Origin of the sequence: Myxococcus sp. RHSTA-1-4, assembly GCF_020037125.1 — a bacterium.
In the GTDB taxonomy this organism is placed as follows: Bacteria; Myxococcota; Myxococcia; order Myxococcales; family Myxococcaceae; genus Myxococcus.
This window is the reverse complement of sequence record NZ_JAIQDG010000004.1, coordinates 342,459-391,044: the sequence shown is the minus strand read 5'-3', so window position 1 is coordinate 391,044 and position 48,586 is coordinate 342,459. Positions and strand designations below refer to the sequence as shown.

Below are 48,586 nucleotides of genomic sequence, written 5' to 3'. Positions count from 1 at the left end.
GAGAAGGAGCTGCGCTTCGCCGTTCGCGAGGGCGGCCGCACGGTGGGCGCCGGCGTCGTGGCGGAGATCATCGAGTAACATGCCTGGGCGGCCCCAGGGCCGCCTGGCACCACATGCCGGACTCCGAGGGGAGGGCGCCTTCGTGGTAGCCTTCCCCTTCCGTGTCTGATGAGGTAAGTCATGCCGAAGGGCAATCGTTCCATCATTTCGCTCGAGTGCACTGTGTGCAAGGAGCGGAACTACACGACCACGAAGAACAAGCGGAAGAGCCAGGACAAGCTCGAGCTGAGCAAGTTCTGCCCTCGTTGCCGCAAGCATCAGGACCACAAGGAAGGTAAGGTCTAGGTCGGTAGTTCCAGGGAAGGTTCTAGGCCAGTAGCTCCAACGGTAGAGCAGCGGTCTCCAAATCCGCGTGTTGGGGGTTCGAATCCCTCCTGGCCTGCCAACTCTCAGTGGGAGCGGGAGCCCCCGGTACCTGGAGGTACCGGGGGTTCCTGTGTTTTCGCAGTCCCACATTTACCGCATCCGTAGTACCCCGTGAGGCACCATGGCGACGGCATCAGAAGCCAGCCAGCAGGCTAACCGCTCGGCAATGGACCCGAAGCGGCTCGTGGTCATCTTCTATCTCCTCGCCGGCATCATCCTGGCCCTCTTCCTGGAGCGCGTCTTCGGGTTGCTGTGGGCGCGGTTCGGCTGGGGCGACCCCATCCTCATCGAGGGCCTGGACTGGAAGGTGTCCACGCTGGTCGGCTACCTGCTCGCCGTGGGGCTGACGCTCGGTGCGTACTTCCATCCGCGCACCCACGCGCTCTCGCTGGACGTGGCCTCGGAGCTGATGAAGGTCACCTGGCCCACCTGGTCGGAGACCCGGGCATCGACCATGGCCGTGGTCGTCGCCTCGCTCGTCGCCGCGGTGGTCCTCTTCTTCATCGACACCATCGCCTACAGCTTGATGGTGGATTGGCTACCCGCCGTGTGGGGGAAGCTGTAATGGCGATGAAATGGTACGTGGTCCACACCTACTCGAACTTCGAGAACCAGGCGAAGAAGAGCCTGGAGGAGAAGATCCGTCTCGAGGGTCTCCAGGACCAGTTCGGCGAAATCCTGATTCCGATGGAGCAGGTCGTCGAGATGGTGAAGGGCGAGAAGAAGACGTCTCGCCGCAAGTTCTTCCCCGGCTACATCTTCGTGCAGATGGAGCTGAATGACCGGACGCTCCACCTGGTGAAGAACACGCCCAAGATCACCGGCTTCCCCGGCACGGGGCAGAACCAGAATCCGCTGCCCATCTCCGACCAGGAGGTGGCCCGGCTCACGTCGCAGATCTCCGAGGGCACGCTCAAGCCGAAGCCCAAGGTGCAGTTCGACGAGGGCGACACGGTGCGCGTCATCGACGGCCCGTTCGCCAACTTCAACGGCACCGTCGAGGAGGTCAACGCGGAGAAGGGCCGCGTGAAGGTGCTGGTGAGCATCTTCGGCCGCGCCACCCCCGTGGAGCTGGACTTCATGCAGGTGGAGAAGACCACCGGCTGAATCAGGTGTTGTTCGCGGCGTGTCCTCCAGGTAGGACACGCCGCGCTCGTTTTCCGTGCCCGTGAAGGGCGCGGAACCATGGGTGGGAGGGCCTCCCCGTCTGGCGGCCCGCCCGTACCACCCCCTCGAAAGGCAGTCGTCAGCCGATGAAGAAGGTCACAGGACAGGTCAAGCTGCAGATTCCCGCCGGCAAGGCGAACCCCGCTCCGCCGATCGGCCCCGCGCTCGGTCAGCAGGGCGTGAACATCATGGAGTTCTGCAAGCAGTTCAACGCCAAGACGCAGGCCGAGGCCAAGGAGGGACTGATCATCCCGGTGATCATCACCGTGTATCAGGACCGCTCCTTCACCTTCATCCTGAAGACGCCGCCGGCGGCCATCCTCATCAAGAAGGCCGCGGGTCTGCACACCGAGAAGAAGAAGGGTTCGGGCGCGAAGAAGCCGGGCAAGGAGAAGGTCGGGCAGATCACCCGCGCCCAGCTCGAGGACATCGCGAAGAAGAAGATCCAGGACACCACCGCCGCGTCGCTCGAGGCCTGCATGAACACCATTGCCGGCACCGCGCGCTCCATGGGCATCGACGTCGTCGGCTAGGCCGCCGCCCACCCACTCACGACAAGGATTTCTGTCATGGCTCAGAATGGGAAGAAGTTCCGTGCGGCCACCGCGCTGGTGGACCGCGAGAAGCGCTACCCCGTCTCCGAGGGCTTCGCGCTCCTGAAGAAGACCGTGGAGGCCCGCGGCACCAAGTACGACCAGACGGTGGACGTGGCCATCAACCTGGGCGTGGACCCGAAGCACGCGGACCAGATGGTCCGTGGCGCCGTGGTGCTCCCGCACGGCACCGGCGCCACCGTGCGCGTGGCCGTGTTCGCCAAGGGTGAGCGCGCCACCGAGGCCGGCAACGCCGGCGCGGACATCGTGGGCGCCGAGGACCTCCAGAAGCGCATCGAGGAGGGCTTCCTCGACTTCGACACCGTCATCGCCACCCCGGACATGATGGGTGTCGTCGGTCGCCTCGGTAAGGTGCTCGGCCCCCGCGGCCTCATGCCGAACCCGAAGGTCGGCACCGTCACCATGGACGTCGCCAAGGCCGTTCGCGACGCCAAGGGCGGTAAGGTCGACTTCCGCGCGGAGAAGGCCGGCATCGTCCACGCGAAGATGGGCAAGGCCTCCTTCGACCAGGACAAGCTCGAGGCCAACTTCAACGCGCTGGTGGACCTGGTGATGAAGCTCAAGCCGGCCACCGCCAAGGGCGTCTACCTGCAGGGCATCGCCATCTCCACGACGATGGGGCCGGGCATCAAGCTCGACACCACGGAAATCCTGGCGCGCCACCGCTAGGCGCCCTGGAGGGCAGGCGGCCGTGACACCCCCGACGGGGTTGTCAGACGTGCCGCCTGTCTGACGTCACAGGTTCGAAAGTTCTGGATCTTTGCTGAAGCCGGGGGTATAGGCCCCCGGCTTTGCAATTGGAGCGCCACGTCGCGAGACGGGGCGTTCCGACCTGGTTCATGACAGCAGGGACCAGGGGCGGTGGAGCGTCTCCCGTTGGGAACCGGGCAACCGGTCGGGGCCGTTCTTTCCACCCCGGGTTCAAACGACCGTAAGGTCAGCCCTGCCGAGACTGAGGGTGCGGTGTGGTGCCTCTCGGAGGCTCCTCTCGCTCTGCCACTTTGGCCCAGGCATCACGCCCGTCCGGATGGACGGGCCAGTAAGGAGGTGAGTCAAAGTGCTGAAGAGCGAGAAGGAAGAGATGATCAAGGAGCTCCACGAGAAGTTCTCGCGGACCAAGACGGCCATCGTCGCCGAGTTCTCCAAGGTCGATGTGGAGACGGTGACGAAGCTGCGCAAGAAGTTCCGTGAGGGCGGCGTCGAGTACAAGGTCATCAAGAACACGCTGGCGCGCCGTGCGGCGCAGGGCACGTCCGTGTCGGTCATCGCCGATGACTTCACGGGCCCCGTGGCCCTGTGCATCAGCTACGGCGATGTGGTGGCCCCGGCGAAGATCCTGACCGAGTTCGCGAAGGACCTCGAGGACAAGATCAAGATCCGCACCGCCGTTGTCGACGGGAAGAAGGTCGACGTCAACGGCGTGAAGGCCCTGGCGAAGATGCCGGGTCTGCCGGAGCTGCGCGCCCAGCTGCTGGGCATGCTGAACCAGCCGGCAGGCAAGCTGGTCCGGACCATCGCGGCCCCCGGGTCGCAGCTCGCGCGGGTGCTGCAGGCCCACGTGGACAAGCCGCAGGGGTAGTTTCCCTGATTCATCCGAGAAGTATTGCTACCAACACCTCTTCGGCCGTACCTCTCCCGTGGGCGGGGTGGCCGTTAGTCGAAACCAGAAGGACACAGTTCAATGGCTGACCTGAATGCGATCGTTGACCAGCTCTCCGCGCTGACCGTCATGGAGGCGGCGGAGCTGGTGAAGCAGCTCGAGAACAAGTGGGGCGTCTCCGCCGCCGCCGTCGCCGTGGCCGCCGGCCCGGCCGCCGCGGCCGCCGCCGCTCCTGTCGAGGAGAAGACGGAGTTCACGGTGGTGCTGTCCAACGCCGGCGCCAACAAGATCAACGTCATCAAGGAGATCCGCGCCATCACCGGCCTGGGCCTGAAGGAGGCCAAGGACCTGGTCGAGGGCGCGCCCAAGACGGTCAAGGAGGGCGTCAACAAGGACGACGCCAAGAAGATCAAGGACCAGCTCGTCGCGGCTGGCGCCACCGTCGACATCAAGTAGTTCAGACAGGGGCTGCCAGGTATTCCGGGAATTTCCAGGCAGCTTCCTGACCGGATGAGCAGGCCGGCGCTCCCAGCAAGGGGGACGCCGGCTTTGCCCATTTGACAGTTACAAATTTCCCGGCGCCGCCGCGCGTTACTGATGTTTGCCCGCCCGAGCAGTCGTCCCCGGAGCCAGAATGCCGACGCAGATCCAGAACAATTTCCGCGTGCGGAAGACCTTCGCGAAGATCGCGAAGATCATCGACATTCCCAATCTTATCAACATCCAGAAGCAGTCCTACGAGAAGTTCCTCCAGGCGGACATCGCGCCGGAGAAGCGTGAGGACATCGGTCTTCAGGGTGTTTTCAAGTCCGTCTTCCCGATTCGCGACTTCAACGAGACCTCCTCGCTGGAGTTCGTCAGCTACCACCTGGAGAAGCCGAAGTACGACGTCGACGAGTGCCACCAGCGTGGCATGACCTACTCGGCGCCCATCAAGGTCGTCGTGCGCCTGGTCGTCTGGGACAAGGACGAGGAGACGGGCGCGCAGTCCATCCGCGACGTGAAGGAGCAGGAGGTCTACTTCGGGGAAATCCCGCTGATGACCCAGAACGGTACCTTCATCATCAACGGTACCGAGCGCGTGGTGGTGAGCCAGTTGCACCGCAGCCCGGGTGCCTTCTTCGACCACGACAAGGGCAAGAGCCACTCGTCCGGCAAGCTGCTCTACAACGCCCGCATCATTCCCTACCGCGGCTCGTGGATCGACTTCGAGTTCGACCACAAGGACCTGCTGTACGTGCGCATCGACCGGCGCCGCAAGCTGCCGGCCACCGTGCTCATCCGCGCGCTGGGCGCCGTGGGTGACACCGCGAAGAAGAACCCGCTGGAGTTCAAGGGCTCCACCGAGGAGATCCTCAACTACTACTACGCCACGGAGACCATCTACCTCCAGAGTGGCACCGACTTCGAGAAGAGCGTCGAGCTGGAGCTGCTCCCCGGGCAGCGCGCCACGCGCGACATCAAGACGAAGACGGGCGAGCTCATCGTCAAGAAGAACCGCAAGTTCACCCGCGCCGCCATCAAGAAGCTGGAAGCGGCGAAGATGAAGACGCTCCCCATCGACGCGGACGAGCTCTTCACCAAGGTGTCCGCCTACGACGTGGTGGACGAGAACACCGGCGAGGTCATCCTCGAGTGCAACGAGGAGGTCTCCCAGGACAAGGTCGACGAGCTCCTCAAGCGCAACATCAAGGAGTTCAAGGTCCTCTTCATCGACAACCTCAACGTGGGTCCGTACCTGCGTGAGACGTTGATGCTGGACAAGATCGAGACGCCCGAGCAGGCCATCATGGAGATCTACCGGCGCCTGCGCCCGGGCGATCCCCCGACGCCCGAGACGGCGATCAACCTCTTCACCAACCTGTTCTTCAACCCCGAGCGCTACGACCTGTCCAAGGTCGGCCGCCTCAAGCTGAACTTCAAGTTCGGCCTCGAGGAGCCGCTCGACGGGCAGATCCTCACCAAGCGGGACATCCTCGAGGTGATCCGCTACCTGATCGACCTGAAGAACGGCAAGGGGACCATCGACGACATCGACCACCTGGGCAACCGCCGCGTCCGCGCGGTGGGCGAGCTGCTGGAGAACCAGTACCGCATCGGCCTGGTGCGCATGGAGCGGGCGATCAAGGAGCGCATGAGCCTCCAGGAGATCGAGACGCTCATGCCGCACGACCTCATCAACGCCAAGCCCGTCACGGCGGTCATCAAGGAGTTCTTCGGGTCCAGCCAGCTGTCGCAGTTCATGGACCAGACGAACCCCCTGTCCGAGGTGACGCACAAGCGGCGCCTGTCCGCCCTCGGGCCCGGCGGCCTCACCCGCGAGCGCGCGGGCTTCGAGGTGCGCGACGTGCACCCGACGCACTACGGCCGCATCTGCCCCATCGAGACGCCGGAAGGTCCGAACATCGGCCTCATCGCGTCGCTGTCCACGTACGCCCGCGTCAACGAGTTCGGCTTCGTGGAGACGCCGTACCGCAAGGTGGAAGCGGGCGTGGTGACGACGGATGTGGCCTTCTACTCGGCGCTCGAGGAGGAGAAGCACACCATCGCCCAGGCGAACGCGGAGACGGACAAGAAGGGCAAGTTCCTCAACGCGCTGGTATCCAGCCGCCGCGGCGGTGAGTTCGTCCAGGCTCGCGCCGAGGACGTGGACCTGATGGACGTGTCCCCGAACCAGCTGGTGTCGGTGGCCGCGTCGCTCATCCCCTTCCTGGAGAACGACGACGCGAACCGCGCGCTCATGGGCTCCAACATGCAGCGCCAGGCGGTGCCCTTGCTGCGCACGGCGGCCCCGCTGGTGGGCACGGGCATCGAGGCCATCGTCGCGCGCGACTCGGGCGTGACGTGCGTGGCCCGCCGCGACGGCGTGGTGGAGAGCGTGGACGCCGGCCGCATCGTGGTGAAGGCGGACGTGCCGGCCAACCTGAGCGACGTCACGAGCGAGGTCGACATCTACAACCTCCTCAAGTACCAGCGCTCCAACCAGAACACCTGCCTCAACCAGAAGCCCATCGTCAGCAAGGGCGACAAGGTGAAGAAGGGTGACGTCATCGCCGACGGCCCGGCCACCGAGACGGGTGAGCTGGCGCTGGGGCAGAACGTCGTCGTGGCGTTCATGCCGTGGCAGGGCTACAACTTCGAGGACTCCATCCTCATCAGCGAGCGCATCCTCAAGGACGACGTCTTCACGTCGATCCACATCGAGGAGTTCGAGTGCATCGCGCGCGACACCAAGCTGGGCAAGGAGGAGATCACCCGCGACATCCCGAACGTGGGTGAGGAGGCCCTCAAGGACCTGGACGAGAGCGGCATCATCCGCATCGGCGCCGAGGTGAAGCCCGGCGACGTGCTGGTGGGCAAGATCACCCCGAAGGGCGAGACGCAGCTGTCTCCGGAAGAGAAGCTGCTGCGCGCCATCTTCGGCGAGAAGGCCGGCGACGTGCGTGACAGCTCCCTGCGCGTGCCGCCGGGCGTGGTGGGCACCGTCATCAACGCCAAGGTGTTCAGCCGCAAGGGCGTGGAGAAGGACGAGCGCGCCAAGCAGATCGAGTCCATGGAGGAGGCGAAGCTCCTCAAGGACCAGAACGACGAGATCAAGGTCCTCCAGGACAGCGCCTTCGGCCGCATCCGCGCGCTGGTGCGCGGCAAGGAGGTCCAGGGCAAGCTCGTGGACGACAAGGGGAAGATCCTCCTGAAGAAGGGGGACATCCTCAACGACGAGCTGCTCTCCACGGTGCCCTTCAAGTACTGGGGTGAGATCTCCGTCGGCGACCCGCTCGACTCCCGCATGCGCGACATCCTCCGCAACCTGGAGGAGACGAAGGAGGCCGTGAAGCTGGCCTTCGGCGAGAAGATCGCCCGCATCAAGAAGGGCGACGAGCTGCCGCCGGGCGTCATCAAGATGGTGAAGGTGTACGTCGCCATCAAGCGCAAGCTGGCCGTGGGCGACAAGATGGCCGGCCGCCATGGAAACAAGGGCGTCGTGTCCCGCATCCTCCCCGAGGAGGACATGCCGTACCTGGAGGACGGGCGTCCGGTGGACATCGTCCTCAACCCGCTCGGCGTGCCCAGCCGCATGAACATCGGGCAGATCCTCGAGACGCACCTGGGCTGGGCGGCCAAGGGCACCGGCGAGGCGCTCCAGCAGTACGTGGAGGCCAACTGGAGCTCCGCGGCCATCAAGGAGCGGCTCAAGGTCATCTACGACGACCCGAAGTTCGGCGAGTTCCTCGACAGCCTCAGCGACGAGGAAGTGGTGCAGCTCTGCCGCCGCTCCAAGCGCGGCATCCACGTGGCGACGCCGGTGTTCGACGGCGCGCAGGAGACGGAGATCCACAAGCTGCTCGACGAGGGCCACCTGCCCCGCACGGGCCAGATGGTGCTCTTCGACGGGCGCACTGGTGAGCCGTTCGACCAGAACGTCACCGTGGGTGTCATGTACATGCTGAAGCTGCACCACCTGGTGGACGAGAAGATCCACGCCCGCTCCATCGGGCCCTACTCGCTCGTCACGCAGCAGCCCCTGGGCGGCAAGGCCCAGTTCGGCGGCCAGCGTCTGGGAGAGATGGAAGTGTGGGCGATGGAGGCCTACGGCGCGGCGTACACGCTGCAGGAGTTCCTCACCGTCAAGTCGGACGACGTGGTGGGCCGCACGCGCATGTACGAGGCCATCGTCAAGGGCGACAACGTCCTCGAGAGCGGCCTGCCCGAGTCGTTCAACGTGCTCCTCAAGGAGCTCCAGTCCCTGGCGCTCGACGTGGAGCTGCTGGAGAGCGCTCCGCCGGAGCGGCAGCGCAGCTTCGGAGGCGACTTCCTCGGCGGTGGTGACGGCGAGGAGCGCAAGACGGGGACCGAGGCCTGATTCTAGCCGGTGCGCCCGCCTGACCGGCCGCCCGCCTCCCCGGCAAGAGGGGAGGGCGCGGCCGGGTCCGGGGCGGGGGCCCGAATCAGCTGGCGACCCTGTGAGGGGGTCGCCTCACGAGATTTCGGAGGCAACGTGAAGGACATTTTCAACTTCTTCGAGAAGCCGAAGGACCCGCTGTCGTTCAACGCCATCCGCATCGCGCTGGCGTCGCCCGACAAGATCCGCCAGTGGTCTCACGGCGAGGTGAAGAAGCCGGAGACCATCAACTACCGCACCTTCAAGCCCGAGCGGGACGGCCTCTTCTGCGCCCGCATCTTCGGGCCGGTGAAGGACTACGAGTGCAACTGCGGCAAGTACAAGCGCATGAAGCACCGTGGCGTGGTGTGCGAGAAGTGCGGCGTGGAGGTCATCCAGTCCAAGGTGCGCCGTGAGCGCCTGGGCCACATCACCCTGGCCACGCCCGTGGCCCACATCTGGTTCCTCAAGTCGCTGCCGAGCCGCATCGGCAACCTGCTCGACATCACCCTGAAGGAGCTGGAGAAGGTCCTCTACTGCGAGAGCTACATCGTCCTCGACCCGAAGGCGACGCCCCTGCAGAAGGGCGAGCTCATCAGCGAGGAGAAGATGCACCGGCTCTTCCAGGAGCACGGTGAGGACTCCTTCACCGCGGGCATGGGCGGCGAGGCCGTCCGCGAGATGCTCAAGGCGCTGGACGTGGAGAAGCTGGCCGAGGAGCTCCGCAAGGACATGCGTGAGACGTCCAGCGAGGCCAAGCGGAAGAAGTACGCCAAGCGCCTGAAGGTGGCCGAGGCGTTCCGCTCGTCCGGCAACAAGCCGGAGTGGATGATGCTGGACGTGATTCCGGTGATTCCGCCGGACCTGCGTCCCCTGGTCCCCCTGGACGGCGGCCGCTTCGCGACCTCCGACCTGAACGACCTGTACCGCCGCGTCATCAACCGCAACAACCGCCTCAAGCGGCTCCAGGAGCTCAACGCCCCGGACATCATCATCCGCAACGAGAAGCGGATGCTGCAGGAGGCCGTGGACGCGCTGTTCGACAACGGCCGCCGCGGGAAGACGATTACGGGCCCCAACAAGCGGCCGCTGAAGTCGCTCTCCGACATGCTCAAGGGCAAGCAGGGCCGGTTCCGTCAGAACCTGCTCGGCAAGCGCGTGGACTACTCGGGCCGCTCCGTCATCGTGGTGGGCCCCGAGCTGCGCCTGCACCAGTGCGGCCTGCCGAAGATCATGGCGCTCGAGCTGTTCAAGCCGTTCATCTACAACAAGCTCGAGGAGAAGGGGTACGTCACCACCATCAAGTCCGCGAAGAAGATGGTGGAGAAGGAGCGTCCCGAGGTCTGGGACATCCTCGAGGACGTCATCCGCGAGCACCCGGTGCTCCTCAACCGCGCGCCCACGCTGCACCGTCTGGGCATGCAGGCCTTCGAGCCCGTGCTGATTGAGGGCAAGGCCATCCAGCTCCACCCGCTGGTGTGCGCCGCCTTCAACGCGGACTTCGACGGCGACCAGATGGCCGTGCACGTGCCGCTCTCCATCGAGGCTCAGATGGAGGCCCGCGTGCTGATGATGTCCACCAACAACATCCTCAGCCCCGCGAACGGCAAGCCCATCATCGTCCCGACGCAGGACATGGTGCTCGGCATCTACTACATGACCCGCGCCCGCGAGTTCGCCAACGGCGAGGGCCGCGTCTTCTCCTCCCCGGACGAGGTGCGTGCCGCGTACGACCACGGCGAGGTGCACCTGCAGGCGAAGATCGTCTGCCGCATCGACGGCAAGCGGAAGGAGACCACCGTCGGCCGCGTCCTGCTCTGGGAGGTGGTGCCGCGCCGCGTGGGCTTCGACGCCATCAACAAGGTGCTCGACAAGAAGTCGCTCGGCGGCCTCATCGACCTCTGCTACCGCCTCACCGGCGAGAAGGAGACGGTGCTGCTGGCCGACCGCGTCCGCAGCCTCGGCTACTACAACGCCACCCGCGCCGGTATCTCCATCGCGCTCAAGGACATGATCATCCCTGCGAAGAAGCAGGAGTTCCTGGACTACGCGCGCAAGGAAGTGTCGGAGATCGAGAACCAGTACCTCGAGGGCCTCATCACCGACGGTGAGCGCTACAACAAGGTCATCGATATCTGGGCCGAGGTGACGGAGAAGGTCGCCCAGGAGATGATGCAGCAGATCTCCGGCGAGGAGACGACGGGCGAGAAGGACGGCAAGCGCGAGACGCGCAAGCAGCCGTCGTTCAACCCCATCTACATCATGGCCGACTCGGGCGCGCGTGGTAGCGCCCAGCAGATCCGCCAGCTGGCGGGTATGCGCGGCCTGATGGCGAAGCCCTCCGGCGAAATCATCGAGACGCCCATCACGGCCAACTTCCGTGAAGGCCTCTCCGTGCTGCAGTACTTCATCTCCACGCACGGCGCCCGCAAGGGCCTCGCGGACACGGCGCTCAAGACGGCCAACTCCGGTTACCTCACCCGCCGTCTCGTCGACGTGGCGCAGGACGCCATCATCAACGAGTACGACTGCGGCACCATGGACGGCCTGTTCATCGGCGCCCTGGTGGAGGGCGGCGAAATCATCGAGCCGCTCGGTGAGCGCATCCTGGGCCGCGTGGCCCTGGACGACATCCTCGACCCCGTCACGGGCGAGGTGCTGGTGCGCGCCAACGAGGAGATCGACGAGGACCGCGTCCGCCGCATCGAGAACAGCGGCCTGGACAAGGTGAAGATCCGCTCGGTGCTCACGTGCCAGGCCAAGCGCGGCATCTGCGTGGAGTGCTACGGCCGTGACCTGGCCCGCGGCCGCAAGGTGTCCGTGGGTGAGGCGGTCGGCGTCATCGCGGCGCAGTCCATCGGCGAGCCGGGTACCCAGCTCACGATGCGCACCTTCCACATCGGTGGTGCGGCGACGCGGCGCGCGGAGCAGTCCAGCCTGGAGAACCGCTACGCCGGCTCGGTGAAGTTCGCGGGCCTCATCACCGTGCAGAAGACGGACGGCACGCTGGTGGCCATGAACCGCAACGGCGAGCTCGTCGTGGTGGACGACTCGGGCCGCGAGCGCGAGCGCTACCAGGTCATCTACGGCGCCCGCATCCTCGTGAAGGAGGGGCAGCGGATTGAACCGGGCACGCTCGTGGCCGAGTGGGATCCGTTCGCCATTCCGCTGCTCACCGAGGTCGGTGGTGTCGTCCGGTACGAGGACATCATCGAAGGCGTGACGATGTCCGAGACGCTGGACGAGGTCACGGGCCTCTCCCGCAAGACGGTCATCGAGTCCAAGGACCCGGAGGCGCGCCCGCGCGTCACCATCCGCGACGCCCAGGGCAACGTGAAGGACCTGCCCAGCTCCCGCAACCCGGCGAGCTACTTCCTGCCGCAGGGCTCCATCATCACCGTCAACGACGGCGATGAGATCCACCCGGGCGAAGTGATTGCCAAGGTGCCGCGCGAGACGACGAAGACCAAGGACATCACGGGCGGTCTGCCCCGCGTGGCCGAGCTCTTCGAGGCGCGCAAGCCGAAGGACGCGGCGGCGATTGCCGAGATCGACGGCGTGGTGTCGTTCGGCAAGGACACCAAGGGCAAGCGCAAGCTCATCATCACCCCCGAGGTGAACGGCGAGCAGCGCACCGACCTGGCCAAGGAGTACCTGATCTCCAAGGGCAAGAACATCAGCGTCCACTCCGGCGACCGCGTGAAGGCCGGCGAGGCGATGATGGACGGCGCGGCCAACCCGCACGACATCCTCAAGGTGCTGGGCGAGAAGGAGCTGGCCCGCTACCTGGTGGACGAGGTGCAGGAGGTCTACCGACTGCAGGGCGTGAAGATCAACGACAAGCACATCGAGACCATCGTCCGGCAGATGCTGCGCCGGGTGCGCGTCACCGATGTGGGCGACACCAACTTCCTCGTCGACGAGCAGGTGGAGAAGTGGGTGTTCGAGGAGGAGAACGAGAAGGTCATGTCCGAGGGCAAGCGTCCCGCCGTGGGCGAGCCGCTGCTGCTCGGCATCACCAAGGCCTCGCTCTCCACCGAGTCGTTCATCTCGGCGTCCTCCTTCCAGGAGACCACCAAGGTGCTCACCGAGGCCGCCATCAACGGCAAGGTGGACTACCTGCGCGGCCTCAAGGAGAACGTCATCATGGGCCGGCTCATCCCCGCCGGCACGGGCCTGCCGAACTACAAGCACCTCGACATCGAGGTGGAGAGCCCCGCCGACGAAGTCACGGAGATGGAGGCCGCCCTGGCCGCCACTCACGGCGACGGCCCGCTGACGCCGCCTCCCGCCCGCCCCGAGGGAACCCAGACGACCGGCGCGGCCTAGGCCTCGCGTCCGGCCGCCCCTGAATGGGCGCTCCGCTGAAGACTGCCGCCGCCTCGGGACTCCTCCGGGGCGGCGGTTTTCTTTTTTTAACTCTTCTCCAGGTATTCGCGTTTTTCGAGCCGGGTTGGCTTGACCTCCATGGCGCGGTGCGTTAATTACTGAACGCGAAGTTGACGCACCTGGTTACCGCCTGGCGCGAGCCGGGATAGGGGAGGACGGTAATGACGACGAAGAACGAGACGACCGAGGCGAAGCACGCTGAGACTCCCGCCGCGGAGCCCGCGAAGGTGGCGGCGCTGGCGCAGAACGTGGAGAACTTTCTGAAGGCTCAGCTCGCGGTGGCGCAAAAGCGCATCGAGGAGCTGGAAGGCGAGGCCCAGAAGGTCGTGAAGACGCTGGAGAGCCGCGGCCAGGAGGCGGCGAAGGAGGCCCAGGCGCTGTGGGGCAAGCTGCAGGCCGGTGAGCTGCTGGCGGACCCGCGCGTGAAGGAGCTGGGCAAGAAGGTGGACGCCGCCAGCACCGAGCTGCGCAAGCGGCTGGACGGCCTCCAGACGAAGGTCGTGGAGGCGGTGGGCGTCGCCAGCCAGGCGCAGCTCAAGGACCTCAACAAGGAGCTGGCCAAGCTGTCGCGCAAGGTGGACGCGCTGCTGAAGCCCGTGCGCCGCGGCACGAACGGCGCCGCCAGGCCGGCCAGCAGCCCCTCGTCCTCCCCGCGCGCCTGAGCCCGGCGCACGGTGTGTGACGGAGAGTGATACCTCTCCTTTCCATGAGTGGACTGCGGAAAGGGGAGGAGCTCGCCGTCGTTCCCTTCACGTCGGGGGTGTGATTACTTGGACCACCCCCGACTTTTCCGGGCCAGCTGGCCCGGCGGACCCTCCCGGAGAGACCCCATGGACAACAAGCCCGAGGCCCCCCGAGAGAAGAACCCTGTCGCGGAGACCTTCGAGCGGCTCTGGAGCCAGGCCCTGCTGGCGGTGAACACGGCGGAGGAGGAAGCCTCCCGGGCCGTGCAGCGCGTGGCCCAGGTGGCCGGCTGGAGCCAGGAGGAAGTGAAGCGCCAGGCTCGCGAATTCACGGAGCGGCTCGCCGGACACCGGAGAGACCTGGAGCACAACGTCGAGGAGCGTGTGCGCCTGGCGCTCACCCGCCTGAAGCTGCCCCGCCGTGAGGAGCTGGCGTCGTTCGGCGCGCGGTTGGACCGGCTCGCCGAGCGCATCCAGGAACTGGAGCAGCAGAAGTGACGGCTCCCGCCCAGACGGGCGGGAGGTCTTTCGGCAGGCGTCTCTTCGAACATCTCCACGCCCTGAGCTCCGGCTGTTCCCGGCTCCCGCTGCTGGCGGGAGTGGCGCTCGTCGTGTCCGCGCGGCTGGTGCCGCTGCTGGACCAGCGCCCCGTGCAGCCGGTGGTGCCGGAGGCGGTGGCGGCGGAGAGCACCTCGCCCGAGGCGGCCCTCATCGACGCGGTGCTGGCGCGGCGGGCCCCGGACCTGGGCCTCACCCTGCGCCGGCAGCTCGGGCAGGCCATCGCCGAGGAGGCCGCGCTCACGGGGTATGACCCGCTGCTGATCCTGGCCCTCATCGACGTGGAGTCCGACTTCGAGGAGGAGGCCATCTCCGAAAAGGGGGCTCGCGGGCTGATGCAGATCAAGCCCAGCACGCTGCACTTCCTGGCGGAGAAGGAGGGCCTGAGGCTGTCCCGCGAGGAGGTGACGGCGGACCCCGCACTCTGCGTGCGGCTGGGCATCCGCTACCTGCGCTCGCTGCAGAAGAGCTTTGGCGGGGACCTGGACCTGGCGCTGATGGCGTACAACGCCGGCCCCACCCGCATCCGCACCGCCATCAAGCAGGGGGAGCTGGAGCGCTTCAAGCGCTACCCCCGGGCCGTGCGGCGGGACTTCCGGCGCTTCCGCGAGGGCCATGGCCTGGGCGGCGACTGGGCCCTGGCGCAGCGCGAGGTGCCTCCGGAGCCCGTCCAGCCGGCAGCCCCCTGATGGGGGAGCGAGCGGGCGGCGGATGAATCTCCGGGCGGCACGGCCGCTCCAACCGGGGACACGCGCGCCTTGTCCCGTCCCCCGGGGTGCGCTAAGCGTTGCAAGTACCCGGGACTGTTGGAGATTCCCAGGAGTGACCCGCATGAACCGCCTGCTCAGGAGCACCGCTCTCGCCGCCGCGCTGGCCCTGGCCCCCATGGGGGCTCTCGCCGGCTCCGTGTACCTCAATGGCGTCAAGATTGACGGCGTCACCAACCAGAAGTTCGAGAAGGCCACCGTCCGCATCGACGAGGCCGGCAATGTCCACATCGACGCGCCCGGCTATGCCGCCCGCGTGACGGCGGTGACTCCGGCCGCGCCCGCGGCTCCAGTCACGGCGTCGGCGGCGGCCTCGGCTCCGGTGACGGGCGCTCCGGCCCCGGTGGCTCCCGCGGCGGGCACCCCGGCTCCCACGAGCGCGACGGTGCCGGCGGTGGCCACGGCCCCGGCCGCGCCCGCGCGCATCACCCAGCGCTACTGGCTGGTGACGGAGCAGACGGTGCCGGGCATGACGGAGTACGACATCGACGTGTTCATCAACTCCAAGTGGCTGCGGAAGCTGCGCGGCAACGAGGACCAGGTGGTGCTCGACATCACCCGCCACCTCCTGCCCGGGGCGAACAACGTCACGCTGATTGCCCGGAAGAACGCGGGGACGCGGCGCGGCAACTCGCCGGACCACGTGTTCCGGGTCATCATTGGCGAGGGGAACGAGGGCGGCGGGAACGTGATGATCGACAATCCCCTCATCCGCTTCCAGAAGACGGCGGCGGACACGCAGGACGCCACTCAGGAGTACACCCTCACCACGCGCTGACGGGTGGGGGATGCAGGTCAACGGAGACCACCGTGTTCAACCTCGATGAGCGCTACCGCGGTCTGCCCGCCACACGGGAGCAGATCCTCGCGCTGCACACCTCGCTCAACACGCCGCACGTGGCCATTCCCGGCAAGCAGGCCGGGCCGGCGCAGGCCTTCGTCGTGGGCATCCGCGGAGGGCAGGGCGCGGCCGTCTTCGTGTACCTCTACCTGGCGGAGGCCGCGGACTGCGCGGTGTACCTGTCCGGCCGGCGCAACATGACGGCGGACGAGTACCGCGAGGACGAGGGTGATGCGCTCGCCTTCGTGGAGTCGCTCGGGTTCATGATGGACGACGCCAACTGGCGCGCCGTGCCCCCGGCCCAGCAGGACGAGTGGCTGAAGACGCTGCCGGTGTTCTTCAAGGACCCGAAGCTCGTGCCCGCCGTGGTGGCGCGCGCCGAGGAGAAGAAGAACGTCACCACCACCCTGGGCCGCTTCCTGGCCGCCTTCTGAGTCCCCGCCTCACCCTCCCTCTCGCGGAGAATCCACCGCCCCATGTCCCGCCTCGCCCTCGCGTCCTGCTCGCTCGCGCTGCTGCTGGTGTCCGCCGGTTGTGCCCACACTCCCTCCGAGAAGGAGCGCCGGAGCGCGGAGATCCACTACGACCTGGCCCTCCAGGCGCAGCAGCAGGGCAACATGCAGGAGGCGCTGCGTGAGCTGAACGTCTCGCTGGAGAACGACCCGGACTACCCGGAGGCCCACAACGCCCTGGGCATCCTGCTGCACCTGTCGTTCCGCCGTCCGGACGAGGCCATTGCCCACTACGAGCGCGCGCTGAAGGTGCGCCCCAGCTTCTCCGAGGCGCGCACCAACCTGGCCAACGTGCACCTGGACCAGGGCCGCTACGACGAGGCCATCAAGCTGTACGAGCAGGTCCTCAACGACATGCTCTACCCCACGCCGTACATCGCCCAGGGCAACATGGGCTGGGCCTACTACAAGAAGGGCGACACGGAGCGCGCGCTGGAGAGCATCAAGGCCGCCGTGACGACCAACCCCTCCTTCTGCCTCGGCTACAAGAACCTGGGAATCATCTACGACGGGGCGGGGCGCACGGATGACGCGTGCCGCCAGTACACGCGCTACCGGGAGGCCTGCCCGGACGTGGGCGACGCGTACCTGCGCGAGGGCGTGTGCCAGGCGAAGCGGGGACAGGTGGACGCGGCGAAGGCGGCCTTCAGCCAGTGTGAGGCCAAAGCGAAGGCCGCTGAACACGAGTTGAGGGACGATTGCAGGAGGTTGCTGGAAAAGCTCTAGCCGGTTGGCTATCTGGACGCCCGTGGACCACGTCGAATTCGGCAAGTACCTCAGCCAGCAGCGGGAGCTCCGCGGGCTCTCACGCGAGGACGTCGCGCGGGAGACGAAGATTCCCCCCACGCTCATCGCGGCGCTGGAGGCGGGGCAGGTGGAGCGGCTCCCCTCGCGCATCTTCGTGGTGAACTACATCAAGGCGTACGCGCACGTCATTGGTATGTCCCCCGAGGAGGCGGTGCTCCGCTACGAGGAGGTGGACAAGGCGGTGCCCGCGCCCGCGCCGGCGCAGCTCGAGCGGGAGCGGCGCAAGCGGGCATACGTGGGCCTGACGGTGCTGCTGGTGGCCCTGGCCCTGGGCGTGTACCTGTTCCTCGTGCTGAGCGGGAAGCTTCCCTCTCCGCTCGTGCGTTGAATCATCCTCATGGAGCGTTTCGACGATGACGCGCTCGTGCTGTCCACCATGGACTATGGGGAGACGGACCGTCTCGTCACCCTGCTGACGCGTGAGCACGGAAAGCTGACGGCCTTCGCCGCCGGAGCCCGCAAGAGCAAGCGGCGCTTCGCGGGCGCGCTGGAGCCGTTCATGCGGCTGCGCGTCCACATCGTGGAGACGCGCGGCAGCACGGTGCGCCTGGACTCGGCGGACATCGTCGCGGGCTACTACTCGGCGCGCGAGGACCTGTCCCTCATCGCCCGGGCGCTGTACGCGGTGGAGCTGTGCCGCGAGCTGACGAGGGACCACGAGCCGCACCCGGAGCTGTTCGCCCTGCTGGAGGAGTACCTCGCCCGGCTGGACGCGAAGGAGGCGGGCCCCACGTCGCTCCTGGCCTTCGAGCTGTCCGCGCTGGCGCATGCGGGGCTGATGCCGCGCTTCGACGCGTGCACGCTGTGCGGCGGCGAGCCGGGGGAGCGGCCCCGCTTCGACCAGGCCCACGGCGGCGCGGTGTGCGAGGCCTGTGGCGGCCGCGCGCGCGAGGCGGTGGCGGTGCCGGTGGCGCTGCTGTCGGGCCTGCGCGCGATTCAGGAGGGCCAGCGCATGCCGTTGCCCGCGGACCTGCGGGCGAGGGCCCGGGGCCTGCTCAACGTCTTCATCGCGCACCACCTGGGCCGGCGTCTCAAGAGCGTGGACTTCATGGCCCAGGTGGGCCTGGACTGACCGGCGCGCCCGGGCGTGGAGGAGCGATGAGCGAGGGGACGCAGCCGCCGCTGGACGTGGTGTGCTTCGGCGAGACGCTGGTGGACTTCCTCCCGTCGGCGCCGGGGCAGCGCGTGCGGGACGTGCCGGAGTGGCGCCCGTGCACGGGTGGCTCTCCGGCCAATGTCGCGGTGGGACTGGCCCGGCTGGGGCTGCGCCCGGCCATGCTGGGCGTGGTGGGCTCGGACGAGTTCGGCCACTTCCTGCGCGAGCGCCTGGCCTCGGAGGGCGTGGACGTGAGCCGCCTGCGGCAGACGGCGGAGGCCCGCACCGGGCTGGTGTTCATCTCGCTGGATGCGCGCGGGGAGCGCAGCTTCACGTACTTCCGGACGCGCTCGGCGGAGTTCCTGCTGGGCGGGGAGGACGTGGACGCGGGCTTCCTGCTGCGGGCGAAGGCGGTGCACTGCGGCTCCAACTCGCTGCACCGGCAGGAGGCGCGCGAGGCCACGGTGCGGATGCTGGAGGTGGCGCGCGGCGCGGACCGCATCGTGAGCTGCGACCCCAACCTGCGCCTGCACGCGTGGGAGGACCCGAGCGAGCTGAAGGGGCTCCTGGCGCGCATGTTGCCGTTGTGCACCGTGGTGAAGCTCTCCGAGGAGGAGATTGGCTTCGCCACGGGGACGGACGTGCCGGACGAGGCGCTGGCGCGGCTCGCGGCCCTGGGCGTCGCGCTGCCGGTGGTGACGCTGGGCGAGCGGGGCGCGGTGCTGCTGTGGAAGGGCGAGCGCGTCCACGTGCCGGCGCCGCGCGCGCGGGTGCTGGACACCACGGGCGCCGGGGATGGCTTCGTGGCGGCGCTGCTGCACGGGCTGGTGCGGTGGTACGGCGGCGCGCGGGCGCTGTCGGAGGCCACGTGCGCGGAGCTGGCGGCGCTGGCCACGTTCGCGTGCGAGGTGGGCTCGCGGGTGGTGGAGCGGTTCGGCGCGGTGGACGGGCTGCCTCGCGCGGAAGAGGTGGCGGCGGTGATGCCCTCGCGCCCGCCCGCCTCCGGGTGAGGGAGGCGGGGGCTTCGGGTCCCGGCGTTACTCGGGAGTGACGCGCGCGACGACGATGTCGCTGTTGGACGTGCCCAGGATGGCGGTGTGCCCGTCGTTCTCGCGCGGGGCCCTCAATCCGCCAGCGGCTTGAAGAGGTCGTAGTCGAAGCGCTCGTACGGGGGCGTCACCTTCTGGCGGCGCTGGTCGTACCGCTCGAAGCCGTGGGCCTGGGCATGCGTGCGCCGGCCCTGCTCCTCCAGCCAGCGCGCCAGGCCGATGTACGTCGCGTCGATGGCCTCGGCCGTCCCCTGCACCCGCGCCGTGGCGTACGTCCTCGCGGGGAGCACCAGGGTGTGCAGGCCCTCCGGCGTGGGACCGAAGCCGCTCACCTCGGTGCAGACCTGGTAGGTGTGGACGCCGTCGGCGCTCGCTCGCAGGTGTTCGCTCTCCGGGAAGCATCCGTAGAACACGTCGGGCTCCACCCGGTGGGGAATGGAGTCCAGGCGCTTGACGAGTTCCGTCCACGCGAAGGGCACGCGGTGACTCAGCTCGCTGCGCCGGCCCACGACCTTGATGCCGACCAGCTTGATTTCGCCTCGGGACACGATGGAAACGTTCATGGGCCTCACACCCTGCACCTTGAACCAGGTTGAAGCTCAAGGATAAAGCAGCCGCATGCTGACGATTTCCCAGTTCGCGGACCGCAGCGGCCTCTCACCCAGCGCGCTGCGCTTCTACGAGCGCAAGGGGCTGCTGGTGCCCGCCACCCGGCGTGGGAACGGCTACCGCGCCTACGCTCCGGGGCAGGTCGGCGAGGCCCGCTTCATCAGCAGCCTGCGAGCCGCGGGCATTCCCATCTCGGCCATCCGCGAGTTCCTCCGGCGGGACGGCCGCTCACGGGAGGCGATGCTCGCCACGTGGCGGCAGGACATGTCCGCGCGCCTGCTCTCGCTCCAGATCGCGGACCAGTACCTGCGGGGATTGAAGGCGTCCCAGCCTCGGGTCCACCTGGAGCACTGGGCGGAGCCGTCCGTGCTCGTGTGGTTCCCTGTCTCCGCGCCGGAGGGCCCGTTGCCCTTTCGCCCCTGCGTGCCCGCGCGCAAGAAGGAACTGGAGCGCCGGGGCCTGACGGTGCTGACCAGCGGCTATGTCCGCACACTGGACCTGGTGGACGGGCAGCTCACGGGTGAGGTCGGGTTCCGGCTCAAGCCCGGGCGGCGGGTCCCCCAGGGCGCGCGGCGCCAGGACGTGTCGCCCACGCTCTTCGCCACCCTGGAGTGCACCCTTCGCGATGACCTGGCCGCGCACCGCGTGTTCCGCTTCCTGGACGAGCTCGGCTTCCGGCCCGACGGCCTCCACCTGGAGCGCTACCTGCCGGGCGCGTCGGACCGGTACCTGCTCATGATTGCCGTCCAGCGCCTGTAGCTCATGTGTACATGCTGGCGAGCTCCATCTTCCGCGCACAGCTTCTCGATTTCCTCCGGGCCGACTCCAGGGGACCGGGCAGGCGAGGGGGGCTCGTGCCAGGGCGCGTGGAGTGGAAGGATGTGGGGGCTCATGGCCGCCCAGTCCGCCCATCGCCCCTCGCCCGAGGAGGAGGCCCCGACGTCCGCCTCCCTGTCGCTGCTGAGCATCCCCGGCGACACCCCCGAGGACGCGGACACCTTCTGGCTGCGCGAGGTGTACCAGGGAGACCGGCTCCCCCAGCTCACCCTGCGCGCCGTGCTGCTGGGCGGCGGCATCGGCGCCATCACCTGTGCCACCAACCTCTATTCGGGGCTGAAGCTGGCCGTGGTCTTCCCCATCGCCATCACCGCCGCGCTGCTCGCGCACACGGCGCACGGGGCCCTGCGCCGCCTCGCGCCGGGTGTCTCGGGCGCGCCGCTGTCTCCGCTGGAGACGTGCTGCGCGCAGGCGGTGGCATCCTCCGCCGGCTACGCCACCGGTGGCGCGCTGGTGTCCGTGCAGGGCGCGTGGCTGTTGACCACCGGCCGCCATCCGCCGGGCTGGGCGTTGCTCGCGTGGACCCTGCTCCTGTCCGCGCTCGGTGTCTTCTTCGCCGTGCCCCTCAAGCGCCGGCTCATCGACCACGAGCAGCTTCCCTTCGCGACCGGCACCGCCGCCGCCGCCACCATCCGCGCCCTGCACACCCCCGGCACCGGGCTCCGCTCGGGCTCGCGCATGCTCGGCCTCGGTGGGCTGGTGGCGGGGCTCGTCACTCTTGCCCGCGAAGGGCTCGGGCGCATTCCGTATCTCTTCCCCTTTCCCGGCTCTCTCGGAGGTCTCCCCCTGGAGCGCCTGGGCTTCGGGCTGGAGACGAGCCTCCTGCCGGTGGGCGGGGGCGCGCTGCTCGGCTTGCGCCTCACCACCTCGTGGATGCTGGGCGCGTTGCTCATCCACGGCCTCGTCGCCCCGCGCGTGTTCGCCGCGGGCCTCGTTCCAGCTGACGGAGACTTCCTCGCGTGGAGCCTCTGGCCCGGTGCCGCGGCGCTGACCACCGCGTCACTGCTGCACTTCGCCCTGGAGGGCCATGTGCTGGGCCGTGCGCTTCGCGGGCTCCGCTCTGGCGGTGCCAGGGCACCTCACGCCGTGGACGCGCTGCAGGTGCCGGGGCGTTGGGTGCTGGCGGGTGTGGCCGTGCTGACGCCCGCGATTCTCGCCGTGGCGCATGCCGGCTTCGGCGTGCCCGTGCCTCACGCGGCGCTCGCGGTGGCACTGTCCTTCGTGCTGTGTCTCATCGCCTGCCGTGTCACCGGCGAGACGGATGCAACCCCCGTGGGGCCCCTCCAGCAGGTGACGCAGCTCACCTTCGGCGCGCTGCTGCCGCGCAACGTCGAGGCCAACCTGGCGACGGCCGGCATCACCGTCAACTCGGCCTCCGCGGCCGCGGACCTGCTCAGCGACCTCAAGACGGGCCACCTGCTGGGGGCCCACCCTCGACGGCTGTTCCTCGCGCAGTTGCTCGGCTGCGTGGTCGGGGCCGCCGCCGTCGTCCCGCTGTTTTTCCTGCTCGTGCCGGACCGCACGGCGCTGGGAGGGGAGCGCTTCCCCGCGCCCGCCGCCGCCATGACCGCGGGCATGGCCCAGGTGCTGTCCACCGGCCTCGGGAGCCTGGAGCCCTCCCACCGCGCCGCGCTGCTGTGGGCGGCGCTGCTCGCCGGTGTCCTCACCCTGGCCGAGCGCCTGCTTCCGGAGCGCGCCCGGCGGTGGGTGCCGTCACCCCTGGGCATGGGCCTGGCCTGCCTGGTGCCGGCCTCCACCGCGCTGGGCTTCTTCCTGGGCGCGCTGGCCGCGGCAGTGGCCCGCCGTGCGCGCCCCTCCGCGGAGGGTGGGGTGGTGACGCTGGCCGCCGGCCTCATCGCTGGAGAGGGACTCGTGGGTGTCGCCATCGTCCTGTCGCAGGCGCTCTGGTAACGTCCACCTCCTCCCATGCGCTGTCCGGTCTGCCACCGCCGCCTCGCCACCGGCGCGGCGTGTCCCGTGCATGGCCAGCGGCCCTCGCCTGGCCTCTCCGTCGAGCCGCTGCCGCTCCCGGATGTCCCAGGGTTGAGCGGCGCGGCCCTGCTGGGCACGGGTGGCTTTTCCCATGTCTTCACCGCGTACCGCGAGGAGGACGGGCGCGAGGTGGCCCTCAAGGTGGGCCTCGGTCCCCACCATGAGCGCTTCGCCCGCGAGGCCGCCGCGCTGCGCCGCGTCGGTCCTCCCACCGCGCCCGAGCTGCTCCGGCACGGCACCGCCCGGGGCCGTCCCTTCCTGGTGCTGGAGAGCCTGCATGGCCAGACGCTCGCCGCGTGGATGGCGGCGCTGCCCGGCACGGGGGCCGCCTCCGTGCCTCGCGTGCGTGAGCTGCTCAGCGGCCTTTGCGCGGCCCTGGAGCGCGTCCACTCCGCCGGGCTGGCCCACCGCGACCTCAAGCCGGAGAACGTCTTCCTGCGCGAGGGTGGCGCGCTCAGCCTCCTCGACTTCGGACTCGCGCGCTTCCTCGACGAGCCCGGAGACGAAGCGGTGACGGATGAAGAGGCTCCAGGCTTCACCCCGGTGGGCCAGCGGCTGGGCACGACGCTCTACATGGCGCCCGAGCAGTGCCTCGATGCCCGCGAGGCCGGCACTGCCGCGGACGTGTATGCGCTCGGCGTCCTCCTCTTCGAGTTGCTCACGGGCGCGCCCCCCTTCACCGGGGGCGCGGAGGAGATCCGCCACGGCCACGTGAGCCTCCGCCCACCGCGTGTCTCGGAGCGCGCCGCCGTGCCCTCCGCGCTCGACGAGGTGCTGCGCCGGTGTCTGGCCAAGTCGCCCACGGAGCGCTTCGCGCGGGCCGCGGACGTGCTCTCCGCCTTCGATGCCGCGTGCCGCGAGGAGGTGTCCGCCGGGGCGCCGGTGCTGACCGTCATCGCTCCGGAGCCCTCGCCCGCGGGCGTGCGGCCCGTGGCGCTGCTCGGCGTCCGCGCCGGGATGGCCGTGGATGCGCTGCTCGCGGCCGTCGAGCCTCACGGAGGAACGCTCGTGCGCGTGAGGGCGGGGGGCTATGTCATCGCCTTCTCCGAGTCGCTCTCCGCCGAGGCGAACCTGCGGGCGGGCGCGCTCGTCGCGCGGAGGTTGCTGGAGGAGGGGAGGGCCTCCACCGTCCTTCACCTCGCCGAGCTGCACGTGTACCCGGGGGCCACCACCACGCGCGTGGCCGGGCTCGCGCTGGAGGCGTCCGGAGACTGGTGGCCCGGCGACCTCGCGGAGGGAGAGGCCCGTGTCACCTCCGCGGCGGCCATGCGGCTGGGCGCGGGAGCAACGGAGTCCGTGGCCGGGGACTCGCGCCTGCGGCTTCATGATGGCGGCGCTTCCTCCTCTTCCTCCGAGGCCCCACCGCTGCTGGGACGCGAGGGCGTGCTGGATGCGCTGGAAGCAGAGGCGGCCCGGTGCCTCGCCGAGGATGTGCCCGGGTTCTGTGTCCTGACGGGCGACGTGGGGCATGGCAAGTCGCGACTGCTGGAGATGCTGGCCACGCGACTGGAGGCGGAGGGGCGGGCCCGCGTGGTTCGGTTGCGCGCCCCTCCTCCGGATTCCGTCATACGGGAGTCGCTGCATGACGCGCTGAGGGGAGCCGCGCCTCCGATTCTTCCTCGGAGACGCCCGGTGCCTGTCGCGGACGTGCGCCATGCCGCCGCGCGCGGCCTCGCCGACTCACTCCACCAGCGTGCCCGGGAGGCCCCCCTGGTGCTGCTGGTGGACGATGGCCACCTCGCGGACCCCACCAGCCTGGACGCGCTGGAGATGGCCACGCTCGCCGGCACGCGGGCGCCGCTCTGGGTCTGCATCGCCGCGCGTCCGGCGCTGCTCGCCCTGCGCCCCCACCTGGGCGAGCGCAGCGCCCGCGTCACGCGCCACGCGCTGCCTCCGCTGCCGCCAGAAGCCAGCCGGGCCCTCCTGCTGCGCCTGCTTCGCCCCGCCGAGCACATCCCCGAGCCGGTGCTCGCGCGGCTGGAGCAGCTTGCCCAGGGAGTGCCCCTGTCGCTGGTGGAACTGGCCGGCGCGCTCCGGGCCGCGGGGGCGCTGCGCGCGTCCCCCGGTGGTGGCTGGTACATCGCCCCGGACGCGCTGCTGGACGTCTCTGTCACCCCCCTCTTCGAGCGCCTCGCCGCGCGCGCCCTCGCCGGACTTCCGGAAGCCCACCGGGAACTGGCGCGGCTGTGCGCGGTGCTCGGCACGGAGGTGGACGTGGTCCGGGTGGACGCGGCGCTGCGGCGCCTCGACTCCCAGTCACCACCGGAGCGCGGTGCCTCGCTGGACGCGGGCGCGGGACTCCATCGGCTCGCCCGCTCGGGGCTGCTGCGCCCGGCGGGGACGGGGCGTTTCGTCTTCCGGCATCCACTGCTGCGTGAGGCGCTCGAGGCCCTGCTGCCCCCGCCGGCGCGCCGGGCCTTGCACGCCGCCGCGCTGCACGCCACGCCCGGCGACGGAGTGGCCGAGCGCCTCCGCCGCGCGCACCACGCCGCCGCCTGTGGCGCCCATGCCGAGGCCTCCGCCACCTTCCTCGCGCTGGCCGAGGAGGCCCGCCGCGCCCACCTCTCCGTGGAGGCGGAGCAGCACTACACGCGCGCGCTCGCGCTGCTGCCGGAGAGTGACGGAGAGCGGAGGTCCCGCGCGCTGGCCGGACGCGGGCGGGTGCGCCACCGCCTCCAGCGTTTCCGCGAGGGACTGGCGGACCTGGCCGCCGCGCGCGCCCTGGCGGAGGCGCGGCGGGACGTGGCGATGCAGGTGGACCTGCTGCTGGAGGAGGCCACCGCGCGCGACTGGATGGAGGACGTGGAGGGCTCCGCCGCGTGCACACGCGAGGCGTTGGAGCGAATCGAGCACCTGGATGACCCGCGCCTGTCCCTGCGCTGTACCCTGGCCCGGGGCCGGCTGCACGTGCGCCAGGGCGAGTGGGGCGCTGCGGCGCGCGTGCTCACCTCGGCGGTGGAGGGCGCGGAGATTGCCCGGGACCACGAGACGCTGGTGGTGTCCGGCGCGCTGCTGGGCTCGGCGCTGATCTTCCTGGACCGGACGGGCGAGGCCGCCTCGCGCTTCGACGAGGCGCTGGTCCGCTGCGAGGAGGCCGGCGATGCGCTGCACCTGTCCGCCACCCTCATCAACCGCGTACTGCTGTGGCTGCGCCTGGGCGACGTGGCGCGGATGGAGGGCGACCTGCGGCGCGCCATGGCCCTGGGCCGCGAGCTGGGCCATGCGCAGGTGGAGCGCTGGTCCACCTTCAACCTCGCCGAGGTGCTCTACATGCAGGGCCGTCTGGAGGAAGCGCTGCCGCTGGCCCGCCGCGTCCATGAGCTGGGCGTCCGCTTCTTCCGCGAGCACCCGGTGCCGGTGGATGCGCTGCTGCTGGCCCGCATCGGCGCGGCGCTGGGCGACCTGGCGGAGGCCGCCCGGCAGCTCCGGTGGATTGAGTCGCATTGCCCCCCGGAGTCCCTGCCGCCCACCGCCGTCATGCGGCGGCTGGTGGAGTTGCAGGTGCGCGAGGCCCAGGAGGGCGGCGCCGCCGCGGACCTCCAGGCCTGGCACGCCCTGGCGGAGGAAGCCGACTCGTGCGCGTCCGCGGACGAGAAGGCGGAGCTCCTCCTCCAGGCCGCCCGGGCGGCGCTCCGGGCGGGACGGGGCCAGGAGGCCCGGGCGTGGCTGGAGCGGGCCGAGCGCGCCGTGGAGGGGGCCCCGCTGTGGCGCCCGCGCCTGGAGTCCCTGAGGGCCTCTCTGTGCGCCGTGTAGCGGAAAACGCCACAACGCCCCGGGGTTGTGACCTTCCGCGCTACACGTCCCCGGGACGAAAGGCCGCGCTTCCCGTGAGCCGGGGTTTTCCAGGGGCTGGCTCGGCATGTGCTTCCCTCGGGGGCATCCCGTCATTTCCGTCCTCGCTGGAGGAAAGCTCCATGGCCATCCGTTCGTGTCGCCCACTGCCGGTCCCGCTGTCCCTGCTGGTACTGGCCCTTTCCGGCTGCGGCAGCGCCATTCACGGAGAGGACGGGCCGGAGCTCACCTCGCGAGAGGCGGAGATTCGCATCGCCAACTCGCTCACCACGCAGGCGCTGGTCCTCAACGCCATCTCCGCCAACCCGGAGTCGAACGAGCTGCTGATGACGACGCCGCTCGCGACGCTCTTCGACCCGGTGACCGGGCATCCCGCGACCCGCCAGCGGCTCCATGACCCGGATGCGCAGAGCTTCATGTACTACCTGGTGGGCTGCGCGCTGCCGGCGGGTGAGAGCCTCAATTGGTACGACCCGCGGCCGCCGACCCCTGGCCCGCGGCAGTGGTTCGGGAAGGCTGGGCTCTGCCCGCAGTGGAAGTACGCGGTGCCCACGGCGGACTGCCTGCAGCGGGTGTCCGCGTGTCTCCTCGCGCGCAACAACGCCCTGGGCCACCGCGTGGAGCTGTCCATGCGCGGGCAGCACCAGTTCACTTCGGGCGGGCCCAACATCTACACGCTGGAGACGAAGACGCGCCCGGCCGACCACGACCCGGTCTCCGCGCTGCCGCTGGCCAGCTTCCAGCCGTGCGGCCTGGGGGAGTCGGGCCCGGAGCGCGACTGCGGCTGGAAGCCGGACGGCATCGGCATCTGCGACGCGAGCGGCACGGCGCTGGTGGGGGCGGGCGCGCCGACCTCCTGCACCGGGGCCGCGCCCACGCTGGGCTCCAGCAGCGGGCAGGTGGTGCTCCGCGTCTGTGACGGCGTCGTCGGCTGCGACCATGTCAGCTCGCGCAACCTGGGCGAGGCGACGGGGAGCTGCTCCGGGGCCTCGCCGGTGCCGGTGGTGTCCTTCACCTGCACGCCGGGGCAATACTTCAGCGTGATGAGCGCGCCGTGGAGCAGCTCGCTCGCCCATCCGTCCGCGACCGTGGAGGTGTCGCCCACCGCCACCGCTCGTTACGCCCTGTCCGAGATGGAGGTGTACGGCGTGCGCGAGGGGGCCTTCTACGGCAACGTATTCGGCCGCAGGCGGAAGGATGGGAGCAACATGGCGCTGGCCGAAGGCGTCAACGTCGACGTGAAGCGGGTGGTGGGGGAGGGACAGGAGACGCTCTACGAGGTGGTGGGGGACGACGTGCACATCACGGGCTCCATCTACACGACGATGTTCTCCTGCTACGACCCGGAGTGGGCGAGCGGGACGGCCTACGCTTCCAGCCGGCTCTGCGCGCTGCCAGACACCGACCCCAGCCTCAGCGCCAACTGCGCCGCGAAGGTGACGGGCCCGTGTTTCGTCTCGCTCGCCCCGCCGTCGCCGGGACAGTGCGGCATCCACGACGGGCCGCTCACGCCGGGGGACGGGGACTACGAGAAGTGCAAGGACCCGTTGGGCAACACCTGGCTGCACCCGGTGACGACCTTCCTCCATTCCGCGTGTGACACGGTGCCAGGGCCGGACGGGAGCGTGCCCCCGTGCCGTCAGAAGTAACCGGGCACGCCGCGAGATTGCATGGCGCCAGGCGGAGAAGAACCTCTCTACGGTGAGGAGCTGGGAGCCGGGGCCCTGGTGGGGCGCTGGGTGGTGGAGCGCGTCCACTACCGAGGACCCGTGTCCACCCTGTACCGCGCGAAGGACCTCCACACCGGCGCGCCCGCGGCGCTGAAGGTGCTGCACCCGCAGCCGGCCACGGCCTCCACCTCGCTGCGCCGCTTCCGCCGCGAGGCGGCCACGCTCCAGCGGCTGAGCCATCCGCACATCGTCGCGGTGCTCGGCCATGGGGAGCTTCCGGACGGCCGGCCCTTCATCTCCATGGAGTGGCTGGAGGGCAGGGACCTGGCGGCGGAGCTGGCCGCGCGGGGGCCCTTCACGGCGGACGAGGCGCTGGAAGTCATCGAGCAGGTGGGCGCCGCGCTCCGGGCCGCGCACGGCGCGGGCGTGGTGCACCGCGACCTGAAGGCGCAGAACGTGGTGCGCCTCTCGAGAGCGGGGGAGTCGCTGCAGGTGAAGCTGGTGGACTTCGGCGTGGCCAAGGGGCTGAAGCCGGACGCGCCGGGGGCCTCCACCCTCACGCACACCGGCATGGCGCTGGGCACGCCGCTGTCCATGGCGCCCGAGCAGATTCGCGGCGAGCCTCCCGATGCGCGCACGGACCTGTACGCGCTGGGCGTGCTCCTGTTCCAACTCGTCACCGGACAGCCGCCCTTCCAGGGCGCCACGCGGCACGAGGTGGAGGAGCAGCACCTGCACGCGCCACCGCCGCGCCCCGGCGAGCGGGCCCCCGTGCCGGCCGCGCTGGACGCGGTGGTGCTCCGTTGTCTGGGCAAGCGGCGTGAGGACCGCTACCCGGATGTGGACGCGCTGCTGGAGGAGCTGCGGGCCGCGGTGCGTGGTGGACGGGCACCGGCCCGGACGGGGCACGCGGTGGCGCTGTACGCGGAGGCCCGGCTCACCGGCGCGCCGGATGCCGCGGCGATGGAACGGCTGGACGCGCTGCTGGAGCGCGCGGGCGAGGTGGCGCGCGAGGCGGGGCTGGAGGTGCGGGTGGAGGGCGGTGGCTGCGTGCTCGCCCTGGCCCCGCTCCCGGAGGACGAGGTCCACGAGCGGGCCGTGCGCGAGCGCGTGCTGTCGGCGGCGCTGGCGTTGGTGGAGGGCGTCTCGGCTCCCACGGAGGCGCCTTCGGTGGCGCTGGCCATCACCGTCCACGTGGACCGCCTTCCCATGGGAGAGGGCGCGGGCGCGGGAGCACTGCTGTGCCTGCCGGACTGGGTGGCCGACTCGCCGGGCTCCGGGCTGGTGGCCACCGAGGCCGCGCTGAAGGAGGTGGAGGCCGTCTTCCTCACGGAGCCGGGAGCGGGGCAGGGCCTCTCGCGCATCACCGGCCGGCGCTGACTTTCGCGCTCACGGCTTGATGCCGTGCCTGCGCAGCAGCCGGTACAGGTGGACGCGGTCCATGCCGGCGGTGACGGCGGCCTGGGCCACCTTGCCCTGGTGCTTCTCCAGCAGCGCGCGCAGGTAGCGGCGCTCGAAGTCGTCCACCACGCGGCGGCGCTGGTCCGCGTAGGGCTGGGACGGGTCCACCTCCGGCGGTCCTCCGGCCAGCACCTCCTCCTCGGAGAGGTCCACGGCCTCTTCGAAAACGAGGCACCGCTCCAGGTAGTTGCGCAGCTCGCGCACGTTGCCCGGCCAGGCCGCGTGCCGCAGCCTCGCGATGAAGTCCGGCGTGCGCAGCGCCCCGGTCCGCTCCCGGTCCGCGCCCAGCGAGTCCAGGATGCCCTCCACCAGCATGGGCAGGTCCTCCGGACGCTGGCGCAGCGGGGGCAGGGGAATGCGCAGCACCGCCAGCCGGAAGAACAGGTCCGAGCGGAACCGGCCCGCATTGACTTCCGCGCGCACGTCGCGATGCGTGGCGGCGATGAGGCGCACGTCCACCGGCTGGTGCGTGTTGCAGCCCACCCGGCGAATCTCCCGGTTCTCCAGCACGCGCAGCAGCTTGGGCTGCAGCTCCGCGGGCAGCTCGCCAATCTCGTCCAGGAAGACGGTGCCGCCCGCCGCCTCCTCGAAGGCGCCCACGCGGCGCTGGAGCGCGCCGGTGAAGGCGCCCTTCTCATGGCCGAACAGCTCGCTCTCCAGCAGGTGGGCGGGAATGGCGCCGCAGTCCACGACGAGGAAGGGTGCGTCGCGCCGGCGGCTGGCCTGGTGGATGGCGAGCGCCGCCTGGCTCTTTCCGGTGCCCGTCTCGCCCTCCAGCAGCACCGTCACGTCGCGCGCCGCGGCGCGCTCCATCATCGCGAAGCACCCGCGCATGGCCACCGAGGCGCCCACCAGCGTGCCGAAGCGCGTGCTCTCCGACAGCGGCAGCCGGTTGCTCTCCGCGCTGAAGTCGAAGCGCAGCACCACGCGCCCCAGCCGCAGCAGGCTGCCGCTGCGCAGCACGCCCTCCACCACCTGCACCCCGTCCACGATGACGCCGTTGAGGCTGTCCAGGTCCTTCACCTGGGGGCCTCGCGGGCCGATGCGCACCTCGCAGTGGAAGCGCGACACCGTGGGGTCCTCGAGCGTGAAGTCGTTGAGCGGATGCGAGCCCACCGAGCACGTGTCCGCGGTGGACTCCCACTGCGCTCCCGCTCCCGGGCCCTCCACCACGGTGAGCCGGAAGCGGCGCACCGTGGACGCGTCATAGGCCCGGCGCCCGTGTTCATACGGCAGCGTCACGTGGAGTGCTTCGTCCCCGCCCTCATCGGAGTCGCTCGTCCAGGGAGCCTCGCCCTTCGCGTCGGGCGAGGTGGGGGGGACCCGGGGCCGATCCAGTGGAGACATGGATTTGAAGGTATCACGGCCCCTGACCCTCCGGACCGTCAGGGCGCGTGCACGACGAGCTCGACTTCGGGATGCTCGGCGGAGGGCCCGTCCAGCAGCGGCGTGGGGCGCGCGCGCAGGTGCTTGTCGAAGAAGGCACGCACGTAGGTATTCACCAGGGTGAACACGCGCGGCCCCTCGATGGTGCCCAGACCGAAGCCCTCGGGGGTGGCCGTTGGCGCGTAGTGCCGGATGAGGGGCATGGCGAGGACCACGTCGCTATAGGAGATGTGCCCCGTCCCGTGGATGCTCGCGTTGTACCCCGTGGCGCGGAGCTGCTGGAAGAAGCGCGCACGGCTGGGGTCCGCCGAGGTTCCGTCGCTGTTCATCAGCAGGAAGGGCGCGTGGACCTCGGCCTCGAGGTTGCCGAAGAACGTCCCATCCATGTTGAGGCCCGCCTTGACGCGCGCATCCGTGCGGCAGGCCTCTCCCGCGGTCGAGCCCCCGAACGAGTGGCCGAACATCCCCACCCGGCTGAGGTCGAGCCTGCCGGTGAAGCGCCCCGCCGGGTCCGCCGCGTCGAGCTTCGCGAGCTGGTCGAGCACGAACCGCGCATCCGCCGTCCAGAGGGCCTGGACGCGCGTGTTCAGGGCCGTGTCGGTGGGGGACAGCTGGATGAGCTCGTCGACCACCCGTCCGTCCGGGAACACCAGAGGCGCGCCGCTCCGGGTGTGGGAGATGGCCGCCACCACGTAGCCGTGGCTGGCCAGCTCCTCCGCGGCTCCGCTGTAGAACGCTGTCGGCATGCCGTAGCCGTGGGAGAAGAGCAGGACCGGGAAGCGCTCATCGCCCTCGGGCAGGGCGGCGTCGCGCACCGAGTGGGTGAACACGAAGCCGAAGAACGCGGGGGGCAGGCCCGAGCTCCCGGCGGCGAGCTCGCCCTCGCGCCAGGTGAGGAAATAGGGGGCGGGCTGGGCCTGGGGCCGGGCCCGCGCGGGGTACCAGAGACGCACCTTCAGCTCGCGCTTGTCCCCAAGCGCCTCGGTGAGTGTCTCCTCGCGCTGCTCATCGGTCCACGCGTCCTCGAACGTGCCCACCGCATGGGAACCCGTGGGAGGCGGGAGGCGCGCCACGGGGTGGGCGGCGTCATGGGCCGCGTCCCGTGCGATGACGTCGGCGCCGCTGCGTGTCCTCGCACGGAAGAGGACCTGGGTGGTCTCCGGCGCCAGGACTCCCGCGTCCTTCAAGGCCGGCACGGAGAATCGCAGGATGGCGTCTACCTCGCCGTCGCCATCCACGTCCCGCGCGGTGCCGGCCTCCAGGGCGCGCACCTCCGCTTTCGCCTCCGGGTCCGACAGCGTCGCGCTTTCGGGGTCGAGGTCGCTGATGTCGAGGGTTCCACCGCCGAGCACCGCGACCTCGATGTGTCCCGTGCCCGAGAGGTCGATGGCGTTGGGGTACACCCCGGGGAGGACATCCAGCGTCGCGTGATGGGCGGTGGGGACGGGAGGCGTCGGCCGCGGGTCTTCATCCTCCCCGTCGCAGCCCGGCCCCACCAGGAGGCTGAAGGAGAGCGCGAGCGCGGCTCCGGCACCTTCCAGCGGACGGCGCCATGAGCGGTGAGGGGAGGAGTCCTGCGAAGGGTGCGGTAAGGGCATGTGCCTTCTTCCTGGCGGCGGGGCCGCCTGGTCCGCCGGAAGGTGGTTGGAGCCGGCGGACGCGGAAGGAACACCGATGCCCTCGGGATGTGTCACCGGCACCAGACCGGGAGTGCGGTGTGACACGGCCGCGGCCCTGGAGCGGGCCGCTCGCGAGGTGTGGGGGGGCTGACCTCAGAGGACGACGAGCAGGCCCAGAGAGGCCGTGGGGTACACGGGCTTCAGGCGCAGGTCTCCGGCCTGGACCTCCAGGTTGCGCACGTCCGTGAAGGTGAAGCCCGGGCCGACGCGCGCGGACAGGCCCACGCGCCCGGCGCCCGGCCGCCACATGAGGCCCGCGGCGGGCTCCAGGAAGGCCGCCGTCGTGGCCGCCTCGGAGGGGCCCTTGCCGGAGCGCGTGACGAACTCCTCGAAGCCCGCCGTCAGCCCCACGAAGGGACGCAGCGTCCCGTTGGCGAAGGAGCCCAGCGTGTAGCGGGCGTCCGCGCCCACCGCGTAGTTCAGCTTGATTTCGCTGCCGCCCACGCCCTCGAAGCGCGTCTTCGCGCCAAGGGAGTTGCCCCACTGGCCGGCGCGCCCCATCAGGCCGAAGGAGAACGGCCCCTCCATCGACGGGGCGATGTCCAGACGGACGCCGTACATGGACGCGTCCAGGGCGGGCGGCGACACCTCCAGGAGGACCGCGCCCCTCCGCTCCCTCTCCTGCGGGGGGACCGGGCCCGCGGCCTCGTCGGCCAGGGCGGGGGACGCCATCAGGGGAACCGCCAGAAGGACCGCCTTCGACACACTCACGGCATTCAGGGACGGGACGCGCATCGCTTGTCTCCAGGTTTTAGTCGTTCGACTAAATTAGCTACACGACTAACTAAGACTGATGACGCGTGCTGTCAAGCGGCTCGGCCGGCGGCTCGGCCACTTGCGGGCCTACATCGCCCGACGTATGGACACTGAATGGCTCGTCCACGCAGCGGCACGAAGGCCTCCGCCACTCCACCGGAACCCGATGCCCGGGCGCGGCTCATCACCGCGGGCATCCGGGTGCTCGCCGAGCGCGGCTACGACGCGACGACGGTGAAGGAGGTGGCGCGCGAGGCCGGGGTGAATCAGGGCCTGGTGCACTACTACTTCGGCAGCAAGGACGCGCTGCTGCTGGCGGTGGCCCAGGAGGCACGGCTGCAGTACATGACCGAGCTGAAGAAGCTGCGTGAGGAGACGCCGCTGGAGAAGCTCGCCGCCGCGAGCTTCGCGTGGGGGGAGCAGCTCCTGAAGGAGACGCCGGAGCAGTTCCGCGTGCGCTACGAGCTGTTCGCCATCGGGCTGCACAACAAGGAGCTGAAGCCCGCGGTGGCGGAGTCCCTGCGCTGCGTGGACGAGGAGGTGGCGCTGACGGTGGCGCGCATCCGTCACGGAGAGGACGCCCCGCCCGAGCCGATAGACCAGCACTACGCCGCCATCATGAAGGCGTGCATCGACGGGCTCTCGCTGCACCACCTGCTGGATGATTCGTTCGACCCCGCGCCCGTGTACCGGCTGCTGAGCCGCATCGTCCTCGCGAGCCTGGAGCTCCTCCCGGAGGGGAAGAAGCCCCCGGCGCGCAAGGCGAAGGCCCAGGCACGGCGGGGGAAGGTGGCTGTGCCGCGCGGTGGGGTGTCACGAAGGGGAAGGGGACAGCGGCGGCGCTGACAGTTGCCTCGTACCCGGCCAGAGGACGCATCCCCCTGAGAGCCGGGCATCCGGCCAGGGGCCGGGCCCCGCGGCCGGGCCATGCGGAGGCACACGCCCTACCGTTGCTGGGAAAGCGCTGGAGGTGCGCCGTGCCCAATCCCCATTCCGTGCTCAGCAGTCCCACCCTGCTCGCCCGTCACATCATCGAGTACGGCGCGCTGGAGGAGGAGCGGCCCGAGGAGGTCACCGCCATTCCGCAGGCCCTCGTCTCACCGGCTCCGGTGAGCCTGAAGCTCCAGTGGCCCTCGGGGTTGGCGCCCCAGCCCCTGCCGCGCGACGAGCCCCCGTCTCCCGGCCAGCGTCTGCCCGAGGCGGACTACCTGGTCATCACCTGGACGGTGGCCGAGGTCGAGGCCCTGGCGGACACCTTGACACCGGGCATCCAGCGCACCGCCTGGTATCCCTACGCCCGCCGCTTCGACAAGCACTACCGGCCCTTCATCCGCCGGGGCGCTCCCTCCCTGCGGGTGCAGCGCCTGGGGAGCTGGTTCCTCACGCGCATTGGCGGCGCGAAGGTGCTGTGCTTCAAGTCGGAGCTGCACCTCAACCAGGACGGCATCCGCACGGGCGAGGGCACCGCGACGCTGCCGGTGAAGGACCTGTTCCACCAGCTCATTAGCGAGGTGAAGCCCCGCATGGTGCTCACCGTGGGCACCGCCGGCGCCACCTTCGCGGACCACGAGCTGGGGGATGTCATCATCACCCGCGCCGCGCGGTTCCGCCTCTCCCAGGAGTTCCGAAACGAATCCTTCAACGGGAAGACCTACCGCTGCGACTTCCCCGTCTCCACCCGGTACTTCGACGACGCCTACCAGATGATGAAGACCCACGTGGGCAAGCTGCGCGAGCCGGACTTCGGCCCGCCCACCAAGAGCTACGCCTTCACCGGGCCGCTCATCGCCGGGCCCGGCCACATGCCGGACTTCAAGTTGGATGGGCGCGACATGCCCGCCTTCCACCCCATCCTCACGACGGACTTCTTCGAGTTCGGCACCTCGCGCAACGGGCTCGACGCCATCGGCGCGGGCGTGGAGATGGGTGACGCCGTGCTGGGCCTGGTCGCCGAGGAGCTGGAGGACACGGCACCGCAATGGCTCGTCATCCGCAATGCGTCCGACCCTCAAATCAATGGAGACCTGCCCAGCTCACCGCGGCAGACCAACATGCAGGCACACTGGGCCGTCTGGTATTACGAAACCTACGGCTACTGGACGAGCGTCAACAGCGCCCTCGCCACCTGGGCCGTCATCGCCGGTCACGACAGCGGCATCGTGTGAGCGGGACGTGCATGGATGGGCGGCCGCGGAGCCGCTGTGCTGGGCGGTGAAACTCGGCTTCGAGGGAGCCGTGTCGGGCCGAGGCGCCCTGAGCTACGGGGCGTCGTCTCCCGAGTGCTCCGCGGGACTCGAGGTGGGAGGGCGCGCCGGTGGAAAGACGGGGCCGTAACATTCACCCTTGTACACGTAATAGCCCTCGTCGCAGTTCTTCAAGCTCAGGGCCACCTTCACCCAGCAGCCTCCATGGATGACCGTGTGCGCTCTGTGAGGACAGCGGCCGGCGGCATCGGGTCGCGATTGTCCTGGGAGGGGCCTGGGAGGCAGGTCCACGGCGATGGTCGACCATGCGGAAGGGGGTCGAGTGAGAGGCATTGGCGCCGTCAGAACGGCGTCTCCGACCGCCACGGTGCCGCCATCCTGTGTGTCCTCGGGCGCTGACGCGTGGAGCTGTTCCGCATCCCCGCCGGGGCGTGCGCTCAGCATCCATCCGGTTCCAAACGCCACGGCTCCGCTCAGGCTGGCCGCCGTGAGCCAGGACCGCCGGGGCCGTCCGGACGCCCGAGGCATGGCGTGTTGGGGGCTGACGCGCATCGCCTCGGGCTGGAATTCCTCGCGGGCGAAGAGAGGCACATCCGCCTCCGCCCCTGCTTCCCGTGCGGCCTGCTCAAGCGCCTCGGCGAGCTCGCGGGCGCTGCCACGTGCCTCGGGGCGCACGGAGAGCATCCGGGACACGAGCTCGCTCAGCTCCGCGCAGCAGCGGGCGTTGACGGCGCGAGGAGGCCGAGGGCCCGGGCCCTCCAGGCTCCAGATATGGGACTCCTCGTCCATGGGCGCCGTGGTGGGAGGGTACTCGTCGGTCACCAGCCGGTAGGCGGTCATGCCTAGCGCGAAGACGTCATCGGCCGGCTCGGGCGCGTAGGGTGGGGTCGCCGCATGGAAGGGGAGCTTCACGGAGCGCCAGGCCTCCGGCGAGCGGTAGGGAGGCGTGCCGGGCGGAAAGGGCGGCGAGGTGAGAGTGGCGGCGCCCAGGAAGTGTCCGGAGCCGAAGTCGGTGAGGAAGACGTGGTCGTCGGCTGCGCGCACGAGGACGTTGTCACCCTTGACGTCTCTGTGGACGCCGCGCGCGGAATGGGTGGCCGCCAGGGCCCGTGCGAGGCAGGAGAGCGCGTGGAGCACCTGGCGGGAGGAGGGTCGCCGCACGCGCGCCCATTCATACAAGGACGCGCCCTCGACCCACTCCATTGCGAGGAAGGGGTAGGGGATGCCGACGGGAGACACCCAGCCGCCATGGTCCACGAGGCGAGGGACGCAAGGGTGGCGGATGCGGGAGAGCAACTCGACTTCACGAGCGAAGCGCGCATCTGCCGGGTGGAGAGCGAGCTTGAGAGCCACGGGCCCGTGGTGGATGCCCTCCATGCCGAAGGCGCGGTAGACGGCGCCGTAGGCACCCCAGCCGCGCCGCTCCATCACGTACCAGGGGCCCACTCTGGTGCCTCTGGGGAGACATGCCGGATTCAGGTGGACAGGCTGCATGGAGAGTCCCGCGAGGAAGGAGGGGAGCGCCGTGCTCGCCGCGAGCCTACTCGTAGCATTGGCGCCTGTCAGCGCAATCCCCAGAGTGGGGCACCAGCAGCGCCTCCCCGCGGAGTTCTTCAATCCGTCAATGGCCCGCGCTCCAGCCTGAGCTGCCGCGGCTACGCATCACCCGGTGGCTACTCGGTGCGTCCCTCCTCGATGTCGCTGGCGCTCGTCGCCCACTGCAGGTCCATGAGCCACGCCACGAGCCACTGCGCCGGGTTCGTGGCCCCGCTGAAGTGCACCATCGCGGCCGTCATCCCCGACTCCTCGGGGTCCTTGATCATCACCAGCAGGGCCTTGCGGTTGCTCTCGGTATAGGCCCGGGTCACGTAGAAGTAGTTGAACACCGGCTGGCCGAGCTCGACCGTGTTGATGAAGAGGTTCTCCTTCGGGTCCTGCCTGTCGCCCAGGTGGGCCTTCGCGTAGGCGGCGGTGTTCTGCACCTGGACGCCCGCGAGGGGGACCTCTCCCGCCTTGTCGCGGTGGTACAGCGTCGAGCGGGACAGGTCGAGGGCTCCAGGCCCGATGTCGGTGTCCAGGTAGGCCCCTCCCATCGAGTAGGTCGCCGCGAGCCTGACCATGTCCGACAGGTACTTGAGTGCCGTGTAGCTACGAGGGCGCTGGCGGATGCCCTGGATGGAGTTCGAGATTCGCGCGGCGAGCGTCTCCTCGAACCCGGAGATACCGACGGAGAGCCGCGTGGCATCCAGGACCACGGTCCCCGCCTCCGCGAGGTTCCGGAGCTGCGCCTTCAGGTTCGGGTCATTGACGGCCGCGTTGACCTCGTCGGAGGTCCAGAGAATCTGGTTCCACGCGGTGCCATGAGCGCGCTCTTGCAGGTCCGCCAGGTTCTTGAAGGACTGCGCCGACATGGCGCCACCGGCCCAGAAGCGGTGGATCAGCTTGGGGATTTCGGCGCCCTTCACGGGGAGGTGCCCGAAGACGGACCGGTAGACCTGATTGAAGTGCCCCTGTCCCGTCTGATTCCGGCGGACCACGTCGGTGAGCTCGTCAATCGAGTACTCCCTGGGCATCTCATCCATCAGGGTGTCGATGAGCTCCAGGATGTTGGGAGGAGCCTCCAGTCCCTCCTGCGCCCACAGCGCTTCGAGGTGCTCCTTGTTCTCCTCCCAGTACGCCGCCGCGCTCCCTCCCATCCAGGTGACGCCGTGCCGGTCCTGCAGGTACGCCTGGACGACTTCCCGGGAGGGCGTCACCTCGAGGGCGAGGCAGGAGCCCATCCGTTCCGCCTCCCGCTCCAGCGCTGGCTCCCGAAGCGCGAAGAGTCCGTACCCATGGGGGTTGCGTGCCCGCCCGGCGCGTTGCTGGACGACGTGCGCCAGCTCATGCCCCAGCAGCCGCACGCCCTGCGCCGAATCCAGGTCGTAGTGGTCCGGGGCGATATGGATGTCTTCCCCATGCGTGAAGGCGCGCACCTTGAGCTGAAGCGCCTTCGGGCTCGCGTGGACGCGGACCGTCGAGAAGTCCTCGCCGAAGAGCCGCTCCGCGGCCCGGCGGAGCCGCTCGGGCAACGCCTTGCCCGTTGCGAAGGTGATGTCAGACCTCGGCTGTCTCCTCATGTGAACCCCGCTTTTCACTGTCCGCATGGAGGACGCGCCAGTGGAGCCGGTGTGAACCGGTGACGGGCTCCAGGCGCAAACATCCGTCCAGCCTGTCCGGTGGGTGACGTCTGCTTCCTGACATCGGATTGCGGCACGAGAAGCCTCGGGACCGGCATATGCTGGGCGGTCTGACCGGAAGGGGAGGCAGCACATGGCAGGAACATCAGGCCAGGGGGCGGGAGGGGGGCGCATCAACACGCCTCCGGAGGGCGCACTGCGCGCGGTGCGGTCACTGGTGGAACTTCAGCAGACGGACCAGGCGACGCAGCTCTACGAGGAGCTGGGAGACGCGCAGCGCGAGCGCCTGCGCCGCGAGGCGGCGAAGCGCCCGGCCCGGGAGCGCCGGGGACTGGTGGAGGTGCTGCGGCGGGCGCGCGACTTCCTGGGCGCGGCCCGGCTGATGGAGGGCGACGGCGAGGACTCCACCGTGGCGGACCTCTACGTCCAGAGCGGGCAGTACCTGGAGGCGGCGGAGGCCTACCTGCGCGCCGGCGAGGCGGAGCGCGCGGCCGCGGCCTTCGAGCGGGCCGGGGCGCTGGAGCGCGCGCTGGACGTGTACCGGCGCCTGGGGGCCCGCGAGGCGATGGCGCAGTGCCTGGTGCGGCTGGGGCGCCCCTTCGAGGCGGCGGACCTCTACCGCGAGCTGGGCCAGGCCCACGCGGAGGTGGAGGCGCTGGGCGGGGTGAAGCCGGAGGACTCGCGGTACGTGGAGGCGGTGCTGCGCATCTGCACGCTGCTGGACGCGGAGGGTTTCACCCACCGGGCGCTCGCGGTGCTGGCGGACGCGGTGAGCAGCTCGGAGGCGGCGCGGGCGGACGCGGCGCTGGTGACGGAGAAGGCGCGGCTCCTGCGCCGCATGGGCATGGAGGCGGAAGCCGAGGCCGTGCTGCTCCGGCGCGCGGTGGCCTCCACGACTCCCGCGTCCAACGGGTATCGCTTCCTCAAGGCCATCCCCATCTTCGGAGAGCTGTCCCTGGAGGACATGAAGGACCTCTACCGCCTCGCGCGGCAGGTGGTCATCGCTCCGGGCACGGTGGTGCTGGAGAAGGGCGCGCCGGGCACCGGCCTCTTCGTCCTGATGGACGGCACCGTGGAGGTCTTCAGCGGCCCGGAGCAGGACGCGCGGCACCTCAACACGCTGGGGCCCGGCGCGTACCTCGGAGAAATCTCCCTGGTGCAGGACGCGCCCGTCTCCGCGCACGTGAAGGCGCGCACGTCGGTGCGGGCGCTGCGCATCAGCCGCTCCGACTTCGAGCACTACCTCGACACCCACGAGGCCGCCGCGCTGCGCATCTACCGGCTCTTCACCCAGAACCTCGCCGCGCGGGTGCGGGCCCTGAGCACCTGAGCGGCGCCCGGCCGTTTCATCAGCACATGAGCCGCTCCACCTCCCGCTCCCCGGTGGCCCTGCTGACGCTTGCCTACCTGGGCTTCGTCAGCCTCGGCCTGCCGGATGCCGTGCTCGGGGTCGCGTGGCCGTCCCAGCGGGACACCTTCGGCCTTTCCCAGGCGCTCCTCGGCGTGCCCGTGGCCATCGCGGCGGTGGCCTATTTCTGCTCCGGGCTGCTCGCCGGCAGGCTCATCCAGCGCTTCGGTATCGGCCTGCTGCTCGCGGGCAGCACCGCGCTCGCCGCGGCGGGTGTCCTCGGCATCTCCGCCGCGCCGGCCTTCGTGTTCATCCTGCTCGCCGCGCTCGTCGTGGCCTTCGGCTCCGGTGCCATCGACGCCGCGCTCAACACCCACGCCGCCCGCCATTTCAGCCCGAAGCACATGTCCTGGCTTCACGCCGCCTATGCGGCGGGCGCCATGGCGGGCCCGGCCATCATGACGGCCGTCCTCGGGTTCGGTGCCTCGTGGCGAGTGGGTTACGCGGTGGTCGGCGCCGTGCTCGCCGTCCTCGTCTTGGCCTTCTTCGCGGCGAGGAGGCTCTGGGAGGCGGAGCCGTCGCCACCCCACGTGGTGGTGGATGCGCCCGTCGGCGCAGGCCCCGTGCCCCTGGACGAGCCGCCGCTCAGCGGCATCTCCATCCTGCGAGATGTCAGGGTCTGGCTGCAGATAGCGGTCTTCTTCTTCTATACCGGCATCGAGGTCACCGCCGGCCAGTGGAGCTACACCCTCCTCACCGAGGCCCGCGGCGTGGACGAGACGCTCGCGGGAACCTGGGTGTCGGCCTACTGGGGAGGGCTCCTCGCGGGGCGGCTCCTGCTGGGCTTCGTCGTCGAGCGGGTGGGACAGGTCCGGATGCTCCGCTTCGCGACCGTGGGCGTGCTCATCTTCTCGGCCCTCTTCGCCATCCCCGGGCAGGCCTGGGGCGCCGCGGCACTGCCGCTGCTCTCGTTCTCGCTCGCCTCCATCTTCCCGGGGCTCATGGCCGAGACACCCCGGCGCGTCGGTGAACGGGCCGCGCCCCACGCGGTCGGCTTCCAGGTGAGTGCCTCGACGCTGGGCGTCGCCGCGATACCGAACGTCGCCGGCCTGCTCGTCGAGCGCTTCGGCCTGGAAGTCGTCGGGCCGGTGCTGGCCTGCTGCGCCCTGGTGCTCCTCGTCCTGCACGAGCGGCTCGTCGCCATCACCCGGGAGGCCTGAGCTCGCGGGCCGCCCGGTGCCACGGCGCTCCCGTCAGGGGCGCTCCTTGTCTCCCTCCTTCCCGGGGGCGTCCTCCGGCCGGGGGGCCGGGTTCAGCGACACGGCCTGGCGCTGGGGATGCACGAAGGGCTCGGGGCGGGGAGCGGGGCGGGTGTAGAGCGTGTCCTTGCCCGCCGCCGTGGGTTCCCGGCCCTGTTGCTGCATGGCGAAGCGGTCGCGGTCCCGCTGGCGGATGTCTTCCTCCACCGCCGCCACGCGCTCCGGCGGGAGGCCCAGCCCCACCAGCGCCGCGCGGCCGAAGGCGATGGCGCTCTCGAACGTCTCGCGCATCTGGAAGTGCGCGCCCTTCTCCAGCAACTCCAGCGAGTGCCCGCGGTCGTACGAGCGCACGTACAGCCTCGCCAGGGGAAAGGATGCCCGGCACAGCTCCACGATGTGCGTGGCGGCCTCCTTGTGCTCCACGCACACGCAGATGAGGGTCGCCTGCTCCGCGCCCGCGGCACGCAGCACGTCCAGGCGCGTGCCGTCGCCGTAGTACACCTTGAAGCCGAAGCGCTCGGCGGCCTCGATCATCTCCACGTCGTTCTCGATGGTGGTGACGTCCACGCCCTCCGCCAGCAGTAACTGGCTGACCACCTGACCGAACCGGCCGAAGCCGATGATGAGCACCGAGCCCTTCACGCCGTCGAAGCGCACCTCGCGCTCGGGCTGCGCCGCACGCGTGCGCGCGAGCCGGGGCGCGAGCACGGCCAGCAGCGGCGTGAGCGCCATGGTGAGTGTCACCAGTGCGACCAGCAGCGTGGCCTGCTCCTGCCGCATCACCCCGGCGGCCACCGCGGTGGAGAACAGGACGAAGCCGAACTCGCCGCCCTGAGGCAGGAGCAGCGCGGTGCGGACGGCCACCTCATGTCCGTTGCGCATCAGCCGCAGCAGGCCGTACACCACCGCCGTCTTGATGGCGGTAATCGTGACGAGGGCGCCGAGCAGCAGGGCCCAGTGGCTCGCGATGACCTTCAGGTCCACCGTCATCCCGACGGAGATGAAGAAGAGGCCGAGCAGCAGCCCGCGGAAGGGCTCGATGTCCGCCTCCAGCTCGTGCCGGTAGCTGGACTCGGCGAGCAGGACGCCCGCGAGGAACGCGCCGAGCGCGGAGGACAGCCCGACGGACGTCATCAGGGCGGCCGCCGCGATGACGACGAGCAGGGCGGCGGCCGTCATCACCTCGTGGGCGCCCGCGCTCGCGAGCACCCGGAAGAAGGGGCTGAGCAGGTAGCGGCCCGTGAGCACCACCACGGCCACGGCGCCCAGCATCTTCGCCGAGGACAGCCACAGCGGGTCGCTCCCGGCCGAGTCCTGCGGAGAGAGCAGCGCCACCAGCGCCAGCAGCGGCACGATGGCCAGGTCCTGCAGCAGGAGGATGGCGAACGCCTTCTGGCCGTGGGGCTGCTGCACCTCGCCGCGCTCGCCGAGCATCTGCATGACGAGCGCGGTGGACGAGAGCGCCAGCCCCAGCCCCGCGATGAGCGCGGCCTTCCACGGCCGCCCCGCCACGAGCAGCGGGTAGAGCATGGCGAGCAGGCCGGTGAGGACGACCTGGGCGGTGCCGAGCACGAAGATGTCGCGGCGCATGGCCCACAGCCGCGTGAGGTTGAGCTCCAGCCCGATGACGAAGAGGAAGAGCACGACGCCGAGCTCGGCGACGTGCATCGTCGAGGTGGAGTCCTTGAAGAGTCCGAGCCCGAAGGGGCCGATGACGAGCCCCGCGGCCAGGTAGCCGAGGATGGAGCCCAGGCGCAGCTTGCGGAAGAGGGGCACGGCGACCACGGCCGCGCCCAGGAAGATGAGCGCCTGCACGTACACGGGGTCCTGGGAGCTGGCGGCCATGGGAGCACCTGGAGAATCGGCTGGCGGGTCTGCGTAGCGCACGCGCGAGCCCCCACGCCAGGGGTTCCGGGATACAAGGGTGCCTCCCCGACGCATTCGAGGCAGAGATGGACTTCGCCGCACTCCCGCTCGCACCGCCCCTGCTCCAGGTCCTGGAGGAGCTGGAGTTCAAGACCGCCACACCCATCCAGGCCCGGAGCATCCCGGTGCTGTTGCAGGGCAGGGACCTCGTCGGCCAGGCCCGGACGGGCAGTGGGAAGACCGCGGCCTTCGCGCTGCCCCTCCTGCAGAAGGTCCGGCTCCAGCCGCGGCGCGTCCAGGCGCTGGTGCTCTGCCCGACGCGGGAGCTGTGCGCCCAGGTGGCGGGGGAGATTCGCCGGCTGGCCCGCAGGCTGCCCGGCCTCCAGGTGCTGGTGCTCGCGGGAGGTCAGCCCATCCGTCCCCAGGTGGACGCGCTGGAGAAGGGCGCCCACATCGCCGTCGGCACGCCCGGCCGCGTGCTGGACCTGCTGGACCGGGAGGTGCTTGAGACGCGCAACCTGTCCACGGTGGTGCTGGACGAGGCGGACCGGATGCTGGACATGGGCTTCCGGGAGGACATGGAGCGCATCCTCGCGGCGACTCCGCCCCGGCGGCAGACGGTGCTCTTCTCGGCGACCTTCCCCCCGGACATCGAGGCGCTGAGCCGCACGTTCCAGAAGCAGCCCGAGCGCGTGACGGTGGAGGAGGTGGTGGGTGAGACTCCCGCCATCCAGCAGCTCCGCTACGACTGCGCGCCGGAGGAGAAGCCGGCGCTCCTGCTGCGAATCCTCCGCCACCACCAGCCCGGCTCCGCCATCGTCTTCTGCAACCACAAGGCGGGCGTGGTGGAGCTGACGAAGGCCCTCACCGGCGTGGGCGTGAGCGCGGACGGCCTCCAGGGAGACCTGGAGCAGTTCGAGCGGGACAGGGTGATGGCGAAGTTCCGCAACGGGAGCACGCGCGTCCTCATCGCCACGGACGTGGCGGGGCGTGGCATCGACGTGGAGGCGCTGGACGCCGTCATCAACTTCGACCTGCCCATGCAGCCGGAGCCGTACGTGCACCGCATCGGCCGCACGGGACGGGCGGGGAGGACGGGCCTGGCCATCTCCCTCGTCACCCCGCGCGACACGCGCAAGGTGGAGGACATCGAGCATGCCACCGGCGTGAAGCTGGAGCGCGCGGACGTGGAGGCGCTGCCTTCGGCGGACCCGCGCGGCGCGGTGAAGCTCGACTCGGCGTGGGAGACGCTGTGCATCTCCGCCGGCCGCAAGGACAAGATGCGGCCGGGGGACATTCTCGGAGCGCTGACGGGAGAGGCGGGCGGGTTGAGCGCCTCGGATGTCGGGAAGATTGAGATCCAGGACCGCCTGGCCTACGTCGCCGTCGCCCGCCGCGTGGCGCGCGTGGCCTTCCAGGCCCTGAGCGAGGGGCGCATCAAGGGGCGCAAGCACCGCGTCGAGCGGGTGCGGTAGGGCTCCCTCCGCGTCAGGCGCCCGGCTTCTTCCAGTCGACCTTGGCGGCGTAGATGAAGAGTTCCTTCCTCCATTTATTGCGGAAGTCGTCTGGGTTCTGGGGTGGGGTCTTGCACTCCACGGAGGCCGTCTGCCAGTCGCGGGCCTTGGTTGCCGCGATGAGCTTCTTCCAGGTCGAGGGTACGGAGATGCCGACGTTATACGTCACGTCAACCAACCCGCGGCGGGCGGCGCGAGGATAAGTCTCGAAGTCGGGGAAGCCTTTCTTGAGGGCGGGGAGGAACTCCGTCTCGTAGCGGCGCCTCGCCAGTTCCTTGATGTCCGCGTCCAGGAGGCCAATCTTCGGCCGCTGTGCATACGCGGTGTGGTTCATCCTCCAGGGCATAACCTTGACCTTGTTGAAGGCCTCGGCGATCTCCTGCACCGTGGCGGGCCGGCCCTCATCCATGTTCCGGAAGGGATGGCTCCTGGCCGCCAGCAGGCCGTTCGTCCCCTGTGGCGGGTCCACGTACTTGAGCAGGTTGCCGGCTCCCACCGTCACGTTGCCCTCGGTGTCCAGGTACATGTACGGCACGATGCCTTCCCAGGCGATGATGTCGCGCCATACGTCTTCCCAGCTGAGCGCGGTTTTCTGATCGCCGGCGTCCACGGGGGGCGCTGGGTTGGGGGTGAGGCCCGTCCTCCGCCGCGTCGGGCGGGGAGGGCGCGTCACCAGTGAGGTGGCTTCCTCGGAGCACACCCACTCGGCGTCGAAGTCCCAGGAGAGCGCCTCTCCCTTGTAGGGGGAGTACTTCGTCTCATCGAAGTTCAGGTAGGGCGCGACGGGGCCCGGCCTGCCGTCTCGCGCCGCAGCCGGGAGTGTGAGGATGGCGTACGCTTTCGGGGGGGCGGGGGGCGCCATGGGGCTCAGCGACGTCCAGGCCGGCATCCAGTGCCGCTCGCCCAGGTGGGCCTCGAAGACGCCGTCCGACTGGAGCTGGACCCGGACGGAATCACTGCGGCGGTCCGCAGTCGCCGCTGGCGTGGGCGGTGGAGGCTCCACCAGCGCCACCTCGACGGTGAGGTTGGCGCGGGGGGCCACGCCGGTGATCTTCCCATGGATCTCCCAGGTGCCCTCCCAGGACTTGTCGTACTCGACCCTGAGATCCTCGAGCTTGGGCTTCGGCAGGCGGAGGAACTCCTTGTCCTGCACCAGCAGCGTCTGGGGACCGTCCTTGTGGCTCCGGCCCCAGAGCTGCCAGCAGAACTCGTAGCTGCCTTCCTCCTCGGCTCCCACGTCCGCAAAGCGCTCGCAGGTGTCGTCCGTGAACCCGATGGCCCAGTCCACGCTGCCGTTGTAGCGGAACATCCACAAAGCGGCGGGGCCCCACCGGTGCGAGAAGGCGCATTGAGCCGTGCCGAAGGCAATTTCGCTCGAGCCCTCGTCCAGCTCGATGACGCGCAGCTCCAGGTCCGCCTGGTTGAGGGCGGAGGAGAAGTGGGGGGTGAACGTCACCTGCGCGCCAATGCGGCAGTCGTTCCCTTCCGGCTTGTCCACGCTGATGGAGCAGTGATTCTTGAACGGGATGGCCGGCTCGAAGGTGGCGGTCTCCGCGTGGGGGAACCTGGGCGTGAGGGAGTAGCCCAGCGTTCCCTCCTCGATGACCTGCTGGGCGACGAGGTCGAGGACGGGCGGCTTGCCGTTGACCTTGATTTCGAAGGTGCCGTTCTGCGCGATGACCATCCGCGCGCCGTCCACGAAGTGCGGCCTCGCGGACCCGTTCCCGCGCTTCACCAGCCAGGCGAGCTCGCACTCCAGCGTCACGCCGGGCTCGAAGTTCATAGCCTTGCCCCGGATGGGAACCTCGATGAGCAGGCTTCCCGGGTTCATGAGCTGCCGCGAGGCGGTGCGGTCCGGCGCGTCGAACTGGATGGACGTCCGTGGCACGAGGACGAAGGTCAGGGCGTCCCGGTAGCCCGCGCTCACGTGCGTGGCCTCGGACTCCTGGGTGGCGGTCCAGGCTGTGCCCTGCCCGGCGTTCTGCGGAGGATTCTGTGGGGGCATGATTCGAGAGCGGCTGCGCGCCGTGGCTAGAGTCCCAGTTCGGCCATCGTGACTTCCAGGGGGGGCGGCTCCTCGATGACCGCGCCCAGCACCAGTAGCGGGGCGCCCGCCCTGTTCACCCTGCGGCGCCAGTAGAAGCGGAAGGGGCCTTCGGCCTTCTTCAGCAGCAGGTGGGGGACAGACGCCTCGAAGATTCCCGTCTCCGTGCACTGGCCCCAGGGGAATTCCGCCTGGAGCTTGTAGCGGATGGCGCTGGTGATGGTGGCGTCCTCCGCCCACTGGCCCGTGGTCGCGTCCTGCCGATCACAGATGATGTGGAAGTCCAGGCCCGTGGGGATGAAGTGCCCCTGGCCCGTGAAGCAGAGGTTCTTGCCCTGGAGCTTCCAGGTCAGCGTCTCGAGGCGCGGCTCGACCTTCACCTCGCACGTCACCGGAGGAGGCGGGGTCGCCACCTTGCCGGGCTGAGTGACCTCCGCGGTGAACGTGAGCTTATCGCCCCACATCTGCGGGATGCGATGGCCATTCTTGTCGAGCAGGGGCCAGTCCGCGAGGAGGACGCCATTCCCGCGCTTGTTCTGGACGATGCCCGCGAGCTTGATGATGGGCGCCGCCGCCTTCCATGCGTTGGCGTCTCCGTGCAGCTTCACCTCGGTGCGCAACACGCCCGCGCCCATCTTGACCTGGATGGCTCCGAACTCGAACCGGCTCACTGGAGGCAGGCACCTGTCCGCGACGACCTCGAGGCAGTCCTCCCCGCACGCGGCCCGGATGTCCGCCGCCGAGGCGGAGAACAACTCTGTCTCGCCCTCCACGGCGGTGAGCCTCCTGGACGTGTGGAGCGCGTGCCCGCTGTTGGGCGCGATGAAGCGGGGACGGACGTGCAGCACCTCGCCCCCCGTTTCGTCGGACAGCAACTCCGCGGCGAGCCGCCCCAGGGCGGGGGCCGGGTCGAACTCGAGGTGGAGCACTCCGGACGAGTTGGCCGAGGAGTAGGTGAGCCGGACGGCCTCCTCCGCCTCCACGTACTCGGCGGAGTGGAGCTCGGAGGGGCTGAGCATCCGCAGCTTCTTCGCGAGCAGGGTCAGGTCCTCGGCGGACCCGGTGTTGGGGGTCACGAGCAGGGACAGGCCGTTCTCGGCGAGCCGCTTCACCGAGAGCTGGAGTTCCTTCTCCCCATTCTTTGGCTTGCAGAGGTCGCGAAGCTCCTGGAGCCGCTGGGCCAGGGGGACCGCCAGCCTGAAGGCGGTTGCCGGGTCGCCCTGGAAGACCCGGCCGTGGCGCTGGCTGGTCAGGAACTCCTTGAAGGAGAAGTTGGGCGTGACCTTCGGGTTGCCGTCCTTCTTCTCCGTTCCCACGATGAGGTCGTTCAGGTACCTGAGCCCTCCAGTCGTCCGCGCCTCGGGGGGCCTGCTCGCGAGGACGGGCATGGCCAGCGAGGCGGCGGTTGGAGTCTCGCGCAGGTCGGGCTGTGTGCGCGGGGGGAGCTTCCAGTATTCGAAGACGACGTAGCCCGGGAGCGTCGCGGGCAAGTTCTGGCGGACGACGATGCCGCCCGCGGCGAGCGGGCGGAGCTTGCCCGGCTTCGAGCCGAGCTCGAAGGGCTGACCGGTGAGCACGGGCTTCGGCACGTCGAATGTCGTC

Annotated in this window: 38 protein-coding genes and 1 tRNA gene (1 of these 39 running past the window's edge); 30 read left to right on the top strand and 9 right to left on the bottom strand. The window is 69.9% G+C overall.

Features of this window, described 5'->3' with window-relative positions:
- The 20 genes from K8638_RS45140 to K8638_RS09145 all read left to right on the top strand — a co-directional run.
- On the top strand, positions 1 to 78 hold a 78-nt coding region (locus K8638_RS45140; protein WP_223754080.1), incomplete at its 5' end, for a hypothetical protein.
- Positions 79 to 180: 102 nt separating this feature from the next.
- A complete protein-coding gene (rpmG, locus tag K8638_RS09235; RefSeq protein WP_011553120.1) occupies positions 181 to 345 on the top strand; it encodes a 50S ribosomal protein L33 in 165 nt (54 codons plus the stop codon).
- A gap of 24 nt (positions 346 to 369) precedes the next feature.
- Positions 370 to 445: transfer RNA gene (locus K8638_RS09230), tRNA-Trp, on the top strand.
- Between the two features lie 102 nt (positions 446 to 547).
- On the top strand, positions 548 to 991 hold the full coding sequence (secE, locus tag K8638_RS09225; RefSeq protein WP_223754068.1) for a preprotein translocase subunit SecE: 444 nt from the start codon (positions 548 to 550) through the stop codon (positions 989 to 991).
- On the top strand, positions 991 to 1,533 hold the full coding sequence (gene nusG, locus K8638_RS09220) for a transcription termination/antitermination protein NusG (RefSeq protein WP_223754067.1): 543 nt from the start codon (positions 991 to 993) through the stop codon (positions 1,531 to 1,533). Before secE ends, nusG begins: the two co-directional genes overlap by 1 nt.
- Positions 1,534 to 1,679: 146 nt before the next feature.
- The gene (gene rplK, locus K8638_RS09215; RefSeq protein WP_223754066.1) at positions 1,680 to 2,126 is read left to right on the top strand and encodes a 50S ribosomal protein L11; all 447 of its coding nucleotides are present in this window, start codon (positions 1,680 to 1,682) and stop codon (positions 2,124 to 2,126) included.
- 36 nt (positions 2,127 to 2,162) lie between these two features.
- On the top strand, positions 2,163 to 2,876 hold the full coding sequence (gene rplA, locus K8638_RS09210; RefSeq protein ID WP_223754065.1) for a 50S ribosomal protein L1: 714 nt from the start codon (positions 2,163 to 2,165) through the stop codon (positions 2,874 to 2,876).
- Between the two features lie 388 nt (positions 2,877 to 3,264).
- Positions 3,265 to 3,786, top strand: coding sequence for a 50S ribosomal protein L10 (gene rplJ / locus K8638_RS09205; RefSeq protein ID WP_169350806.1), 522 nt, complete (start codon positions 3,265 to 3,267; stop codon positions 3,784 to 3,786).
- A 102-nt stretch (positions 3,787 to 3,888) separates the two neighbouring features.
- On the top strand, positions 3,889 to 4,263 hold the full coding sequence (gene rplL / locus K8638_RS09200) for a 50S ribosomal protein L7/L12 (RefSeq protein WP_223754064.1): 375 nt from the start codon (positions 3,889 to 3,891) through the stop codon (positions 4,261 to 4,263).
- A gap of 178 nt (positions 4,264 to 4,441) precedes the next feature.
- On the top strand, positions 4,442 to 8,668 hold the full coding sequence (gene rpoB / locus K8638_RS09195; protein ID WP_223754063.1) for a DNA-directed RNA polymerase subunit beta: 4,227 nt from the start codon (positions 4,442 to 4,444) through the stop codon (positions 8,666 to 8,668).
- Between the two features lie 135 nt (positions 8,669 to 8,803).
- Complete coding sequence (gene rpoC, locus K8638_RS09190; protein ID WP_223754062.1) at positions 8,804 to 13,015, top strand: DNA-directed RNA polymerase subunit beta'; 4,212 nt, start codon at positions 8,804 to 8,806, stop codon at positions 13,013 to 13,015.
- A 221-nt stretch (positions 13,016 to 13,236) separates the two neighbouring features.
- Complete coding sequence (locus K8638_RS09185; RefSeq protein WP_223754061.1) at positions 13,237 to 13,737, top strand: hypothetical protein; 501 nt, start codon at positions 13,237 to 13,239, stop codon at positions 13,735 to 13,737.
- A 168-nt stretch (positions 13,738 to 13,905) separates the two neighbouring features.
- The gene (locus tag K8638_RS09180) at positions 13,906 to 14,256 is read left to right on the top strand and encodes a phasin family protein (protein WP_223754060.1); all 351 of its coding nucleotides are present in this window, start codon (positions 13,906 to 13,908) and stop codon (positions 14,254 to 14,256) included.
- Entirely contained in the window at positions 14,253 to 15,005 is a 753-nt protein-coding gene (locus K8638_RS09175) for a lytic transglycosylase domain-containing protein (RefSeq protein WP_223754059.1), read from the top strand. Before K8638_RS09180 ends, K8638_RS09175 begins: the two co-directional genes overlap by 4 nt.
- Before the next feature lie 142 nt (positions 15,006 to 15,147).
- Complete coding sequence (locus K8638_RS09170) at positions 15,148 to 15,861, top strand: hypothetical protein (RefSeq protein ID WP_223754058.1); 714 nt, start codon at positions 15,148 to 15,150, stop codon at positions 15,859 to 15,861.
- A 32-nt stretch (positions 15,862 to 15,893) separates the two neighbouring features.
- Entirely contained in the window at positions 15,894 to 16,358 is a 465-nt protein-coding gene (locus K8638_RS09165) for a social motility and stimulation tgl protein (RefSeq protein WP_223754057.1), read from the top strand.
- A 42-nt stretch (positions 16,359 to 16,400) separates the two neighbouring features.
- Entirely contained in the window at positions 16,401 to 17,162 is a 762-nt protein-coding gene (gene tgl, locus K8638_RS09160; protein WP_223754056.1) for a social motility TPR repeat lipoprotein Tgl, read from the top strand.
- 22 nt (positions 17,163 to 17,184) lie between these two features.
- Entirely contained in the window at positions 17,185 to 17,571 is a 387-nt protein-coding gene (locus K8638_RS09155) for a helix-turn-helix transcriptional regulator (RefSeq protein WP_223754055.1), read from the top strand.
- A 9-nt stretch (positions 17,572 to 17,580) separates the two neighbouring features.
- Entirely contained in the window at positions 17,581 to 18,315 is a 735-nt protein-coding gene (recO, locus tag K8638_RS09150) for a DNA repair protein RecO (RefSeq protein ID WP_223754054.1), read from the top strand.
- A gap of 26 nt (positions 18,316 to 18,341) precedes the next feature.
- Positions 18,342 to 19,349: a carbohydrate kinase family protein gene (locus K8638_RS09145; protein ID WP_223754053.1), complete on the top strand. Its 1,008-nt coding sequence runs from the start codon at positions 18,342 to 18,344 to the stop codon at positions 19,347 to 19,349.
- Positions 19,350 to 19,462: 113 nt separating this feature from the next.
- On the opposite strand, the gene K8638_RS09140 is transcribed toward K8638_RS09145, so the two are convergent.
- Positions 19,463 to 19,951: a GyrI-like domain-containing protein gene (locus K8638_RS09140; protein WP_223754052.1), complete on the bottom strand. Its 489-nt coding sequence runs from the start codon at positions 19,949 to 19,951 to the stop codon at positions 19,463 to 19,465.
- A 55-nt stretch (positions 19,952 to 20,006) separates the two neighbouring features.
- Between K8638_RS09140 and K8638_RS09135 the strand changes: the two genes are divergently transcribed.
- From K8638_RS09135 to K8638_RS09115, 5 genes are all read left to right on the top strand, one after another.
- Positions 20,007 to 20,756, top strand: a complete 750-nt coding sequence (locus K8638_RS09135; RefSeq protein WP_223754051.1) for a MerR family transcriptional regulator — start codon at positions 20,007 to 20,009, stop codon at positions 20,754 to 20,756.
- Positions 20,757 to 20,888: 132 nt separating this feature from the next.
- A complete protein-coding gene (locus K8638_RS09130) occupies positions 20,889 to 22,745 on the top strand; it encodes an OPT family oligopeptide transporter (RefSeq protein WP_223754050.1) in 1,857 nt (618 codons plus the stop codon).
- 15 nt (positions 22,746 to 22,760) lie between these two features.
- Positions 22,761 to 26,579 (top strand): serine/threonine-protein kinase, encoded by a 3,819-nt coding sequence (locus tag K8638_RS09125; RefSeq protein ID WP_223754049.1) that lies wholly within the window; start codon positions 22,761 to 22,763, stop codon positions 26,577 to 26,579.
- A gap of 161 nt (positions 26,580 to 26,740) precedes the next feature.
- Positions 26,741 to 28,267 (top strand): hypothetical protein, encoded by a 1,527-nt coding sequence (locus K8638_RS09120; RefSeq protein WP_223754048.1) that lies wholly within the window; start codon positions 26,741 to 26,743, stop codon positions 28,265 to 28,267.
- A gap of 21 nt (positions 28,268 to 28,288) precedes the next feature.
- A complete protein-coding gene (locus tag K8638_RS09115) occupies positions 28,289 to 29,668 on the top strand; it encodes a serine/threonine-protein kinase (RefSeq protein ID WP_223754047.1) in 1,380 nt (459 codons plus the stop codon).
- A 9-nt stretch (positions 29,669 to 29,677) separates the two neighbouring features.
- On the opposite strand, the gene K8638_RS09110 is transcribed toward K8638_RS09115, so the two are convergent.
- The 3 genes from K8638_RS09110 to K8638_RS09100 all read right to left on the bottom strand — a co-directional run bounded on the left by K8638_RS09110 (position 29,678) and on the right by K8638_RS09100 (position 33,486).
- Positions 29,678 to 31,096, bottom strand: coding sequence for a sigma 54-interacting transcriptional regulator (locus tag K8638_RS09110; RefSeq protein WP_223754046.1), 1,419 nt, complete (start codon positions 31,094 to 31,096; stop codon positions 29,678 to 29,680).
- Positions 31,097 to 31,134: 38 nt separating this feature from the next.
- Positions 31,135 to 32,733 carry a hypothetical protein gene (locus tag K8638_RS09105; protein ID WP_223754045.1) on the bottom strand — a complete coding sequence of 533 codons (1,599 nt, stop codon included), beginning with the start codon at positions 32,731 to 32,733 and terminating at the stop codon, positions 31,135 to 31,137.
- Positions 32,734 to 32,907: 174 nt separating this feature from the next.
- A complete protein-coding gene (locus K8638_RS09100; RefSeq protein ID WP_223754044.1) occupies positions 32,908 to 33,486 on the bottom strand; it encodes a hypothetical protein in 579 nt (192 codons plus the stop codon).
- Positions 33,487 to 33,684: 198 nt separating this feature from the next.
- Here K8638_RS09100 and K8638_RS09095 point away from each other — a divergent pair, with 198 nt between their 5' ends.
- Both K8638_RS09095 and K8638_RS09090 read left to right on the top strand, forming a co-directional pair.
- Positions 33,685 to 34,416, top strand: coding sequence for a TetR/AcrR family transcriptional regulator (locus K8638_RS09095; protein ID WP_223754043.1), 732 nt, complete (start codon positions 33,685 to 33,687; stop codon positions 34,414 to 34,416).
- Between the two features lie 131 nt (positions 34,417 to 34,547).
- Entirely contained in the window at positions 34,548 to 35,735 is a 1,188-nt protein-coding gene (locus K8638_RS09090; protein WP_223754042.1) for a hypothetical protein, read from the top strand.
- A gap of 93 nt (positions 35,736 to 35,828) precedes the next feature.
- Here the strand turns inward: K8638_RS09090 and K8638_RS09085 are convergent, their stop codons facing one another.
- Both K8638_RS09085 and K8638_RS09080 read right to left on the bottom strand, forming a co-directional pair.
- Positions 35,829 to 37,220, bottom strand: coding sequence for a serine/threonine protein kinase (locus K8638_RS09085; protein WP_370643937.1), 1,392 nt, complete (start codon positions 37,218 to 37,220; stop codon positions 35,829 to 35,831).
- A 227-nt stretch (positions 37,221 to 37,447) separates the two neighbouring features.
- The gene (locus K8638_RS09080; protein ID WP_223754041.1) at positions 37,448 to 38,893 is read right to left on the bottom strand and encodes a DUF4157 domain-containing protein; all 1,446 of its coding nucleotides are present in this window, start codon (positions 38,891 to 38,893) and stop codon (positions 37,448 to 37,450) included.
- 193 nt (positions 38,894 to 39,086) lie between these two features.
- On the opposite strand from K8638_RS09080, the gene K8638_RS09075 reads away from it, so the two are divergent.
- Together K8638_RS09075 and K8638_RS09070 are read left to right on the top strand one after the other, a co-directional pair.
- Positions 39,087 to 40,283 carry a cyclic nucleotide-binding domain-containing protein gene (locus K8638_RS09075; RefSeq protein ID WP_223754040.1) on the top strand — a complete coding sequence of 399 codons (1,197 nt, stop codon included), beginning with the start codon at positions 39,087 to 39,089 and terminating at the stop codon, positions 40,281 to 40,283.
- Positions 40,284 to 40,309: 26 nt separating this feature from the next.
- Positions 40,310 to 41,521: a sugar MFS transporter gene (locus tag K8638_RS09070; protein WP_223754039.1), complete on the top strand. Its 1,212-nt coding sequence runs from the start codon at positions 40,310 to 40,312 to the stop codon at positions 41,519 to 41,521.
- A gap of 33 nt (positions 41,522 to 41,554) precedes the next feature.
- On the opposite strand, the gene K8638_RS09065 is transcribed toward K8638_RS09070, so the two are convergent.
- Positions 41,555 to 43,405, bottom strand: a complete 1,851-nt coding sequence (locus K8638_RS09065) for a monovalent cation:proton antiporter-2 (CPA2) family protein (protein WP_223754038.1) — start codon at positions 43,403 to 43,405, stop codon at positions 41,555 to 41,557.
- 107 nt (positions 43,406 to 43,512) lie between these two features.
- On the opposite strand from K8638_RS09065, the gene dbpA reads away from it, so the two are divergent.
- Positions 43,513 to 44,901: an ATP-dependent RNA helicase DbpA gene (dbpA, locus tag K8638_RS09060; RefSeq protein ID WP_223754037.1), complete on the top strand. Its 1,389-nt coding sequence runs from the start codon at positions 43,513 to 43,515 to the stop codon at positions 44,899 to 44,901.
- Between the two features lie 13 nt (positions 44,902 to 44,914).
- On the opposite strand, the gene K8638_RS09055 is transcribed toward dbpA, so the two are convergent.
- Positions 44,915 to 46,945, bottom strand: a complete 2,031-nt coding sequence (locus tag K8638_RS09055) for a hypothetical protein (protein WP_223754036.1) — start codon at positions 46,943 to 46,945, stop codon at positions 44,915 to 44,917.
- A 26-nt stretch (positions 46,946 to 46,971) separates the two neighbouring features.
- Positions 46,972 to 48,586, bottom strand: partial view of a M15 family metallopeptidase gene (locus tag K8638_RS09050; RefSeq protein WP_223754035.1) — the end only. The gene runs 2,846 nt beyond the window's last position; only the last 1,615 of its 4,461 coding nucleotides appear in the window; its start codon lies off the right edge, out of view — the gene reads right to left on this strand; the stop codon is at positions 46,972 to 46,974.

Excerpts from the sequence above, each read along its gene's own strand:
- rpmG (WP_011553120.1), top strand. The coding sequence starts at position 181 with ATGCCGAAGGGCAATCGTTCCATCATTTCGCTCGAGTGCACTGTGTGC.
- secE (WP_223754068.1), top strand. The coding sequence starts at position 548 with ATGGCGACGGCATCAGAAGCCAGCCAGCAGGCTAACCGCTCGGCAATG.
- nusG (WP_223754067.1), top strand. The coding sequence starts at position 991 with ATGGCGATGAAATGGTACGTGGTCCACACCTACTCGAACTTCGAGAAC.
- rplK (WP_223754066.1), top strand. The coding sequence starts at position 1,680 with ATGAAGAAGGTCACAGGACAGGTCAAGCTGCAGATTCCCGCCGGCAAG.
- rplA (WP_223754065.1), top strand. The coding sequence starts at position 2,163 with ATGGCTCAGAATGGGAAGAAGTTCCGTGCGGCCACCGCGCTGGTGGAC.
- rplL (WP_223754064.1), top strand. The coding sequence starts at position 3,889 with ATGGCTGACCTGAATGCGATCGTTGACCAGCTCTCCGCGCTGACCGTC.
- rpoB (WP_223754063.1), top strand. The coding sequence starts at position 4,442 with ATGCCGACGCAGATCCAGAACAATTTCCGCGTGCGGAAGACCTTCGCG.
- K8638_RS09185 (WP_223754061.1), top strand. The coding sequence starts at position 13,237 with ATGACGACGAAGAACGAGACGACCGAGGCGAAGCACGCTGAGACTCCC.
- K8638_RS09180 (WP_223754060.1), top strand. The coding sequence starts at position 13,906 with ATGGACAACAAGCCCGAGGCCCCCCGAGAGAAGAACCCTGTCGCGGAG.
- K8638_RS09170 (WP_223754058.1), top strand. The coding sequence starts at position 15,148 with ATGAACCGCCTGCTCAGGAGCACCGCTCTCGCCGCCGCGCTGGCCCTG.
- tgl (WP_223754056.1), top strand. The coding sequence starts at position 16,401 with ATGTCCCGCCTCGCCCTCGCGTCCTGCTCGCTCGCGCTGCTGCTGGTG.
- recO (WP_223754054.1), top strand. The coding sequence starts at position 17,581 with ATGGAGCGTTTCGACGATGACGCGCTCGTGCTGTCCACCATGGACTAT.
- K8638_RS09145 (WP_223754053.1), top strand. The coding sequence starts at position 18,342 with ATGAGCGAGGGGACGCAGCCGCCGCTGGACGTGGTGTGCTTCGGCGAG.
- K8638_RS09140 (WP_223754052.1), bottom strand. The coding sequence starts at position 19,951 with ATGAACGTTTCCATCGTGTCCCGAGGCGAAATCAAGCTGGTCGGCATC.
- K8638_RS09135 (WP_223754051.1), top strand. The coding sequence starts at position 20,007 with ATGCTGACGATTTCCCAGTTCGCGGACCGCAGCGGCCTCTCACCCAGC.
- K8638_RS09130 (WP_223754050.1), top strand. The coding sequence starts at position 20,889 with ATGGCCGCCCAGTCCGCCCATCGCCCCTCGCCCGAGGAGGAGGCCCCG.
- K8638_RS09125 (WP_223754049.1), top strand. The coding sequence starts at position 22,761 with ATGCGCTGTCCGGTCTGCCACCGCCGCCTCGCCACCGGCGCGGCGTGT.
- K8638_RS09120 (WP_223754048.1), top strand. The coding sequence starts at position 26,741 with ATGGCCATCCGTTCGTGTCGCCCACTGCCGGTCCCGCTGTCCCTGCTG.
- K8638_RS09115 (WP_223754047.1), top strand. The coding sequence starts at position 28,289 with ATGGCGCCAGGCGGAGAAGAACCTCTCTACGGTGAGGAGCTGGGAGCC.
- K8638_RS09110 (WP_223754046.1), bottom strand. The coding sequence starts at position 31,096 with ATGTCTCCACTGGATCGGCCCCGGGTCCCCCCCACCTCGCCCGACGCG.
- K8638_RS09105 (WP_223754045.1), bottom strand. The coding sequence starts at position 32,733 with ATGCCCTTACCGCACCCTTCGCAGGACTCCTCCCCTCACCGCTCATGG.
- K8638_RS09100 (WP_223754044.1), bottom strand. The coding sequence starts at position 33,486 with ATGGCGTCCCCCGCCCTGGCCGACGAGGCCGCGGGCCCGGTCCCCCCG.
- K8638_RS09095 (WP_223754043.1), top strand. The coding sequence starts at position 33,685 with ATGGCTCGTCCACGCAGCGGCACGAAGGCCTCCGCCACTCCACCGGAA.
- K8638_RS09080 (WP_223754041.1), bottom strand. The coding sequence starts at position 38,893 with ATGAGGAGACAGCCGAGGTCTGACATCACCTTCGCAACGGGCAAGGCG.
- K8638_RS09075 (WP_223754040.1), top strand. The coding sequence starts at position 39,087 with ATGGCAGGAACATCAGGCCAGGGGGCGGGAGGGGGGCGCATCAACACG.
- K8638_RS09070 (WP_223754039.1), top strand. The coding sequence starts at position 40,310 with ATGAGCCGCTCCACCTCCCGCTCCCCGGTGGCCCTGCTGACGCTTGCC.
- K8638_RS09065 (WP_223754038.1), bottom strand. The coding sequence starts at position 43,405 with ATGGCCGCCAGCTCCCAGGACCCCGTGTACGTGCAGGCGCTCATCTTC.
- dbpA (WP_223754037.1), top strand. The coding sequence starts at position 43,513 with ATGGACTTCGCCGCACTCCCGCTCGCACCGCCCCTGCTCCAGGTCCTG.
- K8638_RS09055 (WP_223754036.1), bottom strand. The coding sequence starts at position 46,945 with ATGCCCCCACAGAATCCTCCGCAGAACGCCGGGCAGGGCACAGCCTGG.